Raw genomic sequence first — 57,671 nt, forward strand, 5'->3', positions numbered from 1 at the left:
CCCCTACGACGTGACCGTGCAGGCGGTGTCCAAGCACCTCAAGGTGCTCGAGGACGCCGGGCTGGTCACCCGCACCCGCGAGGCGCAGCGCCGACCGGTGCACCTGGAGGCGGAGGTCTTCGACCTGATGACCATGTGGATCGAGCGCTACCGCCGTGAGGCCGAGCTCCGCTACCGGCGCCTGGAGGACGTGCTGCTCGCCGAGCAGGAGGAGCGCGCCGCCGAGCCCTCCGCCCGCGCCGGCTGGCAGCGCCGACCCGCCGGCGCCGACCGGGTCTTCGAGCCGTGGGACCTGACGTCCCGCGCGTACCGACCGGAGGGAGACAGCGCATGACCAGCACCGAGGGCACCCGGATCGACGCCGACCCGGACCTGCCGATCATCCGCACCACCCGCGCGTTCGCCGCCCCGCCGGCGGCGGTCTACCGCGCGCACGTCGAGCCCGACCTCGTCGTCCGCTGGCTCGGCCCCTCCCGGTTGCGCACCGTGATCGAGCGCTGGGACGCCCGCACCGGCGGCAGCTGGGCGTACACCTCGCACGGCGAGCCCGGCGAGCGCTACGGGTTCTTCGGCTCCTTCCACGAGCTGCGGCCCGGCGCGCTGCTGGTGCAGACCTTCACCTGGGACGGCCGTCCGGACGACGTCGTGCTGGACCGCGTCGTGCTGGAGGACGTCGGCGACGGGCGGACGCTGCTGCACGGATCGTCGCTGTTCGACTCCTTCGCCGGGCGGGACGCGATGCTCGCCGACGGCATGGAGCAGGGCGTGGTCGAGGGCTACCAGCGGCTGGACGACCTGCTCGCGGCGGGCTGACCTGCACGGACGGTGCCGGGACGGCCGGATGGGTGATTGCTCCCGTTTCGCCCGCACCTGCGGCTCAGCGCGCGTCCGACCCGGCCGATGGGACGGACGCGCGGGGGTGCATGCAGTCGGATCGTCCTGAGGAGTCCCCCGTGTTCGCACGTCACCGCACGTCCGCCGACGCCACCGTCGGCACCGCGCTCGCCGAGTCCCGCGCCGACGTCGAGGCCGTCACCGCCGTCGTGCGGGCGCTGGCCTCTGCCACCACCACGCGGGACGCCGTGCACCGGGCCCTCGAGGTGGTCCGCGAGCGCTTCGGCTGGGCGTACGGCTCCTACTGGCGGATCGACCCCGCGGACCAGGCCCTGCACGTGGTGCAGGAGTCCGGCGACGCCGGCCCGGAGTTCGCCGAGGTGACCCGCACCGCGTCCTTCCGCGAGGGTGTCGGCCTGGCCGGACGCGCCTGGCGGGCCCGTGACCTGGTGTTCGTGGCGGACCTCGGCGACCTGTCCGACTGCGTGCGCGCACCCGTGGCGCAGCGGGTCGGCGTGCACTCCGGCATCTGCTTCCCGCTGACCGAGGACGGCGTCGTCACCGGCACGATGGACTTCTTCAGCACCGAGACGCTCGACCCCTCGCCGCAGCGGCTCGACACCCTGCGCAGCATCGGGGTGCTGGTCTCGCAGGCGATCGAGCGGGTCGCCGCCGCCGAGCGCCAGGCGGCCGCCGGTGAGGACATCGACGCGGTGAACCGGGTGATCCGCGAGATCAACGACGCCACCAGCCGCGAGGTCGCGCTGACCCGTGCGCTGGACACCATCCGCGACGGCTTCGGCTGGGCCTACGCCTCCTACTGGGAGGTCGACCCGACCGATCGTGCGCTGCACTTCGTGCAGGAGTCCGGCGACGCCGGTGCCGAGTTCCGCGAGGTGACCCGCACGGCGTCCTTCACCGAGGGCGTCGGCCTGGCCGGACGCGCCTGGCGGGCCCGCGACCTGTACTTCGTGCCGGACCTCGCCGACCTCACCGACTGCGTGCGCGCGCCCGCCGCCCGTCGCGCCGGGGTGCAGTCCGGGGTGTGCCTGCCGATCGTGGTCGCCGGGGAGATCGTCGGCACGATGGACTTCTTCGCCACGACGACGCTCACGCTGTCCGACGGCCGGGCCGACGCGCTGCGCAACACCGCCTACCTGCTCGGTCAGGCGCTGGAGCGCGACGCGGCGGCGCAGCGGCTGCTCACCGCCGGGCAGGAGCTGGTCACCTCGATCCAGGAGGTCGAGCGCAACGTGCTGGCGGCGACCACGGTGGCGAACGACGGTCAGCGGCTCACCCAGGACGCCAACCAGGAGGTCGCGGACCTCGGCGCGTCCAGCACCGAGATCAACCAGGTGGTCACGGTGATCCAGCAGATCGCCGCGCAGACCAACCTGCTGGCGCTGAACGCCACCATCGAGGCGGCGCGGGCCGGCGAGGCGGGGCGCGGGTTCGCGGTCGTCGCGCACGAGGTCAAGGAGCTCGCCAACGAGACGGCCGCTGCGACCACGCAGGTCAGCGACAAGGTCCGCGCGATCCAGAACCAGGTGGAGGGCGTGATCCGCTCGCTGGCGGAGATCGGCACCGTCGTGGAGCGGATCAACGAGACCCAGAACACCATCGGCGGCGTCCTCACCGAGCAGGTCGCCGTCACCAAGGCCATCCTCGGCTGAGGCACTCGGCGCCGCGGAGGTCAGACCTGGTAGGCCCAGTGCCAGGGCTCGCGCGGGGTGTCCTCGGCGAAGCCGTAGCGGCCGGCGTTGGTCCGCATCCAGGACTGCGCGGCGTCGTCCAGCTTGAGGTCGACGGCCATGCCCCAGCCGTGGTCGGAGGTGCCGGGCACCGCCGCGAGACCGCCCTGCGAGTACAGGCCCTTGCGCTCGGCGACGTCGACCTGCGACTCGTAGGAGCGGTAGGAGTCGGTGATCCCGATGGTGACGCCGTCCTTGGCCGCGTCGGCGATCAGCCGCTCCAGCGACTCCGCGGCGGGCGCCCACAGCCGGTGACCGGTGCTGCCGACCTCGGCGAGCGCGGAGGCGGGGACCTTGCCGTTGCCGTAGGCGGCGAGCGCGACCGGCACGCCGTCGGCGTTCACCGCGGTCGAGCCCGAGGTGGTCGACGCGGACGAGGAGCCCACCGCCAGCGCGAGGGCGTCGGCGAACTGCGTGCCGCTGGTCGAGGTCGCCGACGCCGGGCCCGTGAACGAGCCGATCTGCGCCTGGATGGCAGCGATGCGCTGCTCGATCCCCGCGATCCCGGTGACACCCACGTGACGGTTCCCCTCCCTGTCCCCGTCCCCATCGGCGGGCGCACGCCGATCCTGAGCACCCGCTGAGACCCGGCGGTCGGCCGGCCGGTCCCGGACGTGGCTCGGCCCCGCCGCTCCCGGGACGAGAGAGCGGCGGGGCCGAGGGTCGTGACGTCAGCGCCAGGTGGCGCCGACGGTCCGGCGACGACGCCGCACCACCGCGGTGCGGACCGCCAGCAGGCCGGCGCCCCAGACCACCAGGGCCAGCGCCCACCAGGGCGCCACCCGGGCGGCGTCGGTACCGGTGGCCGCGAGCACCCCGGACGCCGCGGCGGCGACGTCATCGATCAGCTCGCCCGCCGCGAGCACCGCCGACGCGAAGTACGTCACCGGGATCGAGGCGGAGCCGCCGGGGGTGATGACCAGCAGCGAGGTCTCGCCGGGGTCGCAGGCCGGGGCGACGAAGGTCAGCGACCCGCCGCCGGCGGCCACGGCGACCTCGGCCGGGTCGAGCACCACGCCGCAGACGAACACCGAGGTGCTGCCCGGGACGAACCCGCTGCCGGTGACGGTGACCGTGGTGCCGCCGGCGGAGGCTAGCGCCGCCGGGTCCACGCCGGAGACGGTGGGCGGTGCGGGGACGGCCACCGCCGTGTCGTCGTAGACGTAGGTCATCATCTGGGCGTCCACCCCGTCGGTCCACACCATCATCGGGACCACGCCCTCCGCGTGCGGCGGGGTGACCGCGAGCAGCGCGGTGCTGGAGAGCACGGTGACCGAGTCGGCCGGGATCCCGTCGAAGCTCACCCCGGTGCTGCCGGCGACGAAGCCGGTGCCGGCGACCACGACGGTCTGGCCGCCGCTGGTCGGGCCGGTGCGGGGTGCCGCCCAGGCGATCCGGAGCACCGGGGCACCGCCGGGGGCCACGTAGGTGAAGGCGCCCGGCAGGCTGCCGGTGCCGGCGGAGCTGGTCACCGCGACCGGCACGGTGCCGGCGGTGTGCGCCGGGGTCTCGACGACCACCTGCGTGGCGGTCGGGATGCCGACGATCTCGGCCGGCATGTCGCCGAGGGTGACCTCGGTGGTGGTCGCCAGGCCGGTGCCGGTGATCGTGACGGTGGTGCCGCCGCCGGTCGGGCCGGAGGTCGGGCTCAGGCTCGCCACGAACGGACCGCCGACCGGCACGTAGCCGAAGCCGTCGGTGACGACCGCGTCCGCGCCCGGCAGCTCGACCACGACGTCCACCAGGCCGGGGCCGTGCGCCGGGGTGGTGACCTCGAAGCCGCCCGTGACCGGGGTGATCGCCGTGCCGGGGACGCCGCCGAAGGTGACGGCGGTGGCGCCGGTGAGGCCGGAGCCGAGGATCGTCACGACGGTGCCGCCCAGGACCGTGCCCTGCGCCGGGGTGATCCCGCTGATCAGCGGGGCGGAGTAGACCAGGTCGCCCGCGTCCACCTCGCCGTCCGGGAAGACGATCACGACGGGCACGGAGCCGCCCGCCGCGGCCGGCGGGATGGTGCCGGTGATCGTCGTGCTGCCCGGGACGAAGCCGGTGACCGGGGTGCCGCCGACGGTGATGCCGGTGGCGGTGCCCAGGTTGGTGCCGACGATGGTCAGCGTGCCGCCGCCCGAGGTCGGGCTGGTTCCCGGCGTCACGCTGGTGACGGTGGCATCGGTGCCGTCGTCCAGGTAGGTGATGCCGCCCGGGACGGTGACCGGGGTGCCGGTCGGGTAGACGATCTGCACGGTGGCCGGGCCCGCGGTGGCGGACGACGGGACCGTGAAGGTGATCTGCGTGGCCGTCACGGTGCCGAGGGTGGCGGTGGTGCCGCCCACGGTCACGCCGACGGCGCCGGTCAGGCCGGTCCCGCTGATCGTGCCGGGGACGCCGCCCGCCAGGCCGGAGGTCGCCGGGGTGACCCCGGTGGGGTTCGCCGCGGTGCCGTCGGCCAGGTAGGTGTAGCCACCGATCAGCCGGACGTCCGCGCCGGGCTGCGCCAGGACCACGGTGACCGCGCCGGGTGCGTGGCTCGGGGCGAGCACGGTGACGGTGGTCGCCGTGGGGGTGCCGACCATGATCGCCGGCACGCCGCCGAAGGTCACCTGCGTGACGGCGTCGAGGTCGGTGCCGGTGAAGGTCACCGGCGTGCCGCCGCTCTGCGGTCCGCTGACCGGGGAGACGTCCGTGACGGTGGACGCCCGGTAGGTCAGCTGCGGGGTGACCACGACCGACCCGGCCTCGAGCTGGAGGGTCAGGGTGACCGGGCCCGGCGTCTCGGTGGCCGGCGCGACGATCGTGACCGAGGTGGCGGTCGGCGTGGTGCTCGGCGTGACCAGCACGCCGCCCACGTCGACGCCGGTGACGCCGGCCAGGCCGGTGCCGGTGATCGTGACCGTGCCCCCCCGCGGTCGGCACGCTGACCGGCGAGATGCCGCTCACGGTGGAGGCGGAGCCGTCGTCCAGGTACCGGATCGTGCCGACGGTCACCGGCGTGCCGAGCGGGAACGACACCTGGACGGTGGCGTCACCCGGGGCGGTGCCGGTCGGCACGGTGAAGGTGATCAGCGTGTCGCTGACGCTGCCGACGGTCGCGGTGACGCCGCCGACGGTGACACCGACCGCACCGGTCAGGCCGGCACCGGCGATCGTGCCGGGACCGCCGCCGATCAGCGGGGAGGTCGCCGGGGTGACCGTGGTCGGCAGCACCACGCCGGTGCCGTCCGCCAGGTAGGTGAACGCGCCGGTCAGGGTCACCGAGGAGGAGCCGACCGTGACGACGACGTCCACCACGCCGGGGGCGTGCGGCGGAGTGGTGATCTCCAGCCCGCCCGCGGTCGGCGTGAAGGCGGCGGGCAGGCCGCCGACGGTGACACCGGTGGTGCCGGCCAGCCCGGTGCCGGTGAGCGTGACGGTGGTGCCGCCGGACTGCGGACCGGTCGCCGGGGAGACGCCGGTGACGGTCGGGGCGACGTAGGTCAGGCCGCCCGCGAGCACGGTGCCGGCGGGGAAGTCGACCACGACGGCGACGGTGCCCGGCATCGTCGTCGCCGGGATCGTCACCTGGATCTCGGTGGCGCCGGGAACCCCGATCGGGACGGTCTGGCCGCCGATGGTGACGCTGGTGGCGCCGAGCAGACCGGTACCGGTGATGGTCATGACGTCCCCGCCCGCGAGCGGGCTGGTCGTCGGGTCGATGCCCGAGACCGACGCGCCGGTACCGTCTGCCTGGAAGGTGAACCCGCCGGTGAGCGTCGCGTCCAGACCGGGCAGCACGACCTCGACGTCCACCGTGCCGGCTGCGTGCGCCGCGGTGGTGACCGTGGCGGACAGGCCGTCCGGGGCGACGACCAGGCCGACGCCCGGCGTGCCGCCGAAGGTCACCGAGGTCGCGCCAGCCAGGCCGGTGCCGGTCAACGTGACGAGCGTGCCGCCGCCCGTGGGGCCCTGCACCGGGCTGACCGAGGTCAGCGTCGGTGCCACGTAGGTGATCGGGCCGACCACCAGCGTGCCGGCCGGGAAGATCACCGTGACCGTGGCCGGTCCGGCGGCCGCCGAGGCGGGCACCGTGCCGGTGACCGTCGTGCCGTCAGGTGCGGCGGAGAAGCCGGTGACGGCCACGCCGCCGACGGTCAGGCCGGTGGCGCCGGCCAGGCCGGTGCCGGTGACGGTGACCGGGACCCCGCCCGCCGTCGGCGCGGTGGCCGGCGTGAGGTTGCTGACCGTCGCGCCGGAGCCGTCCTCCAGGAAGGTGAAGGCGTTGGCGAGCACGGCGTCCGCGCCGGGCAGCTGGACCGCCAGGGTGGCGGGGCCGGCCGCGTGCGGTGCGGTGGTCAGCGTGATCGAGGTGCCGTCGGGGGCCGCGGTGAACGAGGCCACCGGGACGCCGCCGAGGCTGACCGCGGTGACGCCCAGCAGGCCGGTGCCCGCGACGGTGACCGAGGTGCCGCCCGCCGCGACGCCCGAGGACGGGGTGAGCGAGGTGATCGTCGGCGCCTGGTAGGTCAGCGTGCCCGCCGCCAGGGTGCCGGCCGGCAGCTGGAGCACGACGGGCACGGTGCCCGCGGTCTCGGTGGCCGGGATCGTGGCGGTGACGGTGGTGGCGGTGACCGACGTCGGGGTGACGACGGTGCCGCCGATGCTGACGCCGGTGACGTTGCCCAGGCCGGTGCCGGTGACGGTCAGCGTGCCGCCGCCCGCGGTCGGGCTGGTGCCGGGGCTGGTGCTGCCGACGGTGGACTGCGAGCCGTCGTCCAGGTAGGTGAGGGTGCCGGCGGCGATCGTGCCACCCGGCATCGTGACGACCACCGGCGCGGGGCCGACCGCCGTGCCCGGGGGCACGGTGAACGTGATCGAGGTGCCGCTCGGGGCGACCACCAGGTCGGCGACCGGGACGCCGCCGATGGTGACACCGGTGGCGGCGGCCAGACCGGTGCCGGTGATCGAGCCCGGCACGTCGCCCGCGAGCGGGGCGGTGGCCGGGGTGACCGAGGCGATCACGGCGCCGCTGCCGTCCACCAGGAAGGTGAAGGCGTTCGGACGCACCACGTCGGCGCCGGGCTGGACCAGCGTCACGGTGACCGGGCCGGGCACGTGCGCCACGGTGCTGACGGTGACGGTGCCCGCGGTCGCGACGACCCCGGTGCCCGGGACCCCGTCGAAGAGCACCTGCGTGACGGCGCCCAGGTTGGTGCCGGTGATCGTGACCCCGGTGCCGCCGGACTGCGGACCGGTGGCCGGCGACACGGAGGTCACCGTGGAGGCCACGTAGGTGAGCGTGCCCGCCGCGCGGATCCCGGCGGCGAACTGGAGCACGACCGGCTGGCCGCCCGCGGTCTCCGAGGGCGGGATCGTCACGGTGACCCCGCCCGCGGCCACGCCGGTCACGGTGACCGGGGCACCGCCGATCGTCACACCGGTGACGCCGGCCAGGCCGGAGCCGGAGATGGTCAGCGTGCCGCCACCCGCGGTGGGGCTGGTCAGCGGCGCGAGGCCGGTGATCGTGGCGGCGGAGCCGTCGTCGAGGTAGGTGTACCCGCCGACGAGCACCGCGTCCGCGCCGGTCTGCACCGCGACCACGTCCACCAGGCCGGGCGCGTGCGCCGTGGTGGTGGCGGTGACGCTGGTCGCCGTCTGCGCGGTGACCGTGGCCGGGGCCCCGCCGATCAGCACCTGCGAGACGCCGGAGAAGCCGGTGCCGGTCAGGGTCACGGACTGCGCGCCGCCCGCGGGGCCGGTGGCCGGCGTGACGGCGGTCAGGGTCGGGGCCACGTAGGTGACCGAGCCCGCGACGACGGTGCCCGCCGGGAACCACAGCGTGACGGTCGCGCCGCCACCGGTCTCGGCCGGCGGGACCACGGCGGTGACGGTGCCCGCGGCGGCGACGACCGAGGTCGCGGCGACGCCGCCGACGGTCACGCCCTGCACGGACGCCAGGCCGGTGCCGGTGATGGTGATCTGCGTGCCGCCGGTGGTCGGGACCGTGGTGGGCGTCAGCCCGGCGACCGAGGCGCCGGAGCCGTCGTCCAGGTAGGTGTAGGCGCCGACCAGCGCGGCGTCGGCGCCGGGGATCACGACGCTCACGTCCACCAGCCCGGCGGCGTGCGCCGGGGCGACGGCGGTGACGCTGGTCGCGGTGCGGGTGACGACGGGCACGGTGGTCCCGCCGACGACCACGTCGGTGGCGGCCGCCAGGCCGGTGCCGGTCAACGTCAGGGTGGTGCCGCCGCCGATCACGCCGGAGATCGGCGACACGGCGGTCAGCGTCGGGGCGACCAGGCTGACGGTGCCGGTGGCCGCGATCGAGCCGCCGGGGAACACCACCCGCACCGGCAGGAGCGTGCCGGCGGTCTCGCTCGGCGGGACGGTGCCGCTGATCGAGGTCGCGCCTCCGACGAAGCCGGTGACCGGGACGCCGCCGACGGTGATGCCGGTGGCGCCGGCGAGCGCGGTGCCGGTCACGGTGACCGTGCCGCCCGAGGTGGGCAGCGTGGTCGGGCTGACGCCGGTGGCCGTGGAGCCGGAGGCGTCGTCCAGGTAGGTGTAGGTCAGCGTGGTCGGGTCGACGCCGGGCAGCTCGACCAGCACCGTGACGGGACCGGCGGCGTGCGCCGGGGTGCGCACGGTGAGCGTGCCGGGGCCGGTGGCGAGCAGGTCGGTGCCCTCGACGCCGCCGAAGGTCACGCGTGTGGCGGTCGCGAGGTCGGTGCCGGTCAGCGTGACCAGGGTGCCGCCGGCGATCGAGCCGGACGGCGGGGTGATCCCGGTCAGCGTCGGCGCGGTGAGGGCCAGGGTGCCGGCGGCGGTGGTGCCCAGCGGGAACACCACGGTCAACGGGTAGCTGGTGGCGGTCTCGCTCGGCGGCACGGTGGCCGTCAGCGTGGTGCCGTCCGGGCTGATGCTGACGACGGTCGCCACGAGCGGGCCGACGTCCACGCGGGTCGCGCCGGACAGCCCCACGCCGGTGAGCACGATCTGCCCGCCCGCGGTGGGCAGGGCGGCCGGGGCGACCGACGCGACCGAGGAGCCGACGCCGTCCGCCAGGTAGGTGTAGCCGTTGGGGAGCAGCGAGGTCGTGCCGCTGCCGTTCGTCACCCCGACCGTCACCGGGCCGACCGCGTGCGCCGGGGTGGTGACCGTGGCCGAGGTGGGCGAGGTGGCGGTGACCGTGCCGGGCACGCCGCCGAAGGTGATGCCCGCGACGCCGACGGTGTCCAGGCCGGTGCCGGAGACCACCACGGAATCGCCGCCCTGGACGCTGCCGGAGGACGGGGTCACGCCGGTGATCGTGGCGGCGCCCGGGGCGATGTAGGCGAAGCCGCCGACGGCGGTGGCGTCGGCGCCCGGGAGCGTCACGACCACGTCGACCGCTCCGACCAGGGCCCGCGAGGGCGCGGTCGCGGTGATCGAGGTGCTGCTGACCACGGTGACGCCGGTGGCGGCGACCCCGCCGAACGTCACACCGGTGGCCCCGGTGAACCCGGTGCCGGTGATCGTGACCGCGGTGCTGGCGGTGTTGATCAGGCCCTGCGCCGGGGTGATCGCGGTGATCGTCGGCGCCACGTAGGTCAGCGAGCCGATCGTCACGGTGCTGCCGGCCGGGAAGGTCAGCGTGACGGGCACGGCACCGGCGGTCTCGGAGGCGGGGATCGTGCCGGTGATCGTGGTGGCGGTCGCGCTGAACGACCCGACCGCCACGCCGCCGACCTGGAGCCCGGAGGCCCCGGCGAGGCCGGTGCCGGTGACGGTGATCGTGCCGCCGCCACCGGTCGGGCTGGTGGCGGGGGTGACGGTGGCGACCACGGCGGAGCTGCCGTCGTCGAGGTAGGTGAAGGCGTTGCCGGCCGAGGTGGCGTCGGCGCCGGCCATCACGGCGACCACGGCCACCGCGCCGGGCGCGTGCGCCGGGGCGGTGACGGTGAGGCTGGTCGCGGAGGAGGCGGTGACCGTCCCCGGGACGCCGCCGAAGGTGACCGCGGTGGTCGGCGTGAGGCCGGTGCCGGTCACGGTGACCACGGTGCCGCCGGCCGCGGGGCCGGTGGCCGGGCTGACGCCGGTGATCGTGGGGGCGACGTAGGTCATGCTCCCCGGGGCGCGGGTGCCGGCGGGGAACTGCACGACGACCGGGCGGGCGCCCGCCGTCTCCGAGGGAGGCACGGTGACGGTGATCGCGGTGGCGGTGACCGAGGTGACGGTGACCGGCGAGCCGCCGATCGTCACGCCGGTGGCCCCGCCGAGGCCGGTGCCCGGGATGGTCAGGGTGCCGCCGGAGGTCGGGACCGTCGTCGGGCTGAACGTGCCGAAGGTCGCGCCCGAGCCGTCGTCGGTGAAGGTGAACGGCGAGGCGGCCTGCCCGCTGCCGCTCGGGTTCGTGACCGTGACGGTGACCGGGCCGACGGCGTGCGCCGGGGTGGTGACGGTCAGGCTGGTGGCGGTCTGCGCGGTGATCGTGCCGTTCGTGCCGCCGAAGGAGACCGCGGTGGCGGTGGCGAGGTTGGTGCCGGTGAGCGTGACCGCGGTGCCGCCGGCGGCCGGGCCGGAGGTCGGGCTCATCGCGGTGACGGTCGGCGAGGTCGGCGTGACGTAGGTGTACCCCGTGGCGGCGGTGGCATCGGCGCCGGGCAGGGTGACGACCACCGGGACGGTGCCGGCGACGTGCGCGCCGGTGGTGGCGGTGACCGTGGTGCTGCTCACCGCGACCACGCTGGTCGCGGGCGTGCCGCCGATCGTGACCGCCGTGGCGCCGGACAGGCCGGTGCCGGTGATCGTGATCGCGGTGCCGCCGGCGGTGGTGCCCTGCGGTGGGTTGACCCCGGTGATCGTCGGGGCGACGTAGGTGAAGGTGCCGGCGGTGAGGTTGCCGGTGGGTCGCGCCAGCACGACCGGGACGCCGCCGGCGGTCTCGCTCGCCGGGGAGACCGCGGTCAGGGTGGTGCCGGCCGGGTTGACCGAGAACGACGTCGCGGCGACGCCGCCGAAGGTGACGCCGGTGGTGTTCTGCAGGCCGTCGCCGGTGACCGTGACGGTGGTGCCGCCGCCGGTGGGGCCGGTGGCGGGCGCCATCGAGGTGGTGCTCGCGCTGGGTGCCTGGCAGGAGGCCTGCGCCAGGGAGATCGTGCCGAGGTTCACGTTGACCGCGGTACCGACCAGCGGGACGGTCGCGGTGAGGCTGAGGTCCACCAGCACCGCGGAGGCGGAGGCGGTGGTGGCGGTGGTGGAGACCACCCGGCGGGCGGTGGCGTGCAGCTGCGCGCCGACCAGGCCGACGACACTGACCCCGGCGTTCGCGCTGACCGTGGGGGTGGTCGCGTCCAGCGTGACCGCCTGGCCGAGCAGGCTGAGCCCGACGACCTGCGCGTCGGCGGTGGCACTGGCACCGGCGGAGCAGACCGCGCTGGCGGTGACCGCCCCGGTGCTCACCGCGGAGATGCCGAGCACGTTGATGTTGACGCCGGCGATCTCGGAGGTGGCCGAGGACTGCGCGGTGGTCCGGGTGGCCGTCACGTCGGTGACGCTGCCGGTGGACCCGACGCCCAGCCCGCTCAGCGCTGCGCTCAGCAGCCCGGTCTGGCTGGTGCCCCCGCCCGCGGGCGCGGTGGCGGAGCCGACCACGGCGGTCAGGCCGACCAGCGGCAGGTTGATCACGCCGGGGATGGTCACACCCGCGTTGAGCGCGATGGACACACCGGTGGCGCTGGCATCACCTGGCGCCGCCGCGGCAGGCCGTGGTGTGAGCACCACCGCCCCCAGTGCGAGGACCGCCGCGATCAGCGCGGCGACCGCCTTCCGGGCATGACTGACTGCACCCGACATGTTCCGTACCCCCTGCGAAGCGACTGTGATCGCTACGGACCTTGCTCGTTGGCACGCATCTCAACGCCTGCGCCCCGGGCCCGCCACCCGTCCCCTGTCGTCACCCGGTCGTGCGACGACTGCAAAGCGCGCCAAACCCGGACGTCTCCGGCGGGTGAAGCCGACCGGGTGAAAGCGTCCGGACAGGTCACCGCGGGGTCCGATCTCAAGGTCACGAATTGATCACGAGGTGCGCGAGGGGCCCCGGCGCTGCTCCGAACGAGGGACGACCCTGGACAGGGCGTCCCGCTCGGCGGGCGGGCTCGGCACCCGCTCAGGGAGCGGTGGTGAGCGCCTGCTCGGGGCCGGTCACGGTGCCCAGCGCGCCAGCGAGTGCGGGTGCACCCGCAGCGGCACCGTCGCACCGGTCCGCCCGACGCCGGTGGCCGCGAGCGCCCGCACCGTCGGCGGTCCCGGGGTGTCGACCGTGCGGGTGAGCGCGCTGCTGCCCGCCGCCGTGGTGACCGTGGCGGTCCACACGTACCGGGTGCCCGGGGTCAGGCCGGTGAGGTCCTGCACGAAGGCCTGCGCGGAGGTGCCGGCGGGCACGTCCCGCTCCACCGCGCCGCCCTCGGCACCACCCTCGGCAGCCCAGGTGATCCGCAGCCGGCCGACCACCCCGTGCGGGTCCACCCACACCCGCAGCGCCGCCGTGGTGCTGGTGACGTCCCGCTCCGCCCCGGTGACCGTGGCCGGTGCCGCCGTGACGACCTGCACGGAGTCCACCGCGGTCCGTCCCGCCGCGTCGGTCACGGTGAGCCGGACGGTGCGCTCCCCCGCGCCGAAGGTGTGCGCGAGGACCCCCGGCTGCCCGGCACCGGTGCGCACCGTGCCGTCGCCGAGGTCGAGCGTCCACGCGACCACGCCCTGCCCGGTCGCCGACCCGCCGCCGGTGCTCCGGCCCAGGTCCAGCCGCACCGCGAGCGGCGCCGCACCCACGGTCACGTCGACCCGCACCGAGGCGCTGGGCACCGCGTGCGCCACCGGGGCCCCCACGGCCGCCGCGAGCGCCGTGCGGGTGGCCGGCGTCCCGGCGACCGCCCACGCGCAGGTCCCGGTGCCCTCGAAGGTCGACACCACGTCCAGCCCGTCCCAGCCGCCGAGGTAGCCGACGGCCTCGGCCCACCACGCCCCCGCACGACCGGGGTCGGCGGGATCGGCGGCGGTGCCGACCTCGGCCAGCAGCGGGATCTTCCCCCGCTCGGCGGCCCACCGACGGAACGGCCCCACCACCTCGGACAACGGACGCCACGACGCGGGCTTGCCGGGGGCGCAGCCGTACCAGTTGTCGGCGTCCAGCCCCACCCGGTCGACCACGTCGTCCCCGGGGTAGAACGCCGCCGCCCCGGCGGTCGACGGCGCCGAGCCGAAGCTGCCCGGCGTGACCACCCAGGTCCACCGCACGTCCGGCACGCCGACGGCGCGGAACACCTCCACGTAGTGCCGCCAGGCGGCCCGGTACTCGGCGGGGGTGCCCCAGCCCTGCGCGAGGTCCGGCTCGTGGTGCAGCGTCAGGTAGACCGGCACCCCCAGCGTCGCGATCCCGGCGGCCTGGCGGCGGATGTCGGCGTCCACGATCCCGGAGGCGATCTGCGCCCAGGTCACCACGGAGCCGTCGAGGCGCCTCGGCCAGATCGACAGCAGCGGCATCCGACCCCGCTGCACCGACTCGACCACCGGCGCCACCGGCTGCACGTCGTCCCAATGGCTGTACCAGCGGTGCACGTCCAGGCGACGGCCGAGGGCGTCCTCGAAGCCGGCCACCGCCGCGGAGGCGCTCGCGGCGGCGCCCCGGTCGACGTGCGCGCCCAGCCGGAAGCCGGGGGTGGGCGGCGGGTCGGCGGCGGCGGCCACGCCCGGGGCGGCGACCCCCAGCGCCAGCGCGGCGGACAGGAGCAGGACGGCGGCCCGGGTGCGGGCACGACGGGGCGGTACGAGCATCGGAGGGTCCCCCTGACGAACGGGTCCGCGGGTGGGCGTCGGCACCGGCCTCGGCACGCCCGCGACCCGACCGATCGGCCACCGTCCGTCGATCCTTCGAGGACCTGGGTCCCGACGTGCGGCACGTCACACCGCGCACCGGGCAGCACCGTGGAATATCCGTCGCGCCGCTCAGGTTGGGGCGCAAGTACATGCAAACGCATCGACTTGGGAGAGTGCGAGATGCAGTTCGGAGTGTTCACGGTCAGCGACATCACGCCTGACCCCACCACCGGTCGGACCCCCGACGACACCGAGCGCGTCCGCTCGATCCTCGCCATCGCCGAGCACGCGGAGGAGGTCGGGCTGGACGTCTTCGCCACCGGCGAGCACCACAACCCGCCGTTCGTCGCCTCCTCGCCGACCACGATGCTCGGCTACCTGGCCGCCCGCACCAAGACGATCACGCTGTCCACCGCGACCACGCTGATCACCACCAACGACCCGGTCCGCCTGGCCGAGGAGTACGCGATGCTCCAGGTGATCTCGGACGGCCGGATGGACCTCATGCTCGGCCGCGGCAACACCGGCCCGGTCTACCCCTGGTTCGGCCAGGACATCCGCCAGGGCATCCCGCTCGCGATCGAGAACTACGCCCTGCTGCGCCGCCTGTGGACCGAGGACGTCGTGGACTGGGAGGGCAAGTTCCGCACCCCGTTGCAGGGCTTCACCTCCACCCCGCGCCCGCTGGACGGCGTGCCGCCGTTCGTCTGGCACGGCTCGATCCGCAGCCCCGAGATCGCCGAGCAGGCCGCGTTCTACGGCGACGGCTTCTTCCACAACAACATCTTCTGGCCGATGAGCCACACCCGGCAGATGGTCCGCTACTACCGCCAGCGCTTCGAGCACTACGGGCACGGGCGCGCGGACCAGGCGATCGTCGGGCTCGGCGGCCAGGTGTTCATGCGCAAGAACTCGCAGGACGCCGTGCGCGAGTTCCGGCCGTACTTCGACAACGCACCGGTGTACGGGCACGGGCCGACGCTGGAGGACTTCGCGGACCAGACCCCGCTCACCGTGGGCTCCCCGCAGCAGGTGATCGACCGCTACGCCGCCATGCGGCACGACGTCGGCCACTACCAGCGCCAGATGTTCCTGATCGACCACGCGGGCCTGCCGCTGAAGACGGTCTTCGAGCAGCTGGACATCCTGGGCGGCGAGGTCGTCCCGGTGCTCCGCAAGGAGATGGAGTCCGACCGCCCGGCCGACGTGCCCTCCGACCCGCCGAGCCACGCCCAGCGCGTCGCCGCCGCCCGCGCGGCCGGCACCGTGCACGAGCAGGCCGTCGCCGCCGCGGACCACTGGACCGGCAAGACCGCCGAGGACGACGTGGCGGCAGCCGACGCGGTCACCCCCGCCGCCCGCCCCGGTGCGGCGTTCGGCCTGTGACACGATCCACCCACGACCACTGATCGAACGAGGAGCCGCATCATGAGCGACCGCACGATCGTCGCCCTCTCCGCCGGCCTCGGCCAGCCCTCCGCCACCCGCCTGCTCGCCGACCGCCTCGCCGAGGCGACCGTCACCGGGCTCGCTGCGCAGGGCGTCACCGCCGAGGTCCGCACCGTCGAGCTGCGCGACCTGGCGCACGACGTGGTCAACGCGATGCTGACCGGCGTCCCCAGCCCCGCGCTGGCCGAGGTGCTCGAGGCGGTCACCACGGCCGACGGCCTGATCGCCGTCACGCCGCTGTTCACCACCACGTATTCCGGGCTGTTCAAGTCCTTCGTCGACATCCTCGACAAGGACGCGTTGGTCGGGCAGCCGGTGCTGCTCGGCGCGACCGGCGGCACCGCGCGGCACTCGCTCGCGCTGGAGTACTCGGTGCGCCCGCTGTTCACCTACCTGCGGGCCGACGTGGCGACCACCTCGGTGTTCGCCGCCACGGACGACTGGGCCACCGGCGCCACCACCGCCGAGCCCACCGCCCTGCCGTCCCGGATCCACCGGGCCGGCGAGGAGCTCGCCGCGACGATCGCCGCACGCGGCACCCGCGGCGTGACGGACCCGTTCGCCACCGCGCCGTCCTTCGCCGACCTGCTCGGCGGCTGACGCAGAGCCACGGCCGGCCGCACCCCTGCGGTCGGCCGTGACGTGCGTCAGGGCTCGACCGGCCCGGTGCCGACAGGCAGCCGCAGCACCACGCGGGCACCGCCCAGCGGCCCGTGCCCGAGGGTCAGCGTGCCGCCGTGCCGCTCGACCCGGTCCCGCAGCCGCGCCAGCCCGCTGAGCACCACGTCCTCCGGCGGCCCCGAGCCGTCGTCGTCCACGGTCACCTCGGCCACCACCGATCCCGGGACCGCGCCCGCGGCGGAGTCGCCGTGCACCCGCACCCGGCGAGCACCGCCGTGCCGCACCGCGTTGGTCACCGCCTCCTCGATCACCGCGACGACCACCAGCCGGTCCTGCACCGGCATGGTGCTGTCCACCGGATCGGCCAGCACCCCGCCGCCCGGCCCGGTGGTGACCTCCGTGCGGATGTTCCCCGGCAGCCGCTGGAGCATCACCTGCGCCGCCAGGAACGCCCCGATGTCGGTGCCGACCGGGAACAGCGCGTGGCTGATCCGGCGCACCTCCTCCTCGCGCAGCTCGTCCACCTCGCCGGCCAGCGCACGCAGCCGGGCCGCGGCGTCCACCGACCCGTCCGCCGTCGCGGTGCCGACCTGCGCCGCCAGGTCGTCCAGCTGGGCGCCGATCATCACCAGGCGCTGCTGCACCGCGCCGTGCAGCTGACCCGACACCTGCCGGCGCACCCGCAGCTCCTCGCGCTCCAGGTCGGCCAGCGCCCGTGCGGCCCGCACCTCCTGCGCCGCCCGGAGGCGCACCTGCGCGGCCACCCGCTCCCGGGCGTCCAGGTACCAGAGCCCGCCGACCAGAGCCCCGGACGTCGTGACGATCGCGAAGGCGTACTCGATCAGCAGGATCCCGGTGGCCGGCGCGTGGTGGCCGGACAGCACCAGCACGGCCAGCCGCAGCCACGAGGTCAGCGCGGCCGTGCCGATCACCACCGCCCACCGGACGCCCCAGCCACGGTCCGTCGGCCGCAACCACGCCACCACCGCCACCGCCAGCCACCCGGGCGCCAGCGTCACCAGGAACACCCAGAGCGCCTCGTCCGGGCCGTCCGGCGCATGCGGGTCACCACCCGGGCCCCAGGACGCCCACTGGCTCACCGCGGCGACCGCCGCCAGCAGCACCAGCAGGCCGGAGACGCGCGCGAGCACCTGGCGCTCGCGCCGCGGGGTCAGGCTCGTCCCGGGCACGACACCTCCTAGTAACGGCTGGACTGCTGCAGGAACGCCAGCACCGCGGTCACCCGCGGGTTCGTCTCGGTCGCGCTCACGCCCAGCTGGCGGTAGATCGCGCTCAGGTGGTTCTCCACCGAGCGCGACGAGACGCCGAGCAGCTCACCGATCGTCTGGTTCGAGAAGCCCTCGGAGGTCAGCCGGAGCACGCCGAGCTGCGCCTCGGTCAGCGACCCGAGCGGGCTGTCCTGCGTCGGCTCCGAACGCCGCACCAGGCTCGGGTCCAGCACCACCTGGCCCTGCGCTGTCGCCACGACCGCACGGAGCAGGGTCTCCCGGTCCAGGGAGGAGCGCTTGGACAGGTAGGACCACGGCCGTGACCCCCGCGTCCGGACCGACAGCACCAGGTCCATCACGTCGTGGCTCGACAGCAGCAGCACCGCGAGGTGCGGGTCCGACCGCTGCAGCTGCACGGCGAGCGCGACCCCGTTGCCGTCGCCCAGGTCGACGTCCGCCAGCACCAGGTCGACGCTGCCGGGGGTGATCGTGGCACGCGCGCTCTCGAAGCCCGCGAGGGCGTGCACCACCGTGATCCCCGACTCGGAGCCCAGGATGTCGGTGAGCACCGAGCGCATCAGCGACTCGTCCTCGACGATCGCGACGCGCAGGTCGCGCACTTCCCGCTCCGGCTCCTCCACACGGGTGAATCTAGCCTGCGGCAGGCCGCCCGAGACCCGGTGGGCGCTACGTGCGTGTCTCGGTAGGCTCGACCTGCACCGAGGCACCAGGAGGCATCCGTGACGACCAAGCAGGGCGACGGCGCTCGACGTCCCGGGCTGTTCAGCCGGCTCACCGAGCCGCTGGCGGACCGCACCCGTGAGCGCATCGAGCACGTCGAAGACAAGGTCCGGGCGTCGATCCAGCACGAGATCGACGCGGTGAACCGGTCGGTGCGCGCCCGCGCCGTGCAGGTGCGCCCGAGCGCCATCGCCTTCGCGGTCGCCGCCCTCGCCACCGTCTTCGGGCTCGCGCTGCTGGTGGTCGCCGTGGTCGTGGCGCTGGCCAAGGCCGTGGAGCTGTGGCTCGCCGCCGTGATCGTCGCGGTCGTGCTGATCCTCGGCGCCGCCGCGGCCGCCGCCTGGGGCCGGCACCACCTGCCCGCGCCGGTGCGCGTCGCCCCCGCCGACCCGCCCGTCGCGCCGGACGCCGAGGAGCTCGTGCACCCCTGGGCGGACTGACCGCGCGAGGATCCGGCGGCGGGGCGACCTGCGCGGACGGCCAGGACGGGCCAGACTGGGCGGATCGCTCGACGCGACGTGAGGAGCAGGGATGACCACGACAACGAACGGCGGCTCCGGTCCGGAGCAGTCGATCGGCCAGCTGATCAGCCGGCTGAGCGAGCAGGGCGCCCGCCTGGTGCGGGCCGAGATCGACCTGGCGAAGGCCGAGCTCGCCGCGAAGGCCAAGGCCGCCGGCATCGGTGCCGGGCTGCTCGCAGGTGCGGCGTTCCTCGGGTTCTTCGCCTTCGCGGTCGCGATCACCACCGTGATCCTCGCGCTGGCCGAGGTGCTCGCGCCCTGGCTGGCGGCGCTGATCGTGCTGGTGGTGCTGCTGGTGATCATCGCCGTGCTGGTGCTGGTCGGGATCAAGAAGCTCCAGCAGAGCACGCCGCCGGCACCGGAGAAGGCCGTCGCCGGGCTGCGCGAGGACGCCGAGACCCTGACCCGCTCCGTCAAGGAAGGGCTGCACCGATGACCGACGCGCCGAAGCCCACGATCGCCGAGCTCGAGGCCGAGATCCTGCTGACCCGCGCGGCGCTCGCCGGGACCGCCGACGAGCTCGCCGCCCGCCTCGACCCCCGCCGGCAGGCCGCCGACGCCGCGGAGAACGCCAAGAAGCTGGTCCGGGACGCCGTCGGCACCGACCCCGCCGCCGATCCCGCGAAGCGTGCCCGCTCCCGCGTGGTGCTCGCCGTCGGCGTCGGCGCGGTGGCCCTCGCCGTGGTGCTGCTGGTCCGCCGCCGCTGAGGCGCCCGGCTCAGCCCTGCGAACGCTCGTGCGCCAGCAGGGACCGCTTCACGTCGAGCCCGTAGTAGTAGCCACCCAGCGTGCCGTCCGTGCGCAGCACCCGGTGGCAGGGCACGAAGGGCGCGATCAGGTTGCGCGCGCACGCCGACCCCGCCGCGCGCACCGCCGCCGGGTTGCCCGACTCCGCCGCGAGCTCCGAGTAGGTCAGCGTCTCCCCCGGGGCGATCGCCCGCATCGCCTGCCAGGCGCGCTGCTGGAACGGCCCGCCGGGCTGCTCCACCGGCACCGCGTCCAGCGCGGTCAGGTCGCCCTCGGCGTACTGCTGCACGGCGTCGGCGACCAGCGCCGGGCCGGGCCCGGCCGCCCGCAGGCTCGCCGCGTCCACCGTGCGGGTGCCGCGTGCCGCCAGGTCCGGCGCCAGCCGCCCGATCATGTGCTCGGCGTCGGCGAAGCCCGCCGCGCGCACGACGCCCTCCGGGGTCAGCACCACCGTCAGGCCGCCCGCGGGGGTGGGGAGCGTGGCGACGAGCAGCGGGGCCGCCGGGGTCGCGGCGGTCGGCACGGCCCCGCCCGGGGCCGCGGGGGCGGGGGTGCGCGGTGCGGTGGTGGTCGTCATGGCTCCATCATGCGCCGGGCGCGGTGCTCGTTCTGGCGGTCCTCGGACATCGTGCTGGACGCGGCCGCCGTCAGCGGTCGCCGGCGGCGGTCCACAGGTGCTGCGCGGCGTAGCCCCGCCAGGGCCGCCACGCCGCCGCCCGGGCCCGCACCGCGCGCGCGTCCGGCGTCTCCCCCGCGTCCAGCAGCCCCACCTCGCGGCGGAGCACCAGGTCGCCGTCGGGGAACGCGTCCGGGTCGGCCAGCGCCCGCAGCGCCACGTACTCCGCGGTCCACGGGCCCACGCCCGGCAGGGCGAGCAGCGTCGCACGGGCCGCCGCGCGGTCCGCCGACGGATCGAGCACCAGCCCGTCCGCGACCGCCGCCGCCACGGCGAGCACCGTGCGCGTGCGCCCGCCGGTCAGCCCGATCGCCCGCAGCCCGTCCGGGCCCGCCGCCAGCACCTCATCCGGCCGGGGGAACGACCGCAGCCCGCCGGGGCCCGGCGCGCCGTGCGCCGCCACCAGCCGCTCCGCAAAGGTGCGCGCCGCCGCCGTCGACACCTGCTGCCCGAGCACCGCCCGCACGGCCAGCTCGTAGCCGTCCACCGTGCCCGGCACCCGCAGCCCCGGGCGTGCGGCCACGAGCGGCGCCAGGGCAGGGTCGTCGCCCAGCGCCGCCGCGACCAGCGCGGGATCCGCGTCGAGATCCAGCCACCGCCGCACCGCCGCCACGGTCCGGGCCAGGTCCGCGAGCGACGCCAGGTCCAGGTCGACGTCCACCCGCCGTCCGGCCGGGTCCAGCCGCACCGTCACCCGCGCCGGCCCGTTCACCGCCGGCACCAGACGCGTCACCCGCAGGTCACGCCCGCGCTCGGCCACCTCCATCCCGGGCACCGCGCGCCGTCCGACGTGCGCGAACCACGCCTCCGCGTCGAAGGGTCCGCGGTGCCGCAGGTGCAGGCTCAGGCCCGCGGGCTCCACCGGCGTGCGCTCGCCGGCGTCGGCCGCGGGCGCGGGCGTGCGGCGGGCGCGGCGCAGGTCGCGCGGCGGGGCGCCGAAGGCCGCGCGCATCACGTCGTTGAACTGCCGGACGCTCGCGAAGCCGGCCGCGAAGGCCACGTCCGCCATCGGCAGCGTCGTCTCGTCGATCAGGTGCCGCGCCAGCTGCGCCCGCCGTGACCGTGCCAGCTGCGCCGGCCCGGCGCCCACCTCGGCCACCACCACGCGTTGCAGCTGACGCGCGCTCACGTGCAGCCGCTCCGCCAGGCCGTCGACACCCACCTCGTCCACCACGCCCTGCGTGATCGCCCGCAGCGCGCGGGCGGCGAGATCGGCCCGCGCGTCCCACTCCCGGCTGCCCGGCAGCGAGTCCGGGCGGCAGCGGCGGCACGCCCGGAACCCGGCGGCCACCGCAGCGGCGGCCGAGCGGTAGTACCGGCAGTTCTCCGGGCGCGGGGTGCGGGCGGGGCAGGACGGGCGGCAGTACACCCCGGTCGAGGTCACGCCGAGGTACAGGCGCCCGTCGAAGCGCGGGTCGCGGCCGCTGACCGCGCGGTAGGCGACGGCGGGGTCGGGCCAGTCGGCGTCGTCCGGGGCGGTGGTGTCGGGCGCGGCGGGATCGACGGTGGTGGTCACCGGATCAGCCTGCCGCGCGCGCACCGCTCGATTCTGGCGGTTCTCGGACATCGCGGCGAGCGCGGTGGCCGCCGACGACCACCGCTCGGGCCGAGCGAGCGCCGGGTCGCGCCCCTGGGCCCTGCATCACTGTCGGGCGGCGGGTCCGCCTCGACGAACGGGTCGGCTCAGACCCCGGTGTCGCGCTGGTCGGGCAGGGTGCCGCCGAGCAGGTCGCGGACCTCGGTCTCGCGGTAGCGGCGGTGGCCGCCGAGCGTGCGGATCGAGGAGAGCTTGCCCGACTTGGCCCAGCGGGTCACGGTCTTGGGGTCGACCCGGAACAGGGTGGCGACCTCCGAGGGCGTGAGGAGGACCTCGTTCTCGGTGTGCGGGACGGACATTTCTACCTCCGAGGTGCTGTCCGGACGGGGGTGGCGTGACTCCTCGCGAGTCGCACCCACCGCGCTGGTGACATCAGGCCGGTCGTCACTCGTCATCGGGACCTACGTCCTCTGCCGATGTGAGAAGGACCTCATCGCGCTACCCCCTTCGCGCCCCCGCGTGACCACGGTGTCACGGGCGGACTCCACACAACTGGTACCAACGTCCCATCTCGGACATCTCGGACCGATGCGGACACTCTAGGTCGTACCGGACATGACTGCCCGTCGACGGTTGCTCCAACCGGGTGTCACCGACCCCGCTCCCCGAGCGGCCGGAACGGCGATCCGGGGTCCTGCGGCACCCCGTCCGCGCACCGCCCCGACCAGCGCCTCGGGCCGCTGCGCCCGACGTTCCTGCGGATCGCAGGGCCGTCGCGGATACCGACCGGGATCCAAGGAAGGTCGAACGGCCACCGCGCTCACCAGCGCGGATGGGTGTGGTGACGATCACACGATCGGACGGCGATCCACCCGTCCGCGCGACACCGCGCACCTGCTCCGTGCCCCGCGCACGCGCCGCGCGGAGCACGGAGGTGACGAGCGAGGTCGCTGCGGCCCGGACGCCGCCACGAGCCGGTCGGCCGGCCCCGTCCCGCGCGTCTCGCAGCCCGGGCGCGAGTGGTCGGAATGCGGGCAGACCATGTACCGTTACGACCGAACAGACGATTCAGCACCCCGGGGCCGCACGTGTGAGCACGGAGCCGCCCCGCTTCCACGTTAGAGGGGGTCGACGCCATGGGCCGCGGCCGTCAGAAGGCTAAGCAGACGAAGGTGGCGCGGGAGCTGAAGTACTTCAGCCCTGACACCAACTACCGGTCGCTCGAGCAGGAGCTCAACGCGCGTCACGGTGATGTCGTCACGGAGAGCCGACCGGAGTCCGAGGACGAGGGCGACGACTACTCTCGCTGGGCGGACGAGCGCTGAATCCGCCGGGCGGTGGGCGACCACGGTCGACCCGCCCACACCGCAGCAGCACCGCGGCCGCCATCGGCGCCCCGTGCTGACAGCGGCACCGCACCGCAGGCCCTGACCCGGCGTCGTCGTACCCCGACGGCGTCACGGTCCGGGCCTGCGTCGTCGCGGTGAGCGCCAGGGACGCGCGCCGTCGATCGCTGTCGTGCGCGCCGACGGCTCGACAGCAGGCGGCCGGCACGGACGCGTCCGTGCGGCGTCCACCACGCAGCCGCACCCGACCGCCCGGCTCGTGGCCGACTGGTCAGCGCCGGCGCGGCCCGTGGTCGCCAGGTCCGGCGGCCGCCCGGCCCGTCGCGACCAGGGACGCACCGGACCAGGCCGTGACGGCCCGTCCGCCGACCCCGGCGGTCAGACCGTCCGGTACGCCCCGGTCAGGCGCACGGCGCCGCCCTGCACGCCCTTGGTCCCCGCCACCAGGTCCGGGTCGTCCGCCCCGCGCTCCAGCGTCGCGGCGTCGATCGTGGCGACCTCGCCGAGCACCCACGCCGGCATCCCCAGCGCACGGGCGTGCGCGGTGACCGCGTCGGCGTGCTCCGGATCGACGATCGCGACCATGCCGACGCCGAGGTTCAGCGTGCGCTCCAGGTCGTGCCACGGCACCCCGCCGAGCCCCTGCACCAGCGAGAACACCGGCGGCAGCGTCCAGCCCGCGCGATCCACGTGCGCGACCAGTCCCGCGGGGAGCACCCGCGCGACGTTCGCCGCCAGCCCGCCACCGGTCACGTGGCTGAAGGCGTGCACCCCGCCGCCGGCGGCCGCGACCAGCGCCAGGCAGTCGGAGGCGTAGACGCGGGTCGGCTCCAGCAGCTCGGCACCGAGCGCGCGGCCGAGCTCCGGCACGTCGCGGTCCAGCGACCAGCCGGCCACCTCGACCACGCGGCGCACCAGCGAGTAGCCGTTGGAGTGCAGGCCGCTCGACCCGAGCGCCACCAGCACGTCGCCGGCGCGCACCCGCTCCGGCCCGAGCAGCCCGTCGGCCTCGACCACACCGGTGGCCGCGCCCGCGACGTCGTACTCGTCCGGTCCCAGCAGGCCGGGGTGCTCGGCGGTCTCCCCGCCGACCAGCGCCGTGCCGGCCACCGAGCAGGCGGCGGCGATCCCGCGCACCACGTCGGCGATCCGCTCCGGCACCACCCGACCGCAGGCGATGTAGTCCGTCATGAACAGCGGCTTCGCGCCGACCACGACGATGTCGTCCACGACCATGCCGACCAGGTCGAAGCCGATCGTGTCGTGCACGTCCATCGCCTGCGCGATGGCGACCTTGGTGCCGACCCCGTCGGTGGAGGTCGCCAGCAGCGGCTTGCGGTAGCCGGTCAGCGCCGAGGCGTCGAACAGCCCGGCGAAGCCGCCGACCCCGCCCAGCACCTGCGGCCCGTGCGTCGCCCGCACCGCGTCCTTCATCAGCTCGACCGCGCGGTCACCGGCCTCGGTGTCCACCCCGGCCGCGGCGTAGGTGACGCCACCCGGCGTCGGGGCGCTCACGGGTGCTCCAGCGCGTTCGCGCCGCCGGATCCAGGTACCACGGTCGTCAACCCGTCCTCCGGTGCCCCGAGGGGCAGCTCGCTCTGCTCCAGCAGGTGCTTGCCCAGCCGGTCGGCAGGCGGCAGCTCGATCGGGTACTTGCCGGTGAAGCACGCCGTGCACAGCTGCGCGGCGGGCTGCTCGGTCGCCTCGATCATGGCGTCCATCAAGATGTAGCCCAGCGAGTCGGCGCCCAGCGAGGCCCCGATCTCCTCGACGGCCAGGCCGTTGGCGATCAGCTCCGCGCGGGACGCGAAGTCGATCCCGTAGAAGCAGGGCCACTTCACCGGCGGGCTGCTGATCCGCACGTGCACCTCGGCAGCGCCGGCCTCCCGCAGCATCCGCACCAGGGCGCGCTGGGTGTTGCCGCGCACGATCGAGTCGTCCACGACCACCAGCCGCTTGCCCCGGATCACCTCGCGCAGCGGGTTGAGCTTGAGCCGGATGCCGAGCTGGCGCAGCGTCTGCGAGGGCTGGATGAAGGTGCGGCCCACGTAGGCGTTCTTGGTCAGACCCTGCCCGAACGGGATGCCCGAGGCCTGCGCGTAGCCGACGGCGGCCGGCGTGCCGGACTCCGGCACCGGGATCACCAGATCGGCCTCGACCGGGTGCTCCTTCGCCAGCCGGCGACCCATCTCCACGCGGGCGGCGTGCACGGAGCGACCGGAGATCGTCGTGTCCGGGCGGGCCAGGTACACGTACTCGAACACGCACCCGGCGCGCTGCTGCTTCTCGGTGAACCGGCGCGTGCGCAGGCCGTCGGCGTCGATCGCCACCAGCTCGCCCGGCTCGATCTCCCGCACGAAGGACGCACCGACGATGTCCAGCGCCGGGGTCTCGCTCGCGACCACCCAGCCGCGCTCCAGCCGGCCGAGCACCAGCGGGCGGACACCCTGCGGGTCACGCGCCGCGTACAGCGTGTGCTCGTCCATCCACACCAGCGAGAACGCCCCGCGCAGGCGCGGCAGCACCTCCATGGCGGTGGCCTCGAGCGTGTGGTCCGGGTCGCCGGCGAACAGGGCCGTCACCAGCGCCGTGTCCGTGGTGTTGCCCCGGGCGAGCTCGCCGCGCCGCTGGCTGCCGTAGCGCTCGGCCACCAGGTCGACCAGCTCGGCGGTGTTCGTCAGGTTGCCGTTGTGGGCGAGCGCCACCGTGCCGCCGGCCGTCGGGCCGAGGGTCGGCTGCGCGTTCTCCCAGGTGCTGCCACCGGTGGTCGAGTACCGGGCGTGCCCCACGGCGATGTGCCCGTGCAGGGCGTTCAGCGCGGTCTCGTCGAAGACCTGCGAGACCAGACCCATGTCCTTGTAGACCAGGAGCTGTTCGCCGTTCGACGTCGCGATGCCCGCGGACTCCTGCCCGCGGTGCTGCAACGCGTACAGACCGAAGTAGGTGAGCTTGGCGACCTCCTCGCCGGGAGCCCAGACCCCGAAGACACCGCATGCGTCCTGGGGGCCCTTCTCGTTCGGCAAGAGGTCGTGGTTGAGCAGTCCGTCTCCGCGGGGGGCCACGCGACCATGGTGACACACGCGACTGCGAGCGCCGAGCCGGGTCACCCGGTGGACGGGCGGTCGTCCGGTGCGTGGGCGGGGCGTCCGGTGGGTGGGCGCCGACCGGGGGTGCTGCGGGGTCAGCCGCGCGGGCGACGCCTGCCCGATCGCGCGGGTCGCGGGGCCGTCGGCTGCTGCGGGCGCCCGCGCACGCTGCGCCGGTCCGCCCGTGCCGCGAGCCCGCCGCCGACCAGCGCGCCGACCGCCGCGCCGGTCAGGGCCATGAGCAGCCGCACCGACCCCTGCCCGTCGAGCACGCTGATGAACGCCGAGCCGTCCGGGCGGATCGGGCTGCCCGGGCCCGCGACCAGCGCCGCCACCAGGCCGACCAGCGCACCGATCAGCGCACCGACCGTGAGGAACGCGCCGATCTTCGGGGCGCGGCGCACGTAGGCGTCCTGCGCGGTGGCGGCGATCTCGTCCTCGGAGGGCAGCGCGTCGGGCTCCGCGGGCTCGTCCGGCTGCGTCGGCGCCGGCGGGGCGTCGACCGCCGACTCGTCGGCGCCGGGCACCTCGCCGGTCACGTCCTCGTCCCTCGTCCCCTCGGCCACCCGCAGATCCTAAGCGGTCCCCGCCGCGCGACGAGGTCGGTGGTTCCTGCGCGAACACGCGGTGCAGAACCACCGACCTGGTGCGGAACCACCGACCTCGTGGGGGTCTGGAGGCTGCGGGGGGTGGGCAGGTGGGGGATGGGTAGGGTGCGGGGGTGGGTGCTGGTGGGGTGGAGACGTATCCGTCCACGATCGCCGCGGCCGTCGAGCACGAGCTGGTGGAGAAGAAGTCCCGGTTCCTCGCGCGGGCCGTGCCCGTGAGCACCGTCGCCGAGGCGGACGCCGTGATCGCCGCGGTCCGCAAGGAGCACTGGGACGCCCGCCACCACTGCGTCGCGCTGGTCGTCGGCACCCACGCCGACCAGCAGCGCTCCTCCGACGACGGCGAGCCCTCCGGCACCGCCGGCATCCCCATGCTCGAGGTGCTGCGCCGCCGCGCGCTGACCGACCTGGTCGTCGTGGTCACCCGGTACTTCGGCGGTGTGAAGCTCGGCGCGGGCGGCCTGGTGCGCGCCTACTCCTCCGCCACCTCCGAGGTGCTCGACCGCGCGACCCTGGTCCGGCGCACCGCCGCGGTCACCGTCACCGTCGACGTGCCGCACACCGATGCCGGCCGGGTGCAGGGCGTGCTGCGCGAGTGGTGCGTGGGCCACGACGCCGTGGTGCAGGACGTCGCCTACGCCGCCGAGGCGCGGGTCACGCTGCTGGTGCCGCCGTCGGGGCTGGACGCCCTGGACGCCGTGCTGGCCGAGGCGAGCGCGGGGCGGCTGGCCGGGGTGCGCGGCGACGTGGTGGTGCTGGCGAGGTAGGGATCGCGCCGCGGCATCAGGCTCCACTGCCCAGAACGGCGCGCACGATGAAGTCGATCACGAGGAGCGCCGAGGCCAGCAAGGTGCAGGCGTGGATCTCGAGACTCCGCTTCCGGGCGGGGCTCATCCCCGCAGCACTGTGCCGGGGTGCGCCCTCAAGCGACGGATCCGGTGTCGTGCGCGAAGACGGGACCTCGAGGTCCTCCGGCCGCAGATACCGGATCAGGGCTGTCAGGGTGATGAGCACCACGAGCAGGCCGAGTCCGCGGCGGGCAGCTCGGCACCGAGGATCAGCCCGGCGAGGCCACCGATCAGCGCGATCGCTGCACCCACCCACCACAGCCTCCTGATCTTCCGGCATTCAAGCTCCACCGCCAGGGCGAACCATCCGGCAAGACCCATCACCACGGTCACCCGCACCCACCCGCACCTGCCGGCGACAGCTCATCCGACACGTCGGTCATCCGTTCAGGAGAACGAGCACGACGCCCGAGAGGAGTGCCCAGTAGACCAGGTCGCGATCACCCGGGACGACGAACTTCGACGCCACCCAGTCGACCGGTCTTCCCGCACGTTCCCACCGGCGGCGATCCCGCTCCTCGAACATCGCCCGCGTTCCCGCGACAGCAGCCCACGACAGGCAGACGATCGACACGACATGTGACAACTCCAGAAGCCATCGCTGGTGCGTGAGACCGGCGATCACCATGCCTCCGAGACCGAGGACCATCGCGGCAAGGACGCCCGCAAAGGAGAGCACCGACGAGTTCCCGTTGCGTGCGGACATGTCTGGCGGGGTGCCGTAGGCACGGTCGTACAGCCGACAGGCGAGCTCCCACCTCGACTCTCCAACCGGCTGGATACCCTGCACCCACCAGCCCGCCGCGGCGACGACGACGTAGAGCCAGCGAACCGTGCGACCTCGTCGCTCAGTCATCGCAGCCAACCGACGCTGCCACGAAAATGAACGCCGGCCCCGCGAACGAAAGCCCGATTTCGCCCCGGTTCGACCACCGGCCCGCTTTGCTCCACCATGTGCCGGTACGCGTGATCGCACTTCCCGCCGCCGCCCGCACGGCCGACGTCCGGCCGGCCCAACTGGCGAGCTGACCCGCACCCGGGATAACTCCCGTCACGCTGGCTATCCCACTTGCCACGTCACCTGCGGCGAAGTCTCGGTAAGCACCGTTTGCCGCTCCGGCAGTGACCGCGGCACTATACGCCCGGCCGACACCAGCGCTACCCCGATAGGCGTGGTACAGATCAGGCGCAATGATCGATATCTTCCCTCCCACCGTCGTCCCGTAAGGCAACGTGATAAGGGAGGCAAACGCTCCACCAACGGACCCACCTCCGTACATGGTGCTGTCGTAGTCCACTGCGTCGTCAAAACCCATCTCGTAGTTGATCAGGTCACGGATCGCCTTCGTCCCGCCGAACGTGACGGTGTCTCCGAAACCTGCCAACCAGTCGCTGGAGTCCTGCAACCAGTCCAGCCCCAGCGGGTCGACGAACTGCAACGGATTCCCTGCGGTGTACCCGTACAGCAGCAACGTCCCGTCACGCAGCGGGTCGACCGACACGAACTGCGCCGTCGCCGGGTCGTAGTACCGCGCACGCAGGTACACCAGACCGGTCGGGTCGGTGTACTCCCCCGCGAAGCCGAAGGCGGTGACCTCCAGCACGGGGACGAGCCCCGCGACCTCCGTCGGCGACCCGTACACCGAGTAGTCCGACCCTGCCACGACCGTCCCGATCGCATCGGTCACCGATCGCACGGACCCCAACGCGTCGCCGTGCAGGTAGTGCACCGTGCCGTCGTCGTCTCGCTGCGAGAGCGGTGCCGAGCCGACACCGTAGACGTAGCGATGCGCGCCGTCGGCGAGCAGCGTCGGCACCGACCTGGCGGTGTCCCAGACGAAGGTCTGTTCCGCCGAGGACCCGTCCGACCCGACGAGCCTGGCCGAGGTCCGCAGGCCGTCACCGTCGTAGGTGTAGCTCCACGTACCGCCGGCATCACGCAGAGCGCTGAGCCGATCGGCGCCGTCGAACACGAAGGTGCGTGACCCGGAACTGCTGGACTCGGACACCCGGTTGCCCCGGGCGTCATAGCCGAAGTCCATCACGCTCCCGTCGTCGGCGGTGCTGCGGCTCGGCCGACCCGCCACGTCGTAGGCGAGTGCGGTCCCGTCCGGGAGCGTCGCGACGTCGCCACCCGCGGTGAAGCCGACGTCGCCCGCACCCGTGCCGGACACCGAGTCGACGCGGGACACCTGGTCCCAGGTGTACTCCGAGGTCGTGGGTGCGATCCCTGCTGCGCGCTCTGTCGTCGCCGAGGACAGCAGGCCGGCATCGGTGTAGTCGTACGCGAGGTCGAGCAGCTCAGCACCCGACTGGCCCGTCGTCGACATCGCCGCGATCCGCCCGGCGCCGTCGTAGGCCGTGTCGGTGGTGACGCCGTTCGGGTACGAGGTCGTGTCCAGATCGCCGTCGGCGGTCCAGGTGAAGCCGTAGACACCTCCGTCGCTGTCCGTGACCGAGGTGAGCAGTCCGGTCGCGTCGTACTCGCGGGTGACGACGCTTCCGTCCGGATAGGTGAGCCCGGTGAGGCGCCCCGCGAGGTCCCACGAGCGACTGACCTTGCCCGCGGGCGTCGTGGTCGAGGCCGGACGGCCCGCCTCGTCGTAGGTGTAGGTGGTTCTCCCAGACCCGTCCGACAACGAGGTGCGGCGGCCGGCCGCGTCATAGGTGTAGGCGACGTCGGCCGTCCCGGTCGGGTGGTCGACGAGGGTCACACGGGCCACGGCGTCGTACCGGTACGCCGTCACCGCACCGTCCGGGTGCTCGACCTGCGTGAGGCCACCTGCGAGGTCGTGACCGAATCGAGTCACCGTCCCCGCGGGATCCGTTCTCGCGACCACCTGGCCCGCACCGTCGTACTCGTAGGCGGTGACAGCGCCGGCCGCGTCCGTGTAGGAGGTCTGACGACCCGCGGCGTCGTACGCCCACCCGAGGGAGGTGCCGTCGCCTCGCTGGACTTCGACGACCCGGCCCGCGGCGTCGTAGGACGTGGTGACCGATCGACCGTCGGCGTCCGTGACGCCCACCGGTCGTCCGTTCGCGTCGTAGCGGGTGGATGCGACCTTGCCGAGCGGATCGACGACCGACGTCTGCCGGCCGGCGGCGTCGTAGCCGTACCGGGTGACCGCGCCGGACGGGGCCACGGTGGAGGTCCTGCGGCCAGCCAGGTCGTAGGTGTACCGGGTCTCGCGCCCCTCGGCGTCGACGACGGCCGCGAGCGCACCGGTGGCGTCGTAGGTGTACCGGGTCGTCCCGCCCAGCGGGTCGACCGTCGATGCGACGCGTCCGCCGGCGTCGTAGGCGTAGCGCGTCGTCCCTCCCGACGGGTCGATCGTCGCGACGAGTCGGCCGGAGGTGTCGTACTCGGCGCTCGTCACGCGCCCGTCCACGGCTTCGACCTGAACCGGGTTTCCGGCAGGGTCATATGTCGTCGTGGCGGTCTCGCCGAGGGCATCGGTGGTCGAGGTCGGGCGACCGGCGGCGTCGTAGGTCCAGGTCGTCGTCACCGACGTCGACCCCGATCCACCGGGTGCCGGCTCGACCAGCGCGGTCACGTTGCCTGCCGCGTCGAACGAGCGCTGCGAGCGACCGCTGTCCGGCAGGTGCTCGACGTCCCGGCGTCCTCGGGCGTCGTAGCCGTAACGGGTGACGTGACCCACGGGGTCGGTCACCGTCTCGATCGAACCGTCCGGGGTGTATGTCCACCGTGTCACGGCACCGTCCGGTGCGGTGACCGCGAGGAGGTTGCTCCGGTCGTCGTAGATGAACCGCGTCGTCTCGCCCTCCGCGGTCGTCTGGGCGACGAGGTTATCCGCCGCGTCGTACTCGGCGGTCCTTGTCTGCCCGAGCGGGTCCGTCTCCGAGGTGCGGTTGCCACGGTCGTCGTACGTGTACCGCCAGGTGTTGCCGAGGGGGTCCTTGAGCGACTCCACCTGGTTCGTCGCGTCGTAGGTGTAGGAGGTTGTGGCGCCACGCGGAGACCAGGTCGTCTCCTGGTACACCTGACCGTCCCGGTGCAGCTCGCGGGTCACGGCACCATCCGGCTTCGTGACCGTGGTACTGCCGGTCGCGTAGGCGAACGTCAGCACGCCTCCCGCCGGATCGGTCTGGCTCGTGACCTTGCCGTAGCCGTCGTACGTCTGGCTCGTCATTCCGCCGAGCGCGTTGGTCATCGACACGATGCGGTGCGACGCGTCGTAGACGTAGGAGGTCACCGAGCCGTCCGCCGCGGTCACCTGCACGAGGTCGCCCTGCGACGAGTAGCCGTAGGCGACCGCACGCCCCGCATCGTCCACGATTCGCGCGACACGGTTGCCGTCCCAGCTGAGGTCGAGCGCTCCAGCACGCCCGGACACTCGACGGAGCCGGCCGTCCTGCTCGTCGTAGGTCAGGCCGAGCGCGGTCCCATTGCGGTCACGCACGGCGATCAGCTGTCCCGTCAGGTCGAAGTCGAACACCTCTCCAGACGTCCGACGCGTGAGCTCGAAGCCGTCGGCGGTCGCGACCAGATCAGCGAGCACGAAGTCGGCGGCCTGATAGCTGCCGTCGGTCTGACGCACGAATCCGAGCTGGCTGCCGTTCTCCTGCTGCACGCCCAGGACCGGGCTCTCGGCGAGCGAGACGCCGACGTGGCCGGACAGGCTCATCTCCCATCCGAAGCGCCAGCCGTAGCCGAGCGCTCCTGCCACCGCCGCGCGTGACGACCCGTACGAGCGCTTCGCCTCGAGCGTCGGGCCGACGGTGTCCGGGTTGACGGCGAGGTCCGTGAGCGACTCCCAGAACTCGCCCGTCACGGAGTTGACCGGATCACCGTGGCACCGCTGCGCGCACGACTGCGAGGGGTTCGATCCACCCTGCGTGGAGGAGGCCGGTGGAGTCGTGGGCAGGCCGGTGTTGGAGATGCTGACCGGGCCGATGGAGTCGATGATCTCGCTCGGCCCGGGAAGATCGTCACCCGGAGGCATGCTCTTGCTCGCGTAGGCGGTGTAGGTGCGCGTCTCACCCGGCGGGACGAGCACGCTGATGTTGCACAGTCCGTGCTCACGCAGGTCACCTCGGTCGCGGCTGGTGGTTCGCCCGACGTCACACCGCCCAGCCAGGGCGCCGGCCGCGTCGTAGACCGACACCACGTCCAGCACCGTTGGCCTGTCGGTCGCCAGGTACAGCCATGCCTGCGGGTCGTCCTGGGTCACCACCGGCTCCGAGACCGTCATCGACTCGAAGAAGGTCACCCGCGGGTCGGGAACGTCGCCCCGCACCGTCACGGGCCCGATCGAGTCGAGCACGTCGGCCGGATCTGGAGGTGTGTCGGCACGTTGCCGCGACTTCGTGGCGAACGCCGTGTAGGTCCGGGCTTCCCCCGGCGAGACCGCGACGCTCACGTTGCACGCTCCGGACTTCCGGAGGTCGCCACGATCACGGTAACCACCCAGACCGTAGTCGTTCCAGCACTCTCCGATCCGGACGCCCGTCTCGTCGTAGACCGATACCACGTCCGCTGCGGTGAGCCGGTCCGCCGCCACGTACAGCCAGGCCTGCGACTCGGGCGCGTTGACGACCGGCTCGGACACGGTCATCGACTCCAGGAACGTGACCCGCGGGTCGAAGCCCTCGCCTCGGAGCGTCACCTGGTCGGTCGAGTCGATGACGTCGGCCGCATCGGGAGCACCCGACACCGGGGGCATGGTCGTCGTCGCGTACGCGGTGAACGTCCTGGACTCTCCCGGTGCCGCACGCAGCGAGGACGTGCAGCTGCCGTAGTCGGTGAGCCACCAGTCCCTCGGGCCACCGCACCACGCCACCCGGGCCTGGTCCTGGTCGTAGACCGCGATGTAGTAGGACGTGCCGATCCGATCTGCGGCGATGTAGAGCTCCGCGCGAGGATCGTTCGCGTGCACCACCGTCTCGGAGAGCACCAACGGCTCGAGCAGGGACACCCTCGGGTCGAGCCCCTCGCCTCGGACCGTGACGGGGCCCGCGGTGTCGAGCACGTTCTCGGCCGTCGGCGGGCCGACCGTCGGCGGTGCGGACGTGGTGACGTAGGCGGTGAAGGTCCGCGACTGCCCAGCAGCCACCTGCACCGAGGCGTTGCAGGAACCCTGTTGTCCGACGGAGTAGTACCGCGAGCCACCGCAGGACGCGACGAGCCGCCCGTCCTGGTCGTAGAACGCCACGTACCGCGCGGACCCGACCCTGTCGAGCGACGCGTACACCCACGCCTGGGTGTCGTTCGCGTTCACCACGGGCTCGGAGACGGAGAGGGAGTCGAAGCGTGGCTCACCCGTCAGCGCTCCCTGGGCGACGCCCGTCACCGACACGGGCGCGGACACCAGCACCGCATCGGCCGGCAGCACTCCAGAGTCGGGGATCCCCTCCGTGACGTAGGCCCGGAACACCCGGGTCTGCCCCGGCTCGACACTGACCATCGGAGTGAGGCGTTGGCTGCCCCAGGTGCTTCCGACCCGCTCACCCCGGTCGTCGAACACCGAGAGCACATACGGACGCACCACTGGCTCGGTGAGGCGGACATCGACGTACGCGAACGGGTTGTTCGACGTGACCTGCGAACGGGTCACCGACATCGACCGGATCTCGAACTCCGCGTGCACCCGGTCCACGGTGACCGGGGCGGACACCGCCAACGCGTCCGCCGGGATCGCCCCGTCCGGCGGGGTCCCTTCGGTGACGTACGCACGGAACGTGCGCGACCCGCCCGTGCTCATGTCGATGCGTGGGTTGAGAGACTGGCCGCCGCCGGACCAGCTGATCCGGTTTCCGGCATCGTCGAACAGCGAGAGCACGTAGGGGCTCTTCACCGGCTCCACCATGCGCACGTCGACCTGCACCCAGGGGCTGTCCGGCGTGACGTGATCGCGAGACGCGGTGATCGACCGGAAGGCGACATCCGGGACCAGGTCGTTGCGCACGGTGATCTCCGCGGACGTCGCCAGCGCGTCCTCGGGCACCGTTCCGTCAGCAGGCTCTCCGGCGGTGACGAACGCCCGGAACGTCCGCGCCGTCCCGGCTGGCACCTCGACTCGAGGAGTCGCCCGCCGGCCGTAGGTGGTGGTCGACACCCGCACCCCGGTCGTGTCGAAGACCGACAGCACATACCCCGACGGCAGCGGCTCGACGAGCCGGAGATCGAGGTAGGCGAACGGGTTGACCGCAGACACCCGCTCCCGTGACGTCGAGGCAGACCGGAACTCGAACCCGGTGTGCACGCTCGCGACCTCGATCCAGCGCGACACGGCGACGATGTCATGGGGCACGCCCTGCTCGGGTGGCGCGCTCTCGCTGATGTAGGCGGTGAACCTGCTGGTGCCGAGCGCCGGGACGGTGACACGCGGCGTGCATCGGGTGCCGGTGCACTCCGCGACGCGGGTCCCTGTCGTCTCCTCGTACACGGACGCGTAGTAGCTGCGTCCGTCCACGCTCGCTGTGAACCGCGCGTCGAGGTGGAGGTTCGGGTTCGTCGGCGTGACCTGGTCGCGGCTCGCCGTGAACGAACGGATCAGCGGCCGCTCGCCCGCGGCGATAGGAGCAGCGGCAGCGGCTTCGGGCACGGGTCCGCCGAGCGGCACCATGACCACAGCCAGCAGCAGCGCGAGGAGAAGGCTGATCGCGCGCGCCTGAGAGAAACCTGCACCGTTGCGGTGTCCCGCCTGAGAGAAGGCCATGCATCGACGCTAGGCCAGTTCCGAGACGACCCTCGACGATTTGCGTGGTGCGTGATTCCGGCCTTCTCTGGGCCTGGAGACCCTGTTCCGGCCGGCTGGAGGCGCCCTCAGCCCCGCTGCCGCGTGGCCTGCAACGGCAGCCACGCCGAGATGTCGGCCCGCTCCCCCGAGGCGCGCACCCGCCCGTCGGCGACGGCCTCGTGCCAGTCGACCCCGCCGGTGACCAGGCCGAGCCAGGTCTGCGGGTCGGTCTCGACGACGTTGGGCGGGGTGCCGCGGGTGTGGCGGGGGCCCTCGATCGCCTGCACGGCACCGTCCGGCGGGACGCGGACCTCGACGGTGTGGCCGGGGGCGACGTCGGCGAGCTCCTCCAGGGTGAACCGGACCGCGGTGCGGCGGGCGGCGACGTCGGCGGGGGCGGTGCGCCAGGTGGTGACGGCGGCGCGGCCCACGGCGGGGTCGGTGCGGCGACGGGGAGGCATGGATCCATTGTCCGCCTGACAGGCGCGGCGCGGTGCGCTCCGGCGGGGTCGCCGAGGCCGATCCCCGGGCCCACCACCCGGGCGCGCGGCCTCAGCCCGCGTTCGCGGCGAGCTCGCGGGCGATCTCCGGCCACCACGTCCCGGCCGCCGGGCCGCCGTTGCAGGTGCCGTCGGACTCGCCGGGGCGCTTGACCCAGAGCAGGGCGTCCAGCGCGGTGCCGTCGGCGACCAGGGTGGGGGCGTCGCCGAGGGCGCGGCCCCGCGGGTTGCACCACTCGCTGCCGGAGGGGCCGTTGCCGTTGCGGGAGGTGTCGATCACGTAGCGGAGCCCGCCGGTCGCGGCGCTGATCTGCTCGCCGTAGGCGCGGGAGTCGGCGGTGGTGCGGTAGTTCGACACGTTGAGGGCGAAGCCGGCGAGGTGCTCGGTGCCGATCTGCTGGATCCGGCGCGCGGCCTCGTCGGCGGACAGCCAGGCGGCGTGCCCGGCGTCGAGGTAGACGTGCGCCCCGGCGGCGTCGAGCAGGGCGGCGGCCTGGCGCAGCAGCCCCGCACGGTCGCCCTGGCCGTCGCAGTCGCCGAGCTGGGCCAGCGCGTCGGGCTCCAGCACGACCCAGGGCTCCCCGGTGATCCCGTCGGCGATCTGGCCCACCCAGGCCAGGTAGGCGTCCTGCGCGGCGCCGCCGGCGGAGTGCTGACCGCAGTCGCGCCCGGGGATCCCGTACACGGTGATCACGCCGGTCTGCCCGGCGGCGGCGGCACGGGCGGTGTAGTCGGCGGCCTGGGCGCGGGCGGCGGCGGGGTCGGTGCCGGTGATCCAGAGCGCCTGCGCGGTGCCGGCGATCCGCTGCGCGGCGATCCGGTCCTCCCCGGTGGCGCTCGCCGCCGCGTCGACGGCCTGGCCGGTGGTGTCGACGTAGAACGTGCCGTCGCCGTCGCCCGGAGCGACGGGGGCGGCCACCGGCGCCTCGACGGGCTCGCCGCAGACGTCGCCGTCCAGGGTCACCGCGTCGACCTGCGGGGTGGCGTCGCCGCGCGCGCCGTTGAAGCCGATGGTCACGGACTCGCTGGCCGCGAGGTCGAGGTCCCAGTCGGGCGCGGTGACCTGCACCGGGGCCCCGTCGGCGCCGTCGTGCAGCAGGGTCACCGGCCACAGCTCGGTCACGTGGGCGCCCTCGGACAGGTCGAAGGTGATCTGCCAGTGCTCACCCGTGCCGGCTGTGCTGGTGACGACGAGCTGGGCGCCGAAGCCCTGCGGCCACTCGCCGGTGACGGTGAAGTCCGCGGTGCACGCGACGAGCGGGTCGAGGTCCCCGGTCACGGCGGCCGACGCGGTCGGGCTCGGGGACGCCGTGGGCGCGGCCCGGTCGGCGCCGTCGGAGCCCCGGCCGAGCACCAGCCACAGCACCGCCGTGATCAGGAGCATGGCGCCGAACAGGGTGCCCACCAGGGTGAGCGAGGCCCGCCGTTCGCGGTTCATCAGGTCCTCTCCCGGCGGCGGGCCCGCGCCCCCGCTCGCGCACAGGGTAGGGCTGCGGCCATCAGATCACCCCGAGCGCGAGCATCGCGTCAGCCACCCGGGTGAACCCGGCGATGTTGGCGCCCACCACGTAGTCGCCCTCGGCGCCGTACTCGGCGGCGGTCGAGGCGCAGCGGTCGTGGATGCCGCGCATGATCTCGGCCAGCCGCTGCTCGGTGTGCTCGAAGGTCCACGCGTCGCGCGAGGCGTTCTGCTGCATCTCCAGCGCGGAGGTCGCCACGCCGCCCGCGTTCGCCGCCTTGCCGGGGCCGAACAGCACCCCGCCGGAGCGCAGCACCTGCACCGCCTCGGGGGTGGTGGGCATGTTGGCGCCCTCGGCGACCGCGACCACGCCGTTCGCCACCAGGGCGCGGGCGTCGTCCCCGTCGAGCTCGTTCTGGGTGGCGCAGGGCAGGGCGACCTCGGCGGGCACGTCCCACACCCGCGCGCCGGTGGCGTACCGGGCGCTGCCCCGCCGCTCGGCGTAGGCCTCGACCGGCAGGCGCTCGGTCAGCCTCACCTGCTTGAGCAGGTCGAGGTCGAGCCCCTTCTCGTCCACGACGGCACCGCGCGAGTCGGAGCAGGCGACCACGTGGGCGCCGAGCTGCTGGGCCTTCTCGACGGCGTGGATCGCGACGTTGCCCGCGCCGGAGACCACGACGCGCAGCCCCTCCATCGAGCGCCCCCGGGTGCGCAACATCTCCTGGGCGAACAGCACCGTGCCGTAGCCGGTGGCCTCGGTGCGCACCAGCGACCCGCCCCAGCCGATCCCCTTGCCGGTGAGCGCGCCGGACTCGTAGCGGTTGGTGATCCGCTTGTACTGCCCGAACAGGTAGCCGATCTCCCGGCCGCCGACGCCGATGTCGCCGGCGGGGACGTCGGTGTGCTCGCCGATGTGCCGGGCCAGCTCGGTCATGAACGACTGGCAGAACCGCATGACCTCGGCGTCGGAGCGCCCGCGCGGGTCGAAGTCGGCGCCGCCCTTGCCGCCGCCGATCGGCAGGCCGGTCAGCGCGTTCTTGAAGATCTGCTCGAAGCCGAGGAACTTGACGATCCCCAGGTACACCGAGGGGTGGAACCGCAGGCCGCCCTTGTAGGGGCCGAGCACGCTGGAGTACTCCACCCGGAAGCCCCGGTTCACGTGCGTGCGCCCGGCGTCGTCCACCCACGGCACACGGAAGATGATCTGCCGCTCCGGCTCGCACAGCCGCTCGAGCACGGCCGCCTCGGCGTACTCCGGGTGGGCGTCCATCACCGGGCCGAGCGAGGCGACCACCTCGTGCACGGCCTGGTGGAACTCGGTCTCACCGGGGTTGCGCCGCAGGACGTCGTCGACGACGGGGACGAGCAGGTGGTGCACGATCGGGCTCCCTGATCAACGGTGGGCAGGTCGCCCGCCACCCTAGGCACGGATCGGCGCCCGCCCGCGCGCTGTCCAGGAATCGGTCGGTCGACCGACAGATTTCTCCGGGAACGACGACGGGCGGGGACCGTGGTGGTCCCCGCCCGTCGGTGCGCGATCAGCCGAAGATGCCCGGCAGCGTGCTCTCGTGCGCGAGGCGGGCCTCGGCCAGCGACAGCGTGAACAGCCCGGCGACCTCGACCGCCGGGGCGTGCACGTGGTCGTCCGGCAGGTCGGCGGTGGGGGCGCCGGCGCCGGGGGCGCAGGTCTCCGCGGTCTGGCCGATCGCCAGCGCCGGGACGCCCTGCGCGGTGCACAGGTCCGCGAAGCGCACGGCCTCGCTGCGCGGCACCGCGACCAGCGCGCGGGCGGTGGACTCGGAGAACAGCGCCTCGAACTCGGTCACGCCGTCCCGGGCGCACAGGGCGGCCAGGTCGACCTGCACGCCGACGCCGTAGCGCAGGCTGGACTCGACCAGCGCCTGCGCCAGGCCGCCCTCGGACAGGTCGTGCGCGGCGTCGACCAGGTCGTCGCGGGACGCCTTGACCAGCACCTCCGCCAGCCGGCGCTCGGCGGCCAGGTCGACCTGCGGCGGGGTGCCGCCGAGGTGCGCGTGCACGACGTCCGCCCACGCGGAGCCGTCCAGCTCCGGGCGGGTGGTGCCGAGCAGGTAGACCGTCTGGCCCGCGGTGGTCCAGCCGGAGGGCGTCGCCTCGGCGACGTCGTCGATCACGCCGAGCACGCCGACCACCGGGGTCGGGTGGATCGCCGAGTCGATCTTGCCGGGCTCGCCGGTGCCGTTGTACAGCGAGACGTTGCCGCCGGTGACCGGCACCGACAGGGTGCGGCAGCCGTCGGCCAGCCCCTCGATCGCCTGCACCAGCTGCCACATGGAGGCCGGGTCCTCCGGGCTGCCGAAGTTCAGGCAGTCGGTGACGGCGAGCGGGCGGGCGCCGGTGGCGGCCACGTTCCGGTACGCCTCGGCGAGCGCGAGCTGGGCGCCGGTGTACGGGTCCAGCTTGGTGTAGCGGCCGTTGGCGTCGGTGGCCAGGGCCACGCCGAGGCCGGTCTGCTCGTCCACCCGGATCACGCCGGAGTCGTCCGGCTGCGCGAGGGCGGTGTTGCCCTGCACGAAGCGGTCGTACTGGTCGGTCACCCACGCCTTCGAGGCGAGGTTCGGCGACGCGAGCAGGGCGAGCACGGCGGCGCGGATCTCCGCCGGGGTGCCGGGGCGGGCGTAGCGGCTCGCGCCCTCCGGGGTGCTCAGCGAGTCGGCGACCAGTCCGTCCTGCCACTCCGGCCGCGAGTACGGGCGGTCGTAGACCGGGCCCTCGTGCGCGACGGTCTTCGGGTCGACGTCCACGATCCGGTGGCCGTGGTGGTCGATCGTCAGGCGGCCGGTGCCGGTCACCTCGCCGATCACCGCGGTCTCGACGTCCCACTTGCTGGTGATCGCGAGGAAGGCGTCGAGCTTCTCCGGCGTGACGACCGCCATCATCCGCTCCTGCGACTCCGACATGAGGATCTCGCCGGCGGTCAGGGTGGGGTCGCGCAGCAGCACGGCCTCCAGGTCGACGTGCATGCCGCCGTCGCCGTTCGAGGCGAGCTCGCTGGTCGCGCAGGAGATGCCGGCGGCGCCGAGGTCCTGGATGCCCTCCACCACGCGGGCGGCGTAGAGCTCCAGGCAGCACTCGATCAGCACCTTCTCCATGAAGGGGTCGCCGACCTGCACGCTGGGCCGCTTGGACGGCTTGGTGTCGTCGAAGGTCTCCGAGGCGAGGATCGAGGCCCCGCCGATGCCGTCGCCGCCGGTGCGAGCACCGAAGAGCACGACCTTGTTGCCGACGCCCGAGGCGTTGGCCAGGTGGATGTCCTCGTGCCGCAGCACACCGAGGCAGAGCGCGTTGACCAGCGGGTTGCCCTGGTAGGAGGCGTCGAAGACGAGCTCGCCGCCGATGTTCGGCAGGCCGAGGCTGTTGCCGTAGCCGCCGACGCCGGCCACCACGCCGTGCACGACGCGGGCGGTGTCCGGGTTGTCGACCGCGCCGAAGCGCAGCTGGTCCATCACGGCCACCGGGCGGGCGCCCATCGAGATGATGTCACGGACGATCCCGCCGACGCCGGTCGCGGCGCCCTGGTACGGCTCCACGTAGGACGGGTGGTTGTGCGACTCGACCTTGAAGGTCACCGCCCAGCCGTCACCGATGTCCACCACGCCGGCGTTCTCGCCGATCCCGACCAGCAGGTGCTCGTTCATCTCCGGCGTGACGCGCTCGCCGAACTTCTTCAGGTGCACCTTGGACGACTTGTACGAGCAGTGCTCGGACCACATCACCGAGTACATGGCGAGCTCGGCGGCGGTGGGCCGGCGGCCGAGGATGTCCCGGATCCGCTGGTACTCGTCCGGCTTGAGACCGAGCTCCGCGAACGGCTGCTCGAGGTCGGGGGTGCTGGCGGCGTGCTCCACGGTGTCGGCCACGTGACCGGCGGGGGTGGGCTCGGCAGGGTGCTGCGAGGCGGTGGCGCTGGTCATCGATTCCCTCGGGCTGGTGGCCCGGTGGCGTGGCGCGACCGGGCAGAGGACGGGCGTCGGAGGACGGGGACCAGGCTACTCGTGCGCGGGGCGCCTCCTATCCTCGGGGCCGTGGGCGACGTGCGGACGGGTGGTCGAGGAGTGCTGGCGGCGGGCGTCGTCGTGCTCGTGGCGGGCTGCGGGATCCTCGGGCCCGATCCTGCGCCGGCACCCACGCCCACCGCCGCGACCACGACCGCTGCCCCGGGCACCCCCGCCCCGGTCGCCGCCCAGCCGTTGACCGTCGGCGACCTCACCGTCACCTGGTCCGTCCCCGCCGGCGCACCCGTGCCCACGCCGACCGCCGACGAGGACGGCGCCACCACCCTGGACGTCACCGTCGGCGCCGACGGCACCGCGCTCACGATCACCCCGCCCGCCGGGACCACGGCCACGGCGCTGGCGGACGGCTCCGTGGTGCTGCGCCGGGACGGGGTGTTCGCCGCCGGGATCACCACCGTGCGCACCGCGAACGTCACCGCCCCGGCCGCGGCGGTGCAGGCCGACGGGTCGATCGAGTGGACGGGGCAGACCGGGGCGTCGGCGGCGGTCACCCTGGCCACGGTGGCGGTGCGCGACGCGACCTGGGCCGAGCGGGGCGACGAGGGCGGGCTGAGCCTGATGGTCGAGCCGAGCACCTGGGCGCGGTCCGGCGGCCTGGCGGTGGACGAGGGGCTGTGGGTGCAGCTCACCGCGATCGCCCCGGACGCCGCGACGCAGGCGGTGCACGACCAGCTCACGTGCCACACGATCGGCGCCCCGGACAAGGACACCTGGAACCTGGAGCCGTGGCGGCCGGACGTCGGCCTGCTCGCGACGCTGTCGGCGCGCTGCAACCCGTCCGCGTGACGGACGGCACGTCCGCGGGTCGGACAGCCACTGATACAGTCTTCAACATCATGCGCCAGACCACCCTCCGTGCCCGCACCCGCGACTGTCGACCCCTGTCGGCCGCCGCGTGCTGTTGTCGCTGAGCCTGGTCGCCCTCCGGCGCCTCGCGTCCCGGTCCTGACTCCCGCCGTGCCCCGCACGGCCAAGCAGCACCTGAGCCGACGCCCCACGCTCTGACCGACTGCACCCCGCACGTCCCGCCCGCACCCGGGCCCACGTGCACCCCGTCGCACCCACGCCGCCGTCGCGCCCTGCCGACGGTGCGTCCGCGACCGTCCGTGCCCCCTGCTCCACCCCTCCCCCGGAAGGACACCTCCCGTGAGATCCCGCCGCTCCCGCGCCTCCCTCGGCGCAGCCCTGGCCGTCGTCGCCGCCCTGGCCCTCGCCGCCTGCGGCTCCGGCTCCGGCTCGAGCACCGCCGACGGCTCCACCGGCACCGCCGACGCCTCCGCCGAGATCGTGATCGGCTCCACCAACGAGCCCACCGGCCTGGTCCGCAACGTCGGCGGCTCCTCCGGCGTCTCGCAGACCATGACCCGCAACGTCTTCGAGGGCCTGACCTCGGTGGACGTCGACGGCTCGGTCATCCCGACGCTGGCCGAGTCCTGGGACGTGTCCGAGGACGGCCTGACCTACACGTTCCACCTCCAGCCGGACGTGGTGTTCCACGACGGCACGCCGCTGACCGCGGACGACGTGGTGTGGAGCATCAGCCAGGCCATCGCGCCGGAGTCGAAGAGCGCCCGCAAGAGCGACCTGCTGGTGATCCAGCAGGCCACCGCCGTGGACGACGCCACCGTCGAGCTCGACCTGTCCCGCCGCTCGCAGGGCCTGACGTTCTACCTGGCCTCGGTGACGATCGTGAAGGACGGCGACACCGAGCTCACCACCGACAACGGCACCGGCCCCTACCGGTTCGTCGAGTGGGTGCAGGGCGACCACCTGACGATCGAGAAGTTCGACGACTACTGGGGCGAGCCCGCCAAGAACGCCGGCGTGACGTTCCGGTTCTTCCAGGACACCACCGCGCTGAACAACGCGCTGCTCACCGGCGACCTGGACCTGGTGATCGCCGAGGACTCCCCGGACCAGCTCGTGCAGTTCCAGGACAACCCGGACTTCACGATCTCCGAGGGCACCTCGACCACCAAGCAGATCTGGGCGTTCAACGATCGTGAGGCGCCGTTCTCCGACGTCCGCGTGCGCCAGGCGCTGTACAAGGCGATCGACCGCGAGGCGATCCTCTCGGCGGTGTGGGACGGCTACGGCCAGGTGATCGGCTCGATGGTCCCGCCGACGGACCCGTGGTTCGTCGACCAGGCCGACGTGCACGCCTACGACCCCGACGCCGCCGAGGCGCTGCTCGCCGAGGCCGGCGTGACCGACCTGACGATCTCGGTCGACTACATCCCGGACGACACCACCGAGGCGATCCTCGCGCTGCTCACCAAGAACCTCGCGGCGGTCGGCGTGACGCTCACCCCGAACCCGATCGACGACGCCACCTGGTACCAGAAGGTCTACACGGACCACGACTTCCAGACCACGCTCATGGGCCACGTGAACCCGCGCGACGTGCTCTGGTACGCCAACCCGGACTTCTACTGGGGCTACGACAACGCCCAGGTGCAGGAGTGGGTCACGCAGGCCGACGAGGCGACCACCGAGGCCGAGCAGGTCGACCTGCTGACCCAGGTCAACGAGACGATCGGCGAGGAGGCGGCCTCCGCCTGGCTGTACCTCGACCCGCAGATCCGCGTCGCCCGCGCGGGCATCACCGGCTTCCCGGTGGACCAGGTGACCGAGTCCTTCTACGTCGCCGACATCGTCCGGGAGTCCTGAGAACCGTGCGTCACCTGCTGCTGCGGATCGGCTCGCTGCTGGTCTCGCTGGTGCTCGCGAGCATCGTCGTCTTCGTCGTCCTCCGGCTGCTGCCGGGCGACGCCGCGGGCGCGACGCTCGGCGTGGGCACCACCACGGACCAGCTCGACCAGCTCCGCAGCGAGCTGGGGACCGACCAGCCGGTCGTGACCCAGTACGTGCAGTGGGTGACCGCGCTCCTCCACGGGGACCTCGGCACGTCGTTCGTGTCGAGGCTCCCCGTGGCGGACCTCATCACGCAGAAGCTGCCGATCACGGTGCCGCTCAGCCTGGCCGCCTTCGTGCTGGCCGTGCTGGTGTCGGTGCCGCTCGGCGTGATCGCCGCCGTGCACCGCCGCGGGCCGGTCGGCGTGGCCGTCTCGGCGGTGTCCCAGCTCGGCGTGGCCGTCCCGGTGTTCTGGGTCGGCGTGCTGCTGGTGCTGGTGTTCGCGCTCCAGGCGAAGGTGCTGCCGGCGGGCGGGTTCCCGCGGACCGGCTGGGACGACCCGGCCGCCGCGGTCCGCTCACTGGTGCTGCCGGTGGTGACCGTCGCGGTGGCGATGTCGGCGGTGATGGTGCGGTACATCCGCTCCGCCACCCTCGACGTGCTCGGCCAGGACCACCTGCGCACCGCGCGCGCCCTCGGCTACGGCCGCTGGCACGCCCTGGCCCGGCACGGCCTGCGCAACGCCGCCGTGCCCGTGGTGTCGATCCTCGGCATCGAGCTCGCGACCTCGCTGCTCGGCGCCGTGGTGATCGAGAACGTCTTCGCGCTGCCCGGCCTGGGCACGCTGCTGCTCGACTCGGTGAAGTCCCGCGACCTGCCGGTGGTGCAGGCGCTGGTGCTGCTGCTCACCGCGGTCGTCCTGGTGACGAACGCGCTGGTGGACGGGTTGCAGCGGGTGATCGACCCGCGGCTGCGGCTGCGGACGGAGGTGACCGCATGAGCGCCGGTGCGCTGGATCTGGCGGAGGCGCCCCCGGTCGCGCCGGGGCGGCGTCGGCGGGGCGGGCTGCCGCCTTCGCTGGTGGTCGGCGCGGTGCTGGTCGGCATCGTCGTGCTGGTCGGCCTGGTGTCGCTGGTCTGGACCCCCTACGCGCTGGACGACACCGGCACCGGCGACCGGCTGGCCGGACCGAGCGCCGCGCACTGGGGCGGCACCGACCGCCTCGGCCGCGACCTGCTCAGCCAGCTGATGACCGGCGCCGGCAACGCGGTGGTCGTCGCGGTGGCCTCGATGCTGGTCGCCGGGATCCTCGGCGTGGTGATCGGGGTGCTCGCCGGCGCCACCCGGCGCTGGGTCGACGTCACGCTGCTGTCCGCCGTCGACCTGCTGATCGCCTTCCCGACCCTGCTGCTGGCCATGCTGATCGTCACCGTGCGCGGGGCGTCGCTGTCCTCGGCGATCTGGGCGATCGGGATCTCCGGCTCCGCCGTGATCGCCCGGGTGACCCGGGTCAACGTCGCCCGGGTGCTGCGCGAGGACTACGTCACCGCCGGGCACGCCTCCGGCACCGGCTGGTGGGGCACGATCACCCGGCACGTGGTGCCGAACGTCGCACCGACCCTGCTGGTCCAGCTGATGCTGCTCGGCGGCGGCGCGGTGCTCGCCGAGGCCTCGCTGTCCTACCTGGGGCTCGGCGCCCCGCCGCCCAACGCCTCCTGGGGCCGTCTGCTGCACGAGGCGCAGTCCACGATGCTCGTCCAGCCGTGGGGCGCGATCCTGCCCGGCGTCGCGATCGTGATCGCCGTGCTCGGGCTCAACCTGCTCGGCGACGGCATCCGCGAGCGCACCGACCCGAACCTGCGAGGCGACCGATGAACTCACCCGAGACGGCCCGCACCGCCGCCGGGACGACGACCGCGCCCCTCCTCGAGGTCCGCGACCTCACTGTCACCACCTCGACCGGCCGCACCCTGCTCGACGGGGTGTCCTGGTCGCTCGCGCCCGGCGGGCGGCTCGGCGTGGTCGGCGAGTCCGGCTCCGGCAAGTCGCTGACCGCCGCTGCCGTGCTCGGCCTGCTGCCCGAGGGCATGCGCGCGACCGGGCAGGTGCTGCTGGACGGCACCGACCTGCTCACCCTGCGCGGGCGCCGGCTCGACCGGGTGCGCGGCGCCGAGATCGCCATGGTGTTCCAGGAGCCGCTGACCGCCCTCGACCCGCTGATGACCGTCGGCCGGCAGATCGCCGGTCCGCTGCGCCTGCACCGCGGGCTGCGCGGGTCGGCGGCCCGCGAGGAGACCGCCCGGCTCGCCCGGCTGGTCCGGCTGGACGACACCGAGCGGATCCTGGGCTCCTACCCGTGGCAGCTGTCCGGCGGGCAGCGCCAGCGCGTCGCCCTCGCCATGGCGCTCGCCTGCGAGCCCCGGGTGCTGCTGGCCGACGAGCCCACCACCGCCCTCGACGTCACCGTGCAGGCCGAGGTTCTGGACCTGCTGGACGACCTGGTGGACCGCACCGGCGTCGCGCTGGTGCTGGTGTCGCACGACCTGCCCGTGATCGCGCGGGTGGCCCGCGACCTGGTCGTCATGCGGGACGGCCGGGTGGTCGAGAGCACCACCGTCGCCGACGCGCTGGCCGGTGGCGAGGCCGCGTACACCCGCGAGCTCGTGGCGGCCGCGCGCGCCGTGACCACCCCCGGTGCCACCGACGGGGCGACCGATCCCACCGACCCTGCCGGAGGTGCCCGGTGACCGGCCCCGCGATCCTCGCCCTCGACGGCGTCACCCGGACCTTCGGCGCCACCCGCGCGCTCGACGGCGTGGACCTGCGCGTCGAGGCGGGCCGCAGCCTCGGCATCGTCGGCGAGTCCGGCTCCGGCAAGTCGACGCTGCTGCGCCTGCTGCTCGGCCTCGACTCCCCCACCACCGGCACGGTCACCTACCGCGACCAGCCGCTCGACCGCCGGGACCGCGCGCTGCTGCGCCGGCTGCGCTCCGACGTGCAGATCGTGTTCCAGGACCCGCGCTCCTCCCTCGACCCCCGGATGCGCGTCGGCGCGATCGTCGGCGAGCCGCTGCGCTCGCTGCGGGTGCCCGGCGACCACCGCGCCCGCGTCACCGAGGTGCTGGCCGCCGTCGGCCTCGACCCCGACATGGCCGGCCGCTACCCCGCGCAGTTCTCCGGCGGTCAGCGGCAGCGGATCGCCATCGCCCGGGCGCTGGCACCGTCACCGTCCGTGCTGGTCGCCGACGAGCCGGTGTCCGCCCTCGACGTGTCCGTGCGCGCGCAGGTGGTCGAGCTGCTGCGCACCCTGTCCGTCGAGCAGGGGCTGACGCTGGTGCTGGTCAGCCACGACATCGGCATCGTCGGGCAGCTCTGCGCGGACACCGTCGTGCTGCACCACGGCCGGGTGGTCGAGCAGGGGCCGACCGATCGCGTGCTCGGCGCCCCGGCCGACCCCTACACGCGCCGCCTGCTCAGCGCGGTCCCGCGCCTGCCGGAGGCGTAGGACGCGCCCGACGCACAGCGGGCCCCTAGGCTGGCGGCCATGCGAGCTGCCACCAGGGCGACAGCCCTCATCACCGCCGGCCTGACCGTGCTCCTCACCTCGTGCTCCCCCACCGGTGGTGGCGACCCGGCGGACGTCACCGGGATCCCGGAGACCTGGCTCACCGCGACGCAGGAGGGCTGGCCCTCGTCGAGCGGCTACGGCGGGGACGTCCCCGTGCTGTCCCGCGGCGAGTGCCTGCTCGGCGACGAGACACCCGACCTGCTCGGGGGTGGGGCCGAGCCGACCGACACCGGCTGGGGCGGCTACGGCGACGACCCGGACGGGTACCGCTACATCTGCAACATCTGGAAGCGCGACTCGTACTCGGGCCACCTGCAGCTGCTGCGGGCGGCCTCCCCGGCGGACGCCGAGCAGACCGTCGAGCAGTTCCGCAGCCAGCGGAGCACGGGCGTGCAGGACAACACGGTCGAGGAGGTCACGTCCGGGCAGCTCGACCTGCTGGTGCTCACCCGGTGGTACCCGACGAACCCGCAGGGCATGTACCAGGCGATCTACCACGACGAGCAGGCCGATGCGATCGTCAGCTACGAGATCAACTCGCTCAGCGAGGAGGAGTTCGCCGCTCTGACACCGCAGGAGGTCGCGGACGCCCTCGTGGCCGTGATGGCGTCCTCCTCCTGACGCGGGCGCGGGTCAGTCCCACCAGCAGACCACGGCCGCGTGACCCGCTGGGACCTCGTACGGCTCGACCGGTCGGGGGCTGACCTCGTCGGCGTGCGGGAACACCTCGTCCGGCGCGTAGTCCGCGGGGAACCAGCCGCGCACCGCCTCCGGGTCGGCCGAGGTCACCACCAGCACGCGGTCCGCGAACGGCCACCAGTCCGGGTCGTCCGCCTCGGTCACCACCACGCGCACGTCGGCCACCTCGGGACGCTCGGCGATCGCGGTCAGCACCGCCCGGACCTGCTGCGGGGTCGGGGCGTCGTCCTCGTCCTCGCCGGCGTCGCTCAGCACGACATTGCCCAGGATCGATCCCGGCTCGTCGTTCCCGTCGAAGAACTCGGCCAGGGTCAGCAGCGGCAGCGGGGCGCCGTCGGCGCCGACGTCCCCGACCCGGGCGTGCACGCGCTCCAGAGCAGTGGTCATGGGGACGATCCTGCCCTGCGCGAGGGGTCAGCGAGCGACGGGCAGCCCCAGCGCGGCGCGCACCCGGTCGCGCAGCACCGGCAGGGTGGTGAAGCCGTCCCTGCCGAGCAGGTGCCCGCCGCCGGGGACCTCGTCGAAGGTCGCGTCCAGCCGTACGGCGAGCGCACGGGTCAGCGCGGGCTCCACCACGGGGTCGTCGTCGGAGCCGATCACGTGCCGGTGCGCGGTCGCGGCGACCACCCGGGCGTGGTCCGGGGAGGTGACGGTGAACTCCGCGACCTCGGGGACGGCACGCGGCTCCGCGTCGAAGCCGGCGGCCAGCACCAGCCCGCCCAGCCGCCAGTCCCCCGGGGTCACCGAGAGGGCGTGCAGGGCGGTGATGCAGCCGAGGCTGTGCCCCACCACCACCGTGCGCTCGTCCGGCGTGCCGATCGCGGCGCGCGCCGCGGCGACCCAGTGGGCGAGCACCGGCCCGTGCGGCGACGGCAGCGCGGGTACGTGCACCGGCACGCCGTCACGGGCCAGGTCGGCCGCCAGCCAGTCGAACCAGTGCGCGTCCGGGGACGCCTGGTAGCCGTGCAGGACGACGACGCGGGAACCGATGACAGGCGAGGTCATGGGACGATCCTGGACCCCTGACGAGGGCGGACGCCAGGACGTCCCAGCCGGCGAGCGGACGTGCCGTGCCTGACCGGGAGGTCAGTGCGCGACGCGAGCCCCGTACCGCTGCCGGGCCGCCGTCGTCGTCGGAGCGACCGTTGCGAGGTCCGCCTCCGTGGGTTCGTAGGACTCGAAGCGGTCGGCGAAGTCATCCGCCTGGTCGAGAATCTGGTCGCGAGATCGGGACATGCCATCAATGCTACCTATCAATAGCACCGTCGGCGTCACCTATCGGACCGCCCCGGCTTCTTCTCCGGCACCGCCTCACGCCCCGACGCCCGGTCCGCCCGCCGGTGCTCGCGCGCCTCGTCCTGCCGGGCGGCCTCCGCGCCGGAGGCGATCTCGGCACGCAGGTGCTCGGGCCCGTGGCCGAAGGCGTCGACGAGGTCCTGCGCGTGCGGGCGCAGCCGGGTCAGCAGGCGCTCGATGTACGAGGTGACGGTGCGGGCGCGCCCGGCGGACAGCCGGCCGTTGACCAGGTACCAGGCGAGATGCCGCTCGACCAGGGTCAGCCCGAACAGGTCGCGGAGCCAGGTGAGCACCTGGCGGGTGCCGGGGTCGGTGACGGTGTCCAGGCCGCGGGTGAAGGCCTCCCACTGGAGCAGCTCGGCGTGCGCGCGGGCGGCCTCGATCAGCTCGTGCTGGTGGGCGTCGAAGAGCGCGGCGGCCTCCTCGGGGGCGGCTCGCCGGGCGGGACGGAGCGCCTGGGCGAGCTCGGCGACCATGGTGGAGACCCGGTCGGCGAGCAGGGAGCGCTGGGTGTCGGTCTCGCGCAGCTGGCCGGCGGACCGGCGGGCGTCGCCGGCGTCGACCAGGGTCTGCACGGCGCGGGCCAACGGCATGCGGTGCAGTGCGGCGTCCGCGGCGCGGCCGGCGACCAGGCGGGCGATCACGGCGGGGTCGCCGCCGACGGACTGGCCGTAGCGGGTGAGCAGCCGCTTGCCGACGAGCTGGTAGAGCACGGTGTTGTCGCCCTCGAAGGTCACGTAGACGTCGAGGTCGGCGCGCAGGGAGGTGAGCCGGTTGGCGGTGAGGAAGCCGGCGCCGCCGCAGGCCTCGCGGGCGGTCTGGAGCGTGGTGAGCGCGTGCCAGGTGGACGTCGGCTTGAGCGCGGCGGCCAGGGTCTCGAGCTCCTCGCGGGCCTCGGGGGTGTCGGTGCGCCCGGAGAAGACGTCGTCGAAGGCGCTGAGCAGGTGCTCGTGCGCGAAGCCGGCGGCGTAGGTCTCGGCGAGCAGGGGCAGCAGCCGGCGCCGGTGCTCGCCGTAGTCGAGCAGCACGACCTCCTCGGTGGGCGAGGCGGCGGTGAACTGGCGGCGCTGGTTGCCGTAGGTGACCGCGATGGCCAGGCCGATCCGGGCGGCGTTGACGGCGGCGCCGTCCAGCGACACCCGGCCCTGCACGAGGGTGCCGAGCATGGTGAAGAACCGGCGGCCGGGGCTGGCGATCGGCGAGGTGTAGGTGCCGTCGGCGGCGACGTCGCCGTAGCGGTTCAGCAGGTCGGCGCGCGGGACGCGCACGTGGTCGAACCAGAGCCGCCCGTTGTCGATGCCGTTCAGGCCGCCCTTGAGGCCGTCGTCCTCGCCGCCGACGCCGGGCAGGAACTCGCCGGTGGCCGGGTCGCGGACCAGCACGTAGAAGGCGTGCACGCCGTGGTTCACCGGGTCGGGGTCGGCGGGCCCCTGGCTGATCAGCTGGGCGAAGACCACCGCGGCGGTGGCGTGCTCGCCGGCGTTGCCCAGGTAGTCCTTCCACGCCGCCCGGTACGGCGTGTGGATCACGAACTCCTCGGTGGCCGGGTCGTAGGTGGCGGTGGTGGCGACGCTGGCGACGTCGGAGCCGTGGCCGGTCTCGGTCATGGCGAACGCCCCGGGCACGGCGACGGACATCGCGTCGGGCAGCAGGCGGTCGTGGTGGCCCTCGGTGCCGAGGTGCAGGATCGCGGAGGCGAACAGCCCCCACTGCACGCCGGCCTTGATCTGCAACGACGGGTCGGCGGCGACCAGCTCCTCGAAGCGCGCGAGGCTGCCGCCGTGGTCGTCCGCACCACCGAGCCGGGTGGGGAAGGCGCGCAGCACGTCGGCCTCGGCGGCCAGCGCGCGCAGCTGCTCCAGCACACGGGTGCGGTGCTCGGCGGGCGGCAGGCCCTCAATCCGCTGGAAGCGGGGATCACCGGCGACGCCGCGCGCGCCCCGGCGCAGGTCGGCGTACCGGCCGAGCAGGGCGTCGGTCAGCGCGGGCACGTCCACCCGGACGTCGGCGGCTGCGACCTGCGGCGATGCCGGGTGCCCGCGCCCGGCGACCCGCTGCGGGGCGGCGCCCGGGTGCCGGCTGGATCGCGGCGCCGGGCGGGGCGAGGGGCTGTCCGGACGATCGGTGGTGGCGGTCATGGCTGCTCCCCTGGTGTCGGTGCGTCGTCGTCGACGCGGGACGTGCGGTGGTGCCCGGGTGCGGGCGGGGTGGACGAGGCCGAGCGTTCGCGGCCGAGCACGCCGATCGGACCGGCCCACAACCAGGCGGCGATCTGCGCGGCGACGGCCTCGCGGTCCGCCTCCCGACCGGCCTCGGCGGCGTCACCCCGGTCGGCGAGCCAGCGCTCCCCCGCCCCGCGCACGAAGCCGACCGCGCCGGCGGCCCACACCTGGGCGCGCGCCACGGCCTCGGCGCCGGGATCGGCGACCTCGCGGGCGAATGGGTCGGCGAGCAGCCCGGTGATCGACCCGACCAGGTGCGCCACCGAGCCGTCGCGGGTGACGAAGGTGTAGACGTGCGGCGAGGAGTCGATCATCGCCAGGTAGGTGGAGACCATCCGGCGCAGCGCCTCGCGCGGGGTGGCGGCGGCGTCGGCGGCGTCCGCGAGCGCGTCCCGGATGTCGGCGACGACGGCCTCGGCGACCGCGACCTGGAGCCCCTGCTTGTCGGTGAAGTACCGGTAGACGATCGACTTGGAGGTGCCGCCGGCGGCGGCGATGTCGTCCATGGAGACGTCCGGGCCGACGTGGTGCACCAACCGACGGGCCACCTGCACCAGCTCGGCGCGCCGGGCCTCGCGGTGGTCGTCCCACCGGGTCGAGCGCCCGTCCTCGACAGGCATGACGACCTGATCCGCCGGGCCGTCGTCGGCCGCCGCGAAGGGCACGTCCGTCGCCGTCGACGGACCCCGTGTGATCGGGCTCACAGAACCGACGGTATCAGGTACTGTGAGTTTCGGACATCGGATCAAGGGGCTTTGGTCCCAGATCGATCCGCCGAACGATCAACAGCCGATCACCCATCGACGACGATGCGGAGGACCTGATGACGACCCCCACCCCCGAGACCCGGCGCGCGTACGTGCTGGGCGGCAACCGGATCCCGTTCGCCCGGGCCGGCGGTGCCTACGCCCGCTCCGGCAACGAGGACATGCTCACCGCCGCCCTCGACGGCCTGGTCGCCCGGCACGGCCTCCAGGGCGAGCGCCTGGGCGAGGTCGTCGCGGGCGCGGTGCTCAAGCACAGCCGCGACTTCAACCTCACCCGCGAGGCCGTGCTCGGCTCGCCGCTGTCCGCGCAGACCCCCGCCTACGACCTCCAGCAGGCCTGCGCGACCGGGCTCGAGGCGGTGGTCTCGGTCGCGAACAAGATCCGGCTCGGCCAGGTCGAGTCCGGGATCGCCGGCGGGGTGGACACCGCCTCCGACGTGCCGATCGCGGTCAGCGAGGGCCTGCGCCGCACCCTCATCGCCCTGTCGAGCGCGAGGACCGTCCCGCAGCGGCTCAAGGCCGCCACCCGGTTCCGACCCGGCGACCTGGCCCCGGCCACCCCGCGCACCGACGAGCCGCGCACCGGTCTGTCGATGGGCGAGCACCAGGCGCTCACCACCGCGCAGTGGGGGATCACCCGGCAGGCGCAGGACGAGATCGCGCTCGCCAGCCACCAGCGGCTCGCGGCGGCGTGGGACAGCGGGTTCTTCGACGACCTGGTCACCGGCTACCGGGGGCTGACCCGCGACGCCAACCTCCGTGCGGACACCTCGATCGAGAAGCTCGCCACGCTCAAGCCGGTGTTCGGCACCCGCCTCGGCACCCCGGCGACCATGACCGCCGGCAACTCCACCCCGCTCACCGACGGCGCCTCGACGGTGCTGCTCGGGTCGCCGGAGTGGGCCGCCGAGCACGGCCTGACCCCGTGGGCGTCGGTGGTGGACGCCGAGACCGCCGCGGTGGACTTCGTGCACGGCGAGGACGGGCTGCTGATGGCGCCCGCGTTCGCGGTGCCCCGGCTGCTCGCCCGGCAGGGCCTCGCGCTCGGCGACCTGGACTACGTGGAGATCCACGAGGCCTTCGCCGCCACCGTGCTCAGCCACCTGGCGGCGTGGGAGGACAAGGAGTTCTGCGTCGAGCGGCTCGGCCTGGACGACGCGCTGGGCACCGTCGACCGCGAGCGCCTCAACGTGCTCGGCTCCTCGCTCGCCGCCGGCCACCCGTTCGCCGCCACCGGCGGGCGGATCGTCGCGACCATCGCCAAGCAGCTGCACCGGCGTCGTGCCGAGCTGCTGGCCGCCGGCGAGGACCGTCCGGTCCGTGCGCTGGTGTCCGTCTGCGCCGCCGGGGGCCTCGGCGTCGCCGCGATCCTGGAGGCGGCATGACCGACACGTACCTCGACCTGGTCAACGGCGGGGTCACCGCGCAGATCGCCAAGCGGCTCGGGCTGCCCCGGCCGTCGCGCCTGCACCGCCACCACCCGGGCGATCCGCTGCTCGACGGCCCGGTGCTGGTGATCGGGCACGGCGCCGACGCCGACGCGCTGGCCCAGCACCTGTCCGGCACCTCGCCCGAGCGCAAGGGCTGGGACCTGGACGTCCGTCGGCACGCCGACGAGGGCACCCGCTTCGCCGCCGTCGTGCTCGCGCTGACCGAGGTGACGCACCCCGACGACCTCGCCGGCCCGGTGCTCGCCCTCGCGCCTACCCTGCGCGCGCTGGCCCCCGGCGGCCGGGTGGTCACCGTCTCCCGGCCCGCCTCCGCCGACGACGCCCCCGCGCTCGCCGCCGCCCGGCAGGGCGTGGACGGGATGCTGCGCTCGCTCGCCAAGGAGCTGCGGCACGGCGCCACCGGCAACGGTGTCGTGGTCGCGGACGGCGTGCCGGTGACCGCTCCGGCGGTGCTCGGCTCCCTGCGCTTCCTGCTCTCCGCGCGCTCCGCCTACGTGGACGGCCAGCTGCTCCCGGTGGACTCCGCCGCCGGCACGCTGCCGGAGGACTGGGACCAGCCCCTCACCGGCCGGGTGGCCGTGGTCACCGGTGCCGCACGCGGGATCGGCGAGGCCATCGCCGAGACCCTGGCCCGGGACGGCGCCACCGTGGTCGCGGTGGACGTGCCCGCCGCCGGGGAGGCGCTGACCGCGGTGGCCAACCGGGTGCACGGCACGGCGCTCCAGGTCGACGTGACCGCGCCGGACGCCGGGGATCGGATCCTCGAGCACGTGCTCGCCCGGCACGGCCACCTGGACGTCGTGGTGCACAACGCCGGGATCACCCGGGACAAGCTGCTCGCCAACATGACCCCCGATCGCTGGCAGTCGGTGATCGCGGTGAACATCGCCGCCCAGCTGCGGATCAACGAGGCGCTGCTCACCTCCGGCGACTTCACCGACGCCCCCCGGATCGTCGCGCTCGCCTCGACCTCCGGGATCGCCGGCAACCGCGGGCAGACGAACTACGGCGCGTCCAAGGGCGGGGTGATCGGCATGGTCCGCGCCACCGCACCGCTGCTCGCGGCCTTCGGCGGCACCGCCAACGCGGTGGCCCCCGGGTTCATCGAGACCGAGATGACCGCGCGGATGCCGGCGCTGACCCGGCAGGTGGCGCGGCGGCTGTCGTCCTTGCAGCAGGGCGGCCTGCCGGTGGACGTGGCCGAGGCGGTGGCCTTCCTCGCGTCGCCGGCCGCCGGCGGGATCACCGGGCAGGTGCTGCGGGTGTGCGGCCAGGCGATGGTGGGCCGATGACCGCCGTCGCCGACCGGGTGGAGGTGCTGCTCGACGCCTCCCCCGCGCTCGGAGGGCTGTACGCGCGCACGGCGGCGTCCGGGGCCGGTGCGGCGGCAGGCCGGGTGCTGCGGCGCGGACACCCCGACGGCCCGGCGGCGCTGCCCGAGGTCACCTACCTGCTGCGCGGGCTGCGCCCCGATCCCGCCCGGCTCACCGCCTACCAGCACCTGCTCGGCGAGCCCGGCACCGATGTGCTGCCCGCCGGGTTCGTGCACGTGCTGACCTTCCCGCTCGGGATCGCGCTGATGACCCGGGCCGACTTTCCGGTCCCCGCCCTCGGCGTCGTGCACCTGGCCAACCGCGTCGAGCAGGTCCGGCCGCTGCGCCTGGGTGAGGCGCTGGACGTGCGCACCTGGACCCGTGACCTGCGCCCGCACCCCCGGGGCACCCGCTTCGAGCTGGTCGCCGAGGTGCGCGCCGAGGGCGAGGTCGCCTGGCGCGGGGTGTCGACCTACCTCGCCCCCGGGATCGGCGCCGACCCCGCCGCGTCCTCCGACCGGGGCCCGCGGATCGATCCCGCCGCGCTCGTCCCCACCGCCGGCTGGCACCTCGACGCCGGCACCGGCCGCCGGTACGCCGCGGTCTCCGGCGACGTGAACCCGATCCACCTGTCCGCGCTCTCCGCCAGGGCGTTCGGCTTCCCCCGGGCCATCGCGCACGGCATGCACACCGCCGCCCGTCTGCTCGCCGGGGTCGGGGCTGCGCGGGGCGACGCGTTCACCTGGCAGGTCGAGTTCGCCGCACCGGTGCTGCTGCCGTCGCGGCCGGTGGCGCGGGTGGCACGGGCCGACGACGGCTTCGACCTCGCGCTGTGGGACGCGATGCGGGGGAAGGTGCACGTCACGGGGTCGGTGCGACCGCGCTGACCCGACCGGGTGGTCCCCGCCCGGCCCACCCCACCCTGCTCACCGGCGCCCGGTAGGTTGCGGCGGGTGACCACCGCGCAGGACCTCGCGACGCTGCTGCGCAGCCGGGTGCCGCTGGTGGTGCTGGAGACCACCGACGAGGCGCGGGCGGTCGACCTGGTGCTGGCGGCGCGTCCCGCCGCCCGCGCGACCCCGCCGTCCCCGTTCGGCGGCCCCGTGCTCTACCCGGACGGCGACGGCGCCCCGGTGTTCACCTGGAAGGTCACCGAGGGCCTGCGGCGTCGCGACATCGACCTCGGCACCTCGCAGCGCACCTCAGCCGCACCGGTCGACCTGCTGCGCGGGATCCTGGAGGGCGGGCTGCCCGGGATCTACGTGCTGCTCGACCTGCACCCCTACCTGGACGACCCGGTGACCGTGCGGCTGGTCAAGGACATCGCCCTGGCACCGACCCGGCGCACGCTGGTGCTGGTCAGCCACGCCGTCGACCTCCCGGACGAGCTGGAGCACCTGGCCGCGCGCTACCCGGTGGCGTTCCCGGACCGCGCGGAGCGCCGGGCGCTGGTGGACCGGGTGGTGCACGAGTGGCTGACCGAGACCGGACGGGCCGCCCAGGTGGACGCCCGCGCCGCCGACCTGCTGGTGGAGAACCTGGCCGGGCTGTCCCTGTCGGACGCCGAGCGGCTGGCCCGGGCGGCGGTGTTCGACGACGGTGCGCTGCTGCCGAGCGACGTCCCCGCCGTCACCCGCGCCAAGCACGCGCTGCTCGCCAAGGACGGCGTGCTGTCCTACGAGCTCGACACCGTGCCGCTGGACCAGGTCGCCGGGATGGGCCGCCTCAAGCAGTGGCTGTCCCGCCGGGCACCGGCCTTCGACGGCAGCGCCCCACACCTCGACCCGCCGCGCGGCCTGCTCATGCTCGGCGTGCAGGGCTGCGGCAAGAGCGTGGTCGCCAAGGCCGCCGCCCACGTGCTCGGCGTCCCGCTGCTGCGCCTCGACCTGGCCGCCACGCACGACAAGTACGTCGGCGAGTCCGAGCGCCGGCTGCGCGACAGTCTGAGCACCGCGGAGGCGATGGCGCCGTGCGTGCTGTGGATCGACGAGATCGAGAAGGCCGTCGCCTCCGGCTCGGACGACGCGGGTCCCGGACGCCGGCTGCTCGGCACGCTGCTGACCTGGCTCGCCGAGCCGCACGCGACCGTGCTGGTGGTCGCGACCGCCAACGACATCTCGGCGCTGCCGCCGGAGCTGGTGCGCAAGGGCCGCTTCGACGAGATCTTCTTCGTGGATCTGCCG

The 57,671-nt window shown here is 74.3% G+C and carries 45 protein-coding genes and 2 pseudogenes (2 of these 47 cut by a window edge); 21 read left to right on the top strand and 26 right to left on the bottom strand.

The features are described 5' to 3' along the window. The 3 genes from ACZ5HG_RS17120 to ACZ5HG_RS17130 form a co-directional block, all read left to right on the top strand. A protein-coding gene (locus ACZ5HG_RS17120; RefSeq protein ID WP_464178542.1) for an ArsR/SmtB family transcription factor crosses the window boundary here: on the top strand, positions 1-334 show its 3' portion. The gene continues 110 nt to the left of window position 1, outside the view; only the last 334 of its 444 coding nucleotides appear in the window; its start codon lies beyond the left edge, outside the window; its stop codon occupies positions 332-334. Continuing rightward, positions 331-813, top strand: a complete 483-nt coding sequence (locus tag ACZ5HG_RS17125; RefSeq protein ID WP_464178544.1) for an SRPBCC family protein — start codon at positions 331-333, stop codon at positions 811-813. The genes ACZ5HG_RS17120 and ACZ5HG_RS17125 overlap by 4 nt, the downstream gene beginning before the upstream one ends. A 140-nt stretch (positions 814-953) precedes the next feature. Further along, complete coding sequence (locus ACZ5HG_RS17130; RefSeq protein WP_464178546.1) at positions 954-2,507, top strand: GAF domain-containing protein; 1,554 nt, start codon at positions 954-956, stop codon at positions 2,505-2,507. A gap of 20 nt (positions 2,508-2,527) precedes the next feature. Here ACZ5HG_RS17130 and ACZ5HG_RS17135 read toward each other — a convergent pair whose 3' ends face one another. The 5 genes and pseudogenes from ACZ5HG_RS17135 to ACZ5HG_RS17155 form a co-directional block, all read right to left on the bottom strand. Beyond that, the gene (locus ACZ5HG_RS17135; RefSeq protein ID WP_464178548.1) at positions 2,528-3,103 is read right to left on the bottom strand and encodes a M15 family metallopeptidase; all 576 of its coding nucleotides are present in this window, start codon (positions 3,101-3,103) and stop codon (positions 2,528-2,530) included. A gap of 153 nt (positions 3,104-3,256) precedes the next feature. Further along, a complete protein-coding gene (locus ACZ5HG_RS17140; protein ID WP_464182230.1) occupies positions 3,257-3,472 on the bottom strand; it encodes a hypothetical protein in 216 nt (71 codons plus the stop codon). Between the two features lie 51 nt (positions 3,473-3,523). Then, positions 3,524-5,431 (bottom strand): annotated as a pseudogene (locus ACZ5HG_RS17145) (IPT/TIG domain-containing protein); the annotation flags it as partial. A gap of 169 nt (positions 5,432-5,600) precedes the next feature. Further along, a pseudogene (locus ACZ5HG_RS17150) lies at positions 5,601-12,392 on the bottom strand (IPT/TIG domain-containing protein); the annotation flags it as partial. A gap of 348 nt (positions 12,393-12,740) precedes the next feature. Continuing rightward, entirely contained in the window at positions 12,741-14,372 is a 1,632-nt protein-coding gene (locus ACZ5HG_RS17155) for a hypothetical protein (protein ID WP_464178550.1), read from the bottom strand. Between the two features lie 222 nt (positions 14,373-14,594). Here ACZ5HG_RS17155 and ACZ5HG_RS17160 point away from each other — a divergent pair, with 222 nt between their 5' ends. Further along, positions 14,595-15,800, top strand: coding sequence for an LLM class flavin-dependent oxidoreductase (locus ACZ5HG_RS17160; RefSeq protein WP_464178552.1), 1,206 nt, complete (start codon positions 14,595-14,597; stop codon positions 15,798-15,800). Between the two features lie 42 nt (positions 15,801-15,842). Further along, positions 15,843-16,463: an FMN reductase gene (locus ACZ5HG_RS17165; protein WP_464178554.1), complete on the top strand. Its 621-nt coding sequence runs from the start codon at positions 15,843-15,845 to the stop codon at positions 16,461-16,463. A 47-nt stretch (positions 16,464-16,510) separates the two neighbouring features. On the opposite strand, the gene ACZ5HG_RS17170 is transcribed toward ACZ5HG_RS17165, so the two are convergent. Both ACZ5HG_RS17170 and ACZ5HG_RS17175 read right to left on the bottom strand, forming a co-directional pair. Continuing rightward, complete coding sequence (locus ACZ5HG_RS17170) at positions 16,511-17,674, bottom strand: sensor histidine kinase (protein WP_464178556.1); 1,164 nt, start codon at positions 17,672-17,674, stop codon at positions 16,511-16,513. Between the two features lie 8 nt (positions 17,675-17,682). After that, positions 17,683-18,354 (bottom strand): response regulator transcription factor, encoded by a 672-nt coding sequence (locus ACZ5HG_RS17175; RefSeq protein ID WP_464178558.1) that lies wholly within the window; start codon positions 18,352-18,354, stop codon positions 17,683-17,685. Positions 18,355-18,453: 99 nt separating this feature from the next. On the opposite strand from ACZ5HG_RS17175, the gene ACZ5HG_RS17180 reads away from it, so the two are divergent. The 3 genes from ACZ5HG_RS17180 (at position 18,454) to ACZ5HG_RS17190 (ending at position 19,683) form a co-directional block, all read left to right on the top strand. Beyond that, complete coding sequence (locus ACZ5HG_RS17180; protein ID WP_464178560.1) at positions 18,454-18,894, top strand: phage holin family protein; 441 nt, start codon at positions 18,454-18,456, stop codon at positions 18,892-18,894. Positions 18,895-18,985: 91 nt separating this feature from the next. Next, positions 18,986-19,411 carry a phage holin family protein gene (locus tag ACZ5HG_RS17185; protein WP_464178562.1) on the top strand — a complete coding sequence of 142 codons (426 nt, stop codon included), beginning with the start codon at positions 18,986-18,988 and terminating at the stop codon, positions 19,409-19,411. Further along, positions 19,408-19,683: a DUF3618 domain-containing protein gene (locus tag ACZ5HG_RS17190; protein ID WP_464178564.1), complete on the top strand. Its 276-nt coding sequence runs from the start codon at positions 19,408-19,410 to the stop codon at positions 19,681-19,683. Before ACZ5HG_RS17185 ends, ACZ5HG_RS17190 begins: the two co-directional genes overlap by 4 nt. 10 nt (positions 19,684-19,693) lie before the next feature. Here ACZ5HG_RS17190 and ACZ5HG_RS17195 read toward each other — a convergent pair whose 3' ends face one another. The 3 genes from ACZ5HG_RS17195 to ACZ5HG_RS17205 form a co-directional block, all read right to left on the bottom strand. Then, positions 19,694-20,299, bottom strand: a complete 606-nt coding sequence (locus ACZ5HG_RS17195) for a methylated-DNA--[protein]-cysteine S-methyltransferase (protein WP_464178566.1) — start codon at positions 20,297-20,299, stop codon at positions 19,694-19,696. A gap of 70 nt (positions 20,300-20,369) precedes the next feature. Continuing rightward, entirely contained in the window at positions 20,370-21,914 is a 1,545-nt protein-coding gene (locus tag ACZ5HG_RS17200) for a DNA-3-methyladenine glycosylase 2 family protein (protein ID WP_464178568.1), read from the bottom strand. Positions 21,915-22,081: 167 nt separating this feature from the next. Beyond that, positions 22,082-22,294: a BldC family transcriptional regulator gene (locus tag ACZ5HG_RS17205; RefSeq protein WP_464178570.1), complete on the bottom strand. Its 213-nt coding sequence runs from the start codon at positions 22,292-22,294 to the stop codon at positions 22,082-22,084. 777 nt (positions 22,295-23,071) lie between these two features. Between ACZ5HG_RS17205 and ACZ5HG_RS17210 the strand changes: the two genes are divergently transcribed. Next, positions 23,072-23,260, top strand: a complete 189-nt coding sequence (locus tag ACZ5HG_RS17210) for a DUF3073 domain-containing protein (RefSeq protein WP_464178572.1) — start codon at positions 23,072-23,074, stop codon at positions 23,258-23,260. Positions 23,261-23,659: 399 nt separating this feature from the next. On the opposite strand, the gene purM is transcribed toward ACZ5HG_RS17210, so the two are convergent. From purM to ACZ5HG_RS17225, 3 genes are all read right to left on the bottom strand, one after another. Further along, complete coding sequence (gene purM, locus ACZ5HG_RS17215) at positions 23,660-24,796, bottom strand: phosphoribosylformylglycinamidine cyclo-ligase (protein WP_464178574.1); 1,137 nt, start codon at positions 24,794-24,796, stop codon at positions 23,660-23,662. Next, entirely contained in the window at positions 24,793-26,343 is a 1,551-nt protein-coding gene (gene purF, locus ACZ5HG_RS17220) for an amidophosphoribosyltransferase (protein ID WP_464178576.1), read from the bottom strand. The genes purM and purF overlap by 4 nt, the downstream gene beginning before the upstream one ends. 119 nt (positions 26,344-26,462) lie before the next feature. After that, positions 26,463-26,933 (bottom strand): histidine kinase, encoded by a 471-nt coding sequence (locus tag ACZ5HG_RS17225; protein WP_464178578.1) that lies wholly within the window; start codon positions 26,931-26,933, stop codon positions 26,463-26,465. A gap of 170 nt (positions 26,934-27,103) precedes the next feature. Here ACZ5HG_RS17225 and ACZ5HG_RS17230 point away from each other — a divergent pair, with 170 nt between their 5' ends. Further along, on the top strand, positions 27,104-27,742 hold the full coding sequence (locus ACZ5HG_RS17230; RefSeq protein WP_464178580.1) for an IMPACT family protein: 639 nt from the start codon (positions 27,104-27,106) through the stop codon (positions 27,740-27,742). Between the two features lie 16 nt (positions 27,743-27,758). On the opposite strand, the gene ACZ5HG_RS17235 is transcribed toward ACZ5HG_RS17230, so the two are convergent. The 8 genes from ACZ5HG_RS17235 to purL all read right to left on the bottom strand — a co-directional run bounded on the left by ACZ5HG_RS17235 (position 27,759) and on the right by purL (position 41,435). Further along, positions 27,759-27,989, bottom strand: a complete 231-nt coding sequence (locus tag ACZ5HG_RS17235) for a hypothetical protein (protein ID WP_464178582.1) — start codon at positions 27,987-27,989, stop codon at positions 27,759-27,761. Beyond that, entirely contained in the window at positions 27,974-28,162 is a 189-nt protein-coding gene (locus tag ACZ5HG_RS17240; protein WP_464178584.1) for a hypothetical protein, read from the bottom strand. Before ACZ5HG_RS17240 ends, ACZ5HG_RS17235 begins: the two co-directional genes overlap by 16 nt. Before the next feature lie 40 nt (positions 28,163-28,202). Next, on the bottom strand, positions 28,203-28,679 hold the full coding sequence (locus ACZ5HG_RS17245; RefSeq protein WP_464178586.1) for a hypothetical protein: 477 nt from the start codon (positions 28,677-28,679) through the stop codon (positions 28,203-28,205). Further along, a complete protein-coding gene (locus tag ACZ5HG_RS17250; RefSeq protein ID WP_464178588.1) occupies positions 28,672-35,502 on the bottom strand; it encodes an RHS repeat-associated core domain-containing protein in 6,831 nt (2,276 codons plus the stop codon). The genes ACZ5HG_RS17245 and ACZ5HG_RS17250 overlap by 8 nt, the downstream gene beginning before the upstream one ends. A gap of 107 nt (positions 35,503-35,609) precedes the next feature. Next, positions 35,610-35,984: a sterol carrier family protein gene (locus ACZ5HG_RS17255; RefSeq protein ID WP_464178590.1), complete on the bottom strand. Its 375-nt coding sequence runs from the start codon at positions 35,982-35,984 to the stop codon at positions 35,610-35,612. A gap of 91 nt (positions 35,985-36,075) precedes the next feature. After that, positions 36,076-37,461 carry a glycoside hydrolase family 6 protein gene (locus ACZ5HG_RS17260; protein ID WP_464178592.1) on the bottom strand — a complete coding sequence of 462 codons (1,386 nt, stop codon included), beginning with the start codon at positions 37,459-37,461 and terminating at the stop codon, positions 36,076-36,078. A 61-nt stretch (positions 37,462-37,522) separates the two neighbouring features. After that, positions 37,523-38,860 carry an NADP-specific glutamate dehydrogenase gene (gdhA, locus tag ACZ5HG_RS17265; protein WP_464178594.1) on the bottom strand — a complete coding sequence of 446 codons (1,338 nt, stop codon included), beginning with the start codon at positions 38,858-38,860 and terminating at the stop codon, positions 37,523-37,525. A 160-nt stretch (positions 38,861-39,020) separates the two neighbouring features. Next, entirely contained in the window at positions 39,021-41,435 is a 2,415-nt protein-coding gene (gene purL, locus ACZ5HG_RS17270) for a phosphoribosylformylglycinamidine synthase subunit PurL (protein WP_464178596.1), read from the bottom strand. A 111-nt stretch (positions 41,436-41,546) separates the two neighbouring features. On the opposite strand from purL, the gene ACZ5HG_RS17275 reads away from it, so the two are divergent. The 7 genes from ACZ5HG_RS17275 (at position 41,547) to ACZ5HG_RS17305 (ending at position 48,361) form a co-directional block, all read left to right on the top strand. Further along, positions 41,547-42,323 carry a DUF2599 domain-containing protein gene (locus ACZ5HG_RS17275; RefSeq protein WP_464178599.1) on the top strand — a complete coding sequence of 259 codons (777 nt, stop codon included), beginning with the start codon at positions 41,547-41,549 and terminating at the stop codon, positions 42,321-42,323. A gap of 360 nt (positions 42,324-42,683) precedes the next feature. Then, positions 42,684-44,207: an ABC transporter substrate-binding protein gene (locus ACZ5HG_RS17280; RefSeq protein ID WP_464178601.1), complete on the top strand. Its 1,524-nt coding sequence runs from the start codon at positions 42,684-42,686 to the stop codon at positions 44,205-44,207. Positions 44,208-44,212: 5 nt separating this feature from the next. Continuing rightward, positions 44,213-45,172 (top strand): ABC transporter permease, encoded by a 960-nt coding sequence (locus ACZ5HG_RS17285; protein ID WP_464178603.1) that lies wholly within the window; start codon positions 44,213-44,215, stop codon positions 45,170-45,172. Continuing rightward, complete coding sequence (locus ACZ5HG_RS17290; RefSeq protein ID WP_464178605.1) at positions 45,169-46,047, top strand: ABC transporter permease; 879 nt, start codon at positions 45,169-45,171, stop codon at positions 46,045-46,047. The genes ACZ5HG_RS17285 and ACZ5HG_RS17290 overlap by 4 nt, the downstream gene beginning before the upstream one ends. Further along, positions 46,044-46,919, top strand: coding sequence for an ATP-binding cassette domain-containing protein (locus tag ACZ5HG_RS17295; protein ID WP_464178607.1), 876 nt, complete (start codon positions 46,044-46,046; stop codon positions 46,917-46,919). Before ACZ5HG_RS17290 ends, ACZ5HG_RS17295 begins: the two co-directional genes overlap by 4 nt. Beyond that, positions 46,916-47,677: an ABC transporter ATP-binding protein gene (locus ACZ5HG_RS17300; RefSeq protein WP_464178609.1), complete on the top strand. Its 762-nt coding sequence runs from the start codon at positions 46,916-46,918 to the stop codon at positions 47,675-47,677. The genes ACZ5HG_RS17295 and ACZ5HG_RS17300 overlap by 4 nt, the downstream gene beginning before the upstream one ends. 39 nt (positions 47,678-47,716) lie before the next feature. Continuing rightward, a complete protein-coding gene (locus ACZ5HG_RS17305; RefSeq protein ID WP_464178611.1) occupies positions 47,717-48,361 on the top strand; it encodes a hypothetical protein in 645 nt (214 codons plus the stop codon). Between the two features lie 12 nt (positions 48,362-48,373). On the opposite strand, the gene ACZ5HG_RS17310 is transcribed toward ACZ5HG_RS17305, so the two are convergent. The 5 genes from ACZ5HG_RS17310 to ACZ5HG_RS17330 form a co-directional block, all read right to left on the bottom strand. Further along, positions 48,374-48,826, bottom strand: a complete 453-nt coding sequence (locus tag ACZ5HG_RS17310) for a hypothetical protein (RefSeq protein ID WP_464178613.1) — start codon at positions 48,824-48,826, stop codon at positions 48,374-48,376. A 27-nt stretch (positions 48,827-48,853) separates the two neighbouring features. Further along, complete coding sequence (locus ACZ5HG_RS17315) at positions 48,854-49,444, bottom strand: RBBP9/YdeN family alpha/beta hydrolase (protein ID WP_464178615.1); 591 nt, start codon at positions 49,442-49,444, stop codon at positions 48,854-48,856. 81 nt (positions 49,445-49,525) lie between these two features. Further along, complete coding sequence (locus ACZ5HG_RS17320) at positions 49,526-49,675, bottom strand: hypothetical protein (protein ID WP_464178617.1); 150 nt, start codon at positions 49,673-49,675, stop codon at positions 49,526-49,528. Positions 49,676-49,710: 35 nt separating this feature from the next. Further along, complete coding sequence (locus ACZ5HG_RS17325; protein ID WP_464178619.1) at positions 49,711-51,873, bottom strand: acyl-CoA dehydrogenase family protein; 2,163 nt, start codon at positions 51,871-51,873, stop codon at positions 49,711-49,713. Beyond that, positions 51,870-52,661, bottom strand: coding sequence for a TetR/AcrR family transcriptional regulator (locus tag ACZ5HG_RS17330; protein WP_464178622.1), 792 nt, complete (start codon positions 52,659-52,661; stop codon positions 51,870-51,872). The genes ACZ5HG_RS17325 and ACZ5HG_RS17330 overlap by 4 nt, the downstream gene beginning before the upstream one ends. A gap of 119 nt (positions 52,662-52,780) precedes the next feature. Here ACZ5HG_RS17330 and ACZ5HG_RS17335 point away from each other — a divergent pair, with 119 nt between their 5' ends. From ACZ5HG_RS17335 to ACZ5HG_RS17350, 4 genes are all read left to right on the top strand, one after another. Beyond that, complete coding sequence (locus ACZ5HG_RS17335) at positions 52,781-54,109, top strand: acetyl-CoA C-acetyltransferase (protein ID WP_464178624.1); 1,329 nt, start codon at positions 52,781-52,783, stop codon at positions 54,107-54,109. Then, positions 54,106-55,467, top strand: coding sequence for a 3-oxoacyl-ACP reductase (locus tag ACZ5HG_RS17340; RefSeq protein WP_464178626.1), 1,362 nt, complete (start codon positions 54,106-54,108; stop codon positions 55,465-55,467). The genes ACZ5HG_RS17335 and ACZ5HG_RS17340 overlap by 4 nt, the downstream gene beginning before the upstream one ends. Beyond that, positions 55,464-56,375 carry a MaoC family dehydratase gene (locus ACZ5HG_RS17345; RefSeq protein ID WP_464178628.1) on the top strand — a complete coding sequence of 304 codons (912 nt, stop codon included), beginning with the start codon at positions 55,464-55,466 and terminating at the stop codon, positions 56,373-56,375. The genes ACZ5HG_RS17340 and ACZ5HG_RS17345 overlap by 4 nt, the downstream gene beginning before the upstream one ends. 66 nt (positions 56,376-56,441) lie before the next feature. Continuing rightward, positions 56,442-57,671: the 5' portion of an AAA family ATPase gene (locus ACZ5HG_RS17350; protein WP_464178630.1), read on the top strand. The gene runs 291 nt beyond the window's last position; 1,230 of the gene's 1,521 nt are visible here — the first part of the coding sequence; the start codon lies at positions 56,442-56,444; the stop codon falls past the right edge of the window.

Source organism: Cellulomonas sp. GTC20042, from assembly GCF_055389595.1.

Bases quoted from the DNA above. Each gene is read 5' to 3' on its own strand.
- ACZ5HG_RS17210 (WP_464178572.1), top strand. From the start codon at position 23,072: ATGGGCCGCGGCCGTCAGAAGGCTAAGCAGACGAAGGTGGCGCGGGAG.
- ACZ5HG_RS17320 (WP_464178617.1), bottom strand. From the start codon at position 49,675: ATGTCCCGATCTCGCGACCAGATTCTCGACCAGGCGGATGACTTCGCC.
- ACZ5HG_RS17295 (WP_464178607.1), top strand. From the start codon at position 46,044: ATGAACTCACCCGAGACGGCCCGCACCGCCGCCGGGACGACGACCGCG.
- purL (WP_464178596.1), bottom strand. From the start codon at position 41,435: ATGACCAGCGCCACCGCCTCGCAGCACCCTGCCGAGCCCACCCCCGCC.
- ACZ5HG_RS17250 (WP_464178588.1), bottom strand. From the start codon at position 35,502: ATGGCCTTCTCTCAGGCGGGACACCGCAACGGTGCAGGTTTCTCTCAG.
- ACZ5HG_RS17185 (WP_464178562.1), top strand. From the start codon at position 18,986: ATGACCACGACAACGAACGGCGGCTCCGGTCCGGAGCAGTCGATCGGC.
- ACZ5HG_RS17165 (WP_464178554.1), top strand. From the start codon at position 15,843: ATGAGCGACCGCACGATCGTCGCCCTCTCCGCCGGCCTCGGCCAGCCC.
- ACZ5HG_RS17335 (WP_464178624.1), top strand. From the start codon at position 52,781: ATGACGACCCCCACCCCCGAGACCCGGCGCGCGTACGTGCTGGGCGGC.
- ACZ5HG_RS17315 (WP_464178615.1), bottom strand. From the start codon at position 49,444: ATGACCTCGCCTGTCATCGGTTCCCGCGTCGTCGTCCTGCACGGCTAC.
- ACZ5HG_RS17325 (WP_464178619.1), bottom strand. From the start codon at position 51,873: ATGACCGCCACCACCGATCGTCCGGACAGCCCCTCGCCCCGCCCGGCG.
- ACZ5HG_RS17190 (WP_464178564.1), top strand. From the start codon at position 19,408: ATGACCGACGCGCCGAAGCCCACGATCGCCGAGCTCGAGGCCGAGATC.
- ACZ5HG_RS17205 (WP_464178570.1), bottom strand. From the start codon at position 22,294: ATGTCCGTCCCGCACACCGAGAACGAGGTCCTCCTCACGCCCTCGGAG.
- ACZ5HG_RS17125 (WP_464178544.1), top strand. From the start codon at position 331: ATGACCAGCACCGAGGGCACCCGGATCGACGCCGACCCGGACCTGCCG.
- ACZ5HG_RS17290 (WP_464178605.1), top strand. From the start codon at position 45,169: ATGAGCGCCGGTGCGCTGGATCTGGCGGAGGCGCCCCCGGTCGCGCCG.
- ACZ5HG_RS17340 (WP_464178626.1), top strand. From the start codon at position 54,106: ATGACCGACACGTACCTCGACCTGGTCAACGGCGGGGTCACCGCGCAG.
- ACZ5HG_RS17260 (WP_464178592.1), bottom strand. From the start codon at position 37,461: ATGAACCGCGAACGGCGGGCCTCGCTCACCCTGGTGGGCACCCTGTTC.
- ACZ5HG_RS17155 (WP_464178550.1), bottom strand. From the start codon at position 14,372: ATGCTCGTACCGCCCCGTCGTGCCCGCACCCGGGCCGCCGTCCTGCTC.
- ACZ5HG_RS17345 (WP_464178628.1), top strand. From the start codon at position 55,464: ATGACCGCCGTCGCCGACCGGGTGGAGGTGCTGCTCGACGCCTCCCCC.
- ACZ5HG_RS17310 (WP_464178613.1), bottom strand. From the start codon at position 48,826: ATGACCACTGCTCTGGAGCGCGTGCACGCCCGGGTCGGGGACGTCGGC.
- ACZ5HG_RS17160 (WP_464178552.1), top strand. From the start codon at position 14,595: ATGCAGTTCGGAGTGTTCACGGTCAGCGACATCACGCCTGACCCCACC.
- ACZ5HG_RS17245 (WP_464178586.1), bottom strand. From the start codon at position 28,679: ATGACTGAGCGACGAGGTCGCACGGTTCGCTGGCTCTACGTCGTCGTC.
- ACZ5HG_RS17255 (WP_464178590.1), bottom strand. From the start codon at position 35,984: ATGCCTCCCCGTCGCCGCACCGACCCCGCCGTGGGCCGCGCCGCCGTC.
- ACZ5HG_RS17305 (WP_464178611.1), top strand. From the start codon at position 47,717: ATGCGAGCTGCCACCAGGGCGACAGCCCTCATCACCGCCGGCCTGACC.
- ACZ5HG_RS17195 (WP_464178566.1), bottom strand. From the start codon at position 20,299: ATGACGACCACCACCGCACCGCGCACCCCCGCCCCCGCGGCCCCGGGC.